General features: G+C 65.1%; 59 protein-coding genes, 1 tRNA gene and 2 pseudogenes (1 of these 62 only partly in view). 32 read left to right on the top strand and 30 right to left on the bottom strand.

The genetic code is table 11. From position 1 onward, the window contains the following. Both AC0Z2B_RS14515 and AC0Z2B_RS14510 read right to left on the bottom strand, forming a co-directional pair. Positions 1–710: the 5' portion of a sugar ABC transporter substrate-binding protein gene (locus AC0Z2B_RS14515; protein ID WP_416425661.1), read on the bottom strand. Its footprint begins 247 nt before the window's first position; 710 of the gene's 957 nt are visible here — the first part of the coding sequence; the start codon lies at positions 708–710; its stop codon lies beyond the left edge, outside the window. Between the two features lie 241 nt (positions 711–951). Continuing rightward, positions 952–1,176 (bottom strand): YgdI/YgdR family lipoprotein, encoded by a 225-nt coding sequence (locus tag AC0Z2B_RS14510; protein WP_476297480.1) that lies wholly within the window; start codon positions 1,174–1,176, stop codon positions 952–954. Positions 1,177–1,313: 137 nt separating this feature from the next. Here AC0Z2B_RS14510 and AC0Z2B_RS14505 point away from each other — a divergent pair, with 137 nt between their 5' ends. The 3 genes from AC0Z2B_RS14505 to AC0Z2B_RS14495 all read left to right on the top strand — a co-directional run bounded on the left by AC0Z2B_RS14505 (position 1,314) and on the right by AC0Z2B_RS14495 (position 3,129). Then, on the top strand, positions 1,314–1,613 hold the full coding sequence (locus AC0Z2B_RS14505; protein WP_416425663.1) for a DUF1654 domain-containing protein: 300 nt from the start codon (positions 1,314–1,316) through the stop codon (positions 1,611–1,613). 79 nt (positions 1,614–1,692) lie between these two features. Beyond that, entirely contained in the window at positions 1,693–2,757 is a 1,065-nt protein-coding gene (locus AC0Z2B_RS14500) for an endonuclease/exonuclease/phosphatase family protein (RefSeq protein WP_476297478.1), read from the top strand. A gap of 36 nt (positions 2,758–2,793) precedes the next feature. Continuing rightward, positions 2,794–3,129, top strand: a complete 336-nt coding sequence (locus AC0Z2B_RS14495; RefSeq protein ID WP_476297476.1) for a hypothetical protein — start codon at positions 2,794–2,796, stop codon at positions 3,127–3,129. A 75-nt stretch (positions 3,130–3,204) separates the two neighbouring features. Here the strand turns inward: AC0Z2B_RS14495 and AC0Z2B_RS14490 are convergent, their stop codons facing one another. Both AC0Z2B_RS14490 and AC0Z2B_RS14485 read right to left on the bottom strand, forming a co-directional pair. Beyond that, entirely contained in the window at positions 3,205–3,723 is a 519-nt protein-coding gene (locus tag AC0Z2B_RS14490; protein WP_476297474.1) for a GNAT family N-acetyltransferase, read from the bottom strand. A gap of 59 nt (positions 3,724–3,782) precedes the next feature. After that, positions 3,783–4,355 (bottom strand): SPOR domain-containing protein, encoded by a 573-nt coding sequence (locus AC0Z2B_RS14485; protein ID WP_476297472.1) that lies wholly within the window; start codon positions 4,353–4,355, stop codon positions 3,783–3,785. Between the two features lie 270 nt (positions 4,356–4,625). On the opposite strand from AC0Z2B_RS14485, the gene AC0Z2B_RS14480 reads away from it, so the two are divergent. Both AC0Z2B_RS14480 and AC0Z2B_RS14475 read left to right on the top strand, forming a co-directional pair. Beyond that, positions 4,626–4,919 (top strand): DUF6388 family protein, encoded by a 294-nt coding sequence (locus AC0Z2B_RS14480; protein ID WP_476297470.1) that lies wholly within the window; start codon positions 4,626–4,628, stop codon positions 4,917–4,919. Positions 4,920–4,944: 25 nt separating this feature from the next. Continuing rightward, positions 4,945–5,088: a hypothetical protein gene (locus AC0Z2B_RS14475; protein WP_476297468.1), complete on the top strand. Its 144-nt coding sequence runs from the start codon at positions 4,945–4,947 to the stop codon at positions 5,086–5,088. On the opposite strand, the gene AC0Z2B_RS14470 is transcribed toward AC0Z2B_RS14475, so the two are convergent. From AC0Z2B_RS14470 to AC0Z2B_RS14450, 5 genes are all read right to left on the bottom strand, one after another. Next, positions 5,085–5,729, bottom strand: coding sequence for an SPOR domain-containing protein (locus tag AC0Z2B_RS14470; RefSeq protein WP_476297466.1), 645 nt, complete (start codon positions 5,727–5,729; stop codon positions 5,085–5,087). The genes AC0Z2B_RS14475 and AC0Z2B_RS14470 overlap by 4 nt on opposite strands. Before the next feature lie 163 nt (positions 5,730–5,892). Then, entirely contained in the window at positions 5,893–6,216 is a 324-nt protein-coding gene (locus AC0Z2B_RS14465) for a hypothetical protein (protein ID WP_473003678.1), read from the bottom strand. Positions 6,217–6,225: 9 nt separating this feature from the next. After that, entirely contained in the window at positions 6,226–6,414 is a 189-nt protein-coding gene (locus tag AC0Z2B_RS14460; protein WP_416425678.1) for a hypothetical protein, read from the bottom strand. A gap of 159 nt (positions 6,415–6,573) precedes the next feature. Next, positions 6,574–6,921 (bottom strand): hypothetical protein, encoded by a 348-nt coding sequence (locus AC0Z2B_RS14455; RefSeq protein WP_416425680.1) that lies wholly within the window; start codon positions 6,919–6,921, stop codon positions 6,574–6,576. A gap of 159 nt (positions 6,922–7,080) precedes the next feature. After that, a tRNA-Val gene (locus AC0Z2B_RS14450) sits at positions 7,081–7,157 on the bottom strand. A gap of 175 nt (positions 7,158–7,332) precedes the next feature. Here AC0Z2B_RS14450 and AC0Z2B_RS14445 point away from each other — a divergent pair. Then, complete coding sequence (locus AC0Z2B_RS14445; protein WP_416425682.1) at positions 7,333–8,616, top strand: NAD(P)/FAD-dependent oxidoreductase; 1,284 nt, start codon at positions 7,333–7,335, stop codon at positions 8,614–8,616. 41 nt (positions 8,617–8,657) lie between these two features. On the opposite strand, the gene AC0Z2B_RS14440 is transcribed toward AC0Z2B_RS14445, so the two are convergent. Continuing rightward, on the bottom strand, positions 8,658–9,272 hold the full coding sequence (locus AC0Z2B_RS14440) for a peptidase C39 family protein (RefSeq protein ID WP_476297645.1): 615 nt from the start codon (positions 9,270–9,272) through the stop codon (positions 8,658–8,660). Positions 9,273–9,551: 279 nt separating this feature from the next. Between AC0Z2B_RS14440 and AC0Z2B_RS14435 the strand changes: the two genes are divergently transcribed. Beyond that, positions 9,552–9,719: a hypothetical protein gene (locus AC0Z2B_RS14435; RefSeq protein ID WP_473003680.1), complete on the top strand. Its 168-nt coding sequence runs from the start codon at positions 9,552–9,554 to the stop codon at positions 9,717–9,719. Between the two features lie 94 nt (positions 9,720–9,813). Here AC0Z2B_RS14435 and AC0Z2B_RS14430 read toward each other — a convergent pair whose 3' ends face one another. Continuing rightward, complete coding sequence (locus tag AC0Z2B_RS14430) at positions 9,814–10,566, bottom strand: TerC family protein (RefSeq protein ID WP_476297463.1); 753 nt, start codon at positions 10,564–10,566, stop codon at positions 9,814–9,816. A 113-nt stretch (positions 10,567–10,679) separates the two neighbouring features. On the opposite strand from AC0Z2B_RS14430, the gene nhaR reads away from it, so the two are divergent. Further along, the gene (nhaR, locus tag AC0Z2B_RS14425) at positions 10,680–11,573 is read left to right on the top strand and encodes a transcriptional activator NhaR (RefSeq protein WP_476297461.1); all 894 of its coding nucleotides are present in this window, start codon (positions 10,680–10,682) and stop codon (positions 11,571–11,573) included. A 2-nt stretch (positions 11,574–11,575) separates the two neighbouring features. Here the strand turns inward: nhaR and AC0Z2B_RS14420 are convergent, their stop codons facing one another. Then, a complete protein-coding gene (locus AC0Z2B_RS14420; protein ID WP_476297459.1) occupies positions 11,576–12,736 on the bottom strand; it encodes an MFS transporter in 1,161 nt (386 codons plus the stop codon). Between the two features lie 162 nt (positions 12,737–12,898). Next, positions 12,899–13,408 carry a DUF1993 domain-containing protein gene (locus tag AC0Z2B_RS14415; RefSeq protein WP_416425690.1) on the bottom strand — a complete coding sequence of 170 codons (510 nt, stop codon included), beginning with the start codon at positions 13,406–13,408 and terminating at the stop codon, positions 12,899–12,901. 123 nt (positions 13,409–13,531) lie between these two features. Here AC0Z2B_RS14415 and AC0Z2B_RS14410 point away from each other — a divergent pair, with 123 nt between their 5' ends. After that, positions 13,532–14,185, top strand: coding sequence for a YceH family protein (locus AC0Z2B_RS14410; protein ID WP_476297457.1), 654 nt, complete (start codon positions 13,532–13,534; stop codon positions 14,183–14,185). Here the strand turns inward: AC0Z2B_RS14410 and AC0Z2B_RS14405 are convergent, their stop codons facing one another. Then, positions 14,186–15,004: a shikimate 5-dehydrogenase gene (locus tag AC0Z2B_RS14405; protein ID WP_476297455.1), complete on the bottom strand. Its 819-nt coding sequence runs from the start codon at positions 15,002–15,004 to the stop codon at positions 14,186–14,188. A gap of 178 nt (positions 15,005–15,182) precedes the next feature. On the opposite strand from AC0Z2B_RS14405, the gene AC0Z2B_RS14400 reads away from it, so the two are divergent. Together AC0Z2B_RS14400 and AC0Z2B_RS14395 are read left to right on the top strand one after the other, a co-directional pair. Further along, the gene (locus AC0Z2B_RS14400; protein WP_416425694.1) at positions 15,183–15,503 is read left to right on the top strand and encodes a hypothetical protein; all 321 of its coding nucleotides are present in this window, start codon (positions 15,183–15,185) and stop codon (positions 15,501–15,503) included. 138 nt (positions 15,504–15,641) lie between these two features. After that, on the top strand, positions 15,642–15,839 hold the full coding sequence (locus tag AC0Z2B_RS14395; RefSeq protein ID WP_416425696.1) for a hypothetical protein: 198 nt from the start codon (positions 15,642–15,644) through the stop codon (positions 15,837–15,839). A gap of 96 nt (positions 15,840–15,935) precedes the next feature. Here the strand turns inward: AC0Z2B_RS14395 and AC0Z2B_RS14390 are convergent, their stop codons facing one another. Beyond that, positions 15,936–16,496, bottom strand: coding sequence for a hypothetical protein (locus tag AC0Z2B_RS14390; protein WP_476297453.1), 561 nt, complete (start codon positions 16,494–16,496; stop codon positions 15,936–15,938). A gap of 221 nt (positions 16,497–16,717) precedes the next feature. Between AC0Z2B_RS14390 and pbpG the strand changes: the two genes are divergently transcribed. After that, complete coding sequence (pbpG, locus tag AC0Z2B_RS14385; protein WP_416425699.1) at positions 16,718–17,635, top strand: D-alanyl-D-alanine endopeptidase; 918 nt, start codon at positions 16,718–16,720, stop codon at positions 17,633–17,635. Between the two features lie 38 nt (positions 17,636–17,673). Here the strand turns inward: pbpG and AC0Z2B_RS14380 are convergent, their stop codons facing one another. Then, entirely contained in the window at positions 17,674–18,639 is a 966-nt protein-coding gene (locus AC0Z2B_RS14380; RefSeq protein WP_476297451.1) for a sensor domain-containing diguanylate cyclase, read from the bottom strand. 83 nt (positions 18,640–18,722) lie between these two features. Next, positions 18,723–19,202, bottom strand: a complete 480-nt coding sequence (locus tag AC0Z2B_RS14375) for a hypothetical protein (protein ID WP_476297449.1) — start codon at positions 19,200–19,202, stop codon at positions 18,723–18,725. 234 nt (positions 19,203–19,436) lie between these two features. Here AC0Z2B_RS14375 and AC0Z2B_RS14370 point away from each other — a divergent pair, with 234 nt between their 5' ends. Genes AC0Z2B_RS14370 through AC0Z2B_RS14360 form a run of 3 tightly spaced genes read left to right on the top strand, consistent with a single transcriptional unit; the run spans position 19,437 to position 22,157 of the window. Continuing rightward, entirely contained in the window at positions 19,437–20,120 is a 684-nt protein-coding gene (locus AC0Z2B_RS14370; RefSeq protein ID WP_027981497.1) for a response regulator transcription factor, read from the top strand. Then, positions 20,098–21,489 carry a sensor histidine kinase gene (locus tag AC0Z2B_RS14365; protein ID WP_416425703.1) on the top strand — a complete coding sequence of 464 codons (1,392 nt, stop codon included), beginning with the start codon at positions 20,098–20,100 and terminating at the stop codon, positions 21,487–21,489. Before AC0Z2B_RS14370 ends, AC0Z2B_RS14365 begins: the two co-directional genes overlap by 23 nt. Before the next feature lie 5 nt (positions 21,490–21,494). Further along, positions 21,495–22,157: a response regulator transcription factor gene (locus AC0Z2B_RS14360; protein WP_416425705.1), complete on the top strand. Its 663-nt coding sequence runs from the start codon at positions 21,495–21,497 to the stop codon at positions 22,155–22,157. A 328-nt stretch (positions 22,158–22,485) separates the two neighbouring features. Here AC0Z2B_RS14360 and AC0Z2B_RS14355 read toward each other — a convergent pair whose 3' ends face one another. After that, on the bottom strand, positions 22,486–22,899 hold the full coding sequence (locus AC0Z2B_RS14355) for a PA0061/PA0062 family lipoprotein (protein WP_416425707.1): 414 nt from the start codon (positions 22,897–22,899) through the stop codon (positions 22,486–22,488). Between the two features lie 214 nt (positions 22,900–23,113). Between AC0Z2B_RS14355 and AC0Z2B_RS14350 the strand changes: the two genes are divergently transcribed. The 3 genes from AC0Z2B_RS14350 to AC0Z2B_RS14340 are packed head-to-tail and all read left to right on the top strand — an operon-like array spanning position 23,114 to position 28,899. After that, positions 23,114–26,335 carry an efflux RND transporter permease subunit gene (locus AC0Z2B_RS14350; protein ID WP_476297447.1) on the top strand — a complete coding sequence of 1,074 codons (3,222 nt, stop codon included), beginning with the start codon at positions 23,114–23,116 and terminating at the stop codon, positions 26,333–26,335. Then, complete coding sequence (locus AC0Z2B_RS14345; protein WP_476297445.1) at positions 26,325–27,509, top strand: efflux RND transporter periplasmic adaptor subunit; 1,185 nt, start codon at positions 26,325–26,327, stop codon at positions 27,507–27,509. The genes AC0Z2B_RS14350 and AC0Z2B_RS14345 overlap by 11 nt, the downstream gene beginning before the upstream one ends. Then, positions 27,493–28,899, top strand: a complete 1,407-nt coding sequence (locus tag AC0Z2B_RS14340) for an efflux transporter outer membrane subunit (RefSeq protein WP_473003702.1) — start codon at positions 27,493–27,495, stop codon at positions 28,897–28,899. Before AC0Z2B_RS14345 ends, AC0Z2B_RS14340 begins: the two co-directional genes overlap by 17 nt. 220 nt (positions 28,900–29,119) lie before the next feature. Here the strand turns inward: AC0Z2B_RS14340 and AC0Z2B_RS14335 are convergent, their stop codons facing one another. From AC0Z2B_RS14335 to AC0Z2B_RS14310, 6 genes are all read right to left on the bottom strand, one after another. Further along, on the bottom strand, positions 29,120–29,575 hold the full coding sequence (locus tag AC0Z2B_RS14335; protein WP_476297443.1) for an REP-associated tyrosine transposase: 456 nt from the start codon (positions 29,573–29,575) through the stop codon (positions 29,120–29,122). Between the two features lie 232 nt (positions 29,576–29,807). After that, the gene (locus tag AC0Z2B_RS14330; RefSeq protein WP_476297441.1) at positions 29,808–30,809 is read right to left on the bottom strand and encodes an ABC transporter substrate-binding protein; all 1,002 of its coding nucleotides are present in this window, start codon (positions 30,807–30,809) and stop codon (positions 29,808–29,810) included. 36 nt (positions 30,810–30,845) lie between these two features. Further along, a complete protein-coding gene (locus AC0Z2B_RS14325) occupies positions 30,846–31,712 on the bottom strand; it encodes an ABC transporter permease (protein ID WP_475506902.1) in 867 nt (288 codons plus the stop codon). Positions 31,713–31,727: 15 nt separating this feature from the next. Beyond that, on the bottom strand, positions 31,728–32,606 hold the full coding sequence (locus AC0Z2B_RS14320) for an ABC transporter ATP-binding protein (RefSeq protein ID WP_416425720.1): 879 nt from the start codon (positions 32,604–32,606) through the stop codon (positions 31,728–31,730). Positions 32,607–32,619: 13 nt separating this feature from the next. Next, entirely contained in the window at positions 32,620–33,504 is an 885-nt protein-coding gene (locus AC0Z2B_RS14315) for a TauD/TfdA dioxygenase family protein (protein WP_476297439.1), read from the bottom strand. Positions 33,505–33,617: 113 nt separating this feature from the next. Beyond that, the gene (locus AC0Z2B_RS14310) at positions 33,618–34,481 is read right to left on the bottom strand and encodes a LysR substrate-binding domain-containing protein (RefSeq protein ID WP_476297437.1); all 864 of its coding nucleotides are present in this window, start codon (positions 34,479–34,481) and stop codon (positions 33,618–33,620) included. A gap of 113 nt (positions 34,482–34,594) precedes the next feature. Here AC0Z2B_RS14310 and phnD point away from each other — a divergent pair, with 113 nt between their 5' ends. From phnD to AC0Z2B_RS14270, 8 genes are all read left to right on the top strand, one after another. Continuing rightward, complete coding sequence (gene phnD, locus AC0Z2B_RS14305) at positions 34,595–35,458, top strand: phosphonate ABC transporter substrate-binding protein (protein ID WP_476297435.1); 864 nt, start codon at positions 34,595–34,597, stop codon at positions 35,456–35,458. Continuing rightward, positions 35,458–36,258, top strand: a complete 801-nt coding sequence (gene phnC, locus AC0Z2B_RS14300) for a phosphonate ABC transporter ATP-binding protein (RefSeq protein WP_476297643.1) — start codon at positions 35,458–35,460, stop codon at positions 36,256–36,258. The genes phnD and phnC overlap by 1 nt, the downstream gene beginning before the upstream one ends. Beyond that, a complete protein-coding gene (phnE, locus tag AC0Z2B_RS14295; RefSeq protein ID WP_416425724.1) occupies positions 36,221–37,021 on the top strand; it encodes a phosphonate ABC transporter, permease protein PhnE in 801 nt (266 codons plus the stop codon). The genes phnC and phnE (AC0Z2B_RS14295) overlap by 38 nt, the downstream gene beginning before the upstream one ends. Before the next feature lies 1 nt (position 37,022). Continuing rightward, positions 37,023–37,811 (top strand): phosphonate ABC transporter, permease protein PhnE, encoded by a 789-nt coding sequence (gene phnE, locus AC0Z2B_RS14290; protein WP_476297433.1) that lies wholly within the window; start codon positions 37,023–37,025, stop codon positions 37,809–37,811. A gap of 28 nt (positions 37,812–37,839) precedes the next feature. Next, positions 37,840–38,952: a phosphonoacetaldehyde reductase gene (locus AC0Z2B_RS14285; RefSeq protein ID WP_476297431.1), complete on the top strand. Its 1,113-nt coding sequence runs from the start codon at positions 37,840–37,842 to the stop codon at positions 38,950–38,952. A gap of 82 nt (positions 38,953–39,034) precedes the next feature. After that, positions 39,035–39,418, top strand: a complete 384-nt coding sequence (locus AC0Z2B_RS14280) for a hypothetical protein (RefSeq protein WP_416425727.1) — start codon at positions 39,035–39,037, stop codon at positions 39,416–39,418. Positions 39,419–39,609: 191 nt separating this feature from the next. After that, positions 39,610–41,004, top strand: coding sequence for an MFS transporter (locus AC0Z2B_RS14275; RefSeq protein ID WP_476297429.1), 1,395 nt, complete (start codon positions 39,610–39,612; stop codon positions 41,002–41,004). Between the two features lie 118 nt (positions 41,005–41,122). Next, positions 41,123–42,517 carry an amidase gene (locus AC0Z2B_RS14270; protein ID WP_476297427.1) on the top strand — a complete coding sequence of 465 codons (1,395 nt, stop codon included), beginning with the start codon at positions 41,123–41,125 and terminating at the stop codon, positions 42,515–42,517. 117 nt (positions 42,518–42,634) lie between these two features. On the opposite strand, the pseudogene AC0Z2B_RS14265 reads toward AC0Z2B_RS14270, so the two are convergent. The 3 genes and pseudogenes from AC0Z2B_RS14265 to gntR form a co-directional block, all read right to left on the bottom strand. Beyond that, positions 42,635–42,997 (bottom strand): annotated as a pseudogene (locus AC0Z2B_RS14265) (methyl-accepting chemotaxis protein); the annotation flags it as partial. 174 nt (positions 42,998–43,171) lie between these two features. Continuing rightward, a pseudogene (locus AC0Z2B_RS14260) lies at positions 43,172–43,954 on the bottom strand (PAS domain-containing protein); the annotation flags it as partial. Between the two features lie 339 nt (positions 43,955–44,293). Next, positions 44,294–45,310 (bottom strand): HTH-type transcriptional regulator GntR, encoded by a 1,017-nt coding sequence (gene gntR / locus AC0Z2B_RS14255; protein ID WP_416425730.1) that lies wholly within the window; start codon positions 45,308–45,310, stop codon positions 44,294–44,296. 207 nt (positions 45,311–45,517) lie between these two features. Between gntR and AC0Z2B_RS14250 the strand changes: the two genes are divergently transcribed. Together AC0Z2B_RS14250 and AC0Z2B_RS14245 are read left to right on the top strand one after the other, a co-directional pair. Continuing rightward, the gene (locus tag AC0Z2B_RS14250; RefSeq protein WP_473003728.1) at positions 45,518–46,054 is read left to right on the top strand and encodes a gluconokinase, GntK/IdnK-type; all 537 of its coding nucleotides are present in this window, start codon (positions 45,518–45,520) and stop codon (positions 46,052–46,054) included. 73 nt (positions 46,055–46,127) lie between these two features. Next, positions 46,128–47,480, top strand: coding sequence for a GntP family permease (locus AC0Z2B_RS14245; protein WP_476297425.1), 1,353 nt, complete (start codon positions 46,128–46,130; stop codon positions 47,478–47,480). A 33-nt stretch (positions 47,481–47,513) separates the two neighbouring features. Here AC0Z2B_RS14245 and ilvA read toward each other — a convergent pair whose 3' ends face one another. Then, positions 47,514–48,524 (bottom strand): threonine ammonia-lyase, biosynthetic, encoded by a 1,011-nt coding sequence (gene ilvA / locus AC0Z2B_RS14240; RefSeq protein WP_476297423.1) that lies wholly within the window; start codon positions 48,522–48,524, stop codon positions 47,514–47,516. Between the two features lie 262 nt (positions 48,525–48,786). On the opposite strand from ilvA, the gene AC0Z2B_RS14235 reads away from it, so the two are divergent. Together AC0Z2B_RS14235 and AC0Z2B_RS14230 are read left to right on the top strand one after the other, a co-directional pair. Then, positions 48,787–49,098 carry a hypothetical protein gene (locus tag AC0Z2B_RS14235; protein ID WP_416425734.1) on the top strand — a complete coding sequence of 104 codons (312 nt, stop codon included), beginning with the start codon at positions 48,787–48,789 and terminating at the stop codon, positions 49,096–49,098. A gap of 60 nt (positions 49,099–49,158) precedes the next feature. Beyond that, positions 49,159–49,788, top strand: a complete 630-nt coding sequence (locus tag AC0Z2B_RS14230) for a glutathione S-transferase N-terminal domain-containing protein (RefSeq protein WP_473003732.1) — start codon at positions 49,159–49,161, stop codon at positions 49,786–49,788. Positions 49,789–49,829: 41 nt separating this feature from the next. Here AC0Z2B_RS14230 and AC0Z2B_RS14225 read toward each other — a convergent pair whose 3' ends face one another. Further along, positions 49,830–50,690, bottom strand: coding sequence for a LysR family transcriptional regulator (locus AC0Z2B_RS14225; RefSeq protein ID WP_476297421.1), 861 nt, complete (start codon positions 50,688–50,690; stop codon positions 49,830–49,832). Between the two features lie 102 nt (positions 50,691–50,792). Here AC0Z2B_RS14225 and AC0Z2B_RS14220 point away from each other — a divergent pair, with 102 nt between their 5' ends. Next, complete coding sequence (locus AC0Z2B_RS14220) at positions 50,793–51,500, top strand: CTP synthase C-terminal region-related (seleno)protein (protein WP_416425737.1); 708 nt, start codon at positions 50,793–50,795, stop codon at positions 51,498–51,500. Positions 51,501–51,502: 2 nt separating this feature from the next. Further along, on the top strand, positions 51,503–51,832 hold the full coding sequence (locus tag AC0Z2B_RS14215) for an antibiotic biosynthesis monooxygenase family protein (protein ID WP_476297419.1): 330 nt from the start codon (positions 51,503–51,505) through the stop codon (positions 51,830–51,832). Positions 51,833–51,839: 7 nt separating this feature from the next. Here the strand turns inward: AC0Z2B_RS14215 and AC0Z2B_RS14210 are convergent, their stop codons facing one another. Then, entirely contained in the window at positions 51,840–53,258 is a 1,419-nt protein-coding gene (locus AC0Z2B_RS14210) for a short-chain fatty acid transporter (RefSeq protein WP_476297417.1), read from the bottom strand. Between the last annotated feature and the right edge of the window lie 109 nt (positions 53,259–53,367).

Raw genomic sequence — 53,367 nt, 5'->3', positions numbered from 1 at the left:
AGGGCCATGCTGTCGTTGCCGGCCAGCAGGGCCTTGAGGTCCGGGTATTCGCTGAGCATGGCCGAGGCCACGGCGTTGGCCTTGTCGATTTCCCAGTTGCCCGACTGCACCGAGACGATCTTCATCTGCGCGGCGTCCATGGCGTCCTTGAAGCCGGCGGTGCGCTGCTGGGCGTTGGTGGTGGTCGGCACGCCTTCGATGATGCCCACCTGGTCGCCGGCCTTCAGCTGCTTGGCCAGGTACTCACCCACCAGGCGCGCGCCCTTGCGGTTGTCGGGGCCCACGAACGGCACGCTGATGTCCTTGCTCTTGAGCACCGCAGGGTCCAGCTGGTTGTCGATGTTGATCACCGTGATGCCGGCGTCCATGGCCTTCTTGATCACCGGCACCAGGGCCTTCGAGTCAGCCGGGGCGATGACCAGCGCGTCGACCTTGGAAACGATCATCTGCTCGACGATACGGATCTGGTTGGCGGTGTCGGATTCGTCCTTGATGCCGTTGGAGATCAGGTCGAAGTCGGCGGCATGGGCCTTCTGGTAGTCCTTGGCGCCGTCTTCCATGGTCAGGAAGAATTCGTTGGCGAGGGACTTCATCACCAGCGCCACTTTCGGCTTGGTGGTGTCGGCAATGGCCTGGGACAGGGGCGCGGCAGCGCAGACGGCGGCCAGGAGGGAGACAGCGAGGAAACGTCCAGCGAATGGCAATTTCATGGGTCACTCCGATCTTATGATTATTGTTTGCAGCGGATATGCGCAGAGATCGTGCTGAAAGGATAAAGCCAGGATCCCTCAACGCAAACGTTTGCGTGAGTGAACTATGCGAACGCCGCGCCACTTTGTCAACGGGTCGCGCGGCTAATTTTGCGGCGCCTGCGAGGTGGGTCACAGGCGTGGGGAAAGTCCTACGGGCGGCCAAACCACCCGGAGTCACAGCATAGCGCAGCTAGGGCCATCAGTCTTCGGGCTTGACCGTGGCCACCTCATCGGCGCGTACGCGCACGTGCTTGCCGGAGACGTCGGTGAACTCGTAGAAACCGTCGGCACCCTTGGTGTCGGGCTTGGCGCGGGTGATGTACTGGGTGCCGTTCTGCAAGGTGACTACCGTCTGCGTGGAGCAACCGGCGAGGCTGGCAGTGGCCGCCAGCACGCTGGCGAAGATCAGGTTCCGGGTATTCATCTGACGTCTCCTGGGGCAATGAAGGGGCGCTTCCTACTGCATGAGAGCCGCGAATAAACAGAAAAATTTCCTGACTGCGCAGCAAATCATGAAATTCGCGGTCAGAAGCGCGCTTCTTCAGTAGACCCGTTGCGAAATTGCCCACAGTGAAATACTGTATGCACGTACAGCAAAATAAGGAATGCTTCGTGGCCAACTCATCTTCAGCCCCTTCCCCGCTCGACAGCTACCAACAGCTGGGTCTGCGCATCTCGAAAATCATCAACGCGCCTACCGCGCAAAAGGCCAAGTCGGCGCTGATTTTCAAGCTGGACCACGAATCGCCCGAGGACTGGGCGCAGCTGCTGGAGGAGATCGGCGAGAACGACAACGTCACCCTCGCCTGGCGTGACGACGGCGGCGTACAGATTTTCTGGGTCGTGCCCAAGGAAGACTGAGCCCGCTTCGCCTCGCTTCTTACAGTGGCGGGCCGCACCCATGGCCTGCCCCTCCCCTCGTTTTTGATTGGAATCATGCATGCTCAGGAAATTAACCACGGCGCTGCTGGCGTTGATGCTTGTCTGCGGGCAGGCCTTTGCCGATGTGCGCATCGGCACCTGGAACCTGGAGCACCTCAGCGTGCGCCCCGGCAAGGACTTCACCAGCATTGCCAAAGTGGCACAGAACGTCGACTTTCTAGCGGTACAGGAATTGATGAACGAGGACGGCTTGACCGCCCTGCAGAAAGCCCTGGAGCAAGCCACCGGGAAGAAATGGTCGGCCATGGCCTCCCACCTTACCGGGCGCAGCTCCTACAAGGAGATGTACGGCTTCGTCTGGCGTGACGACGCTGTCTCCTACGAAGACGGCGCCGTGACCTACCTCGACAAGGGCGACCACTTCGAGCGCGAGCCCTACTCGGCGCGCTTCCGCAACCTGAAGGACAACACCACCTTCGTCGCCGCCACCGTGCACATTCACTACGGCAAGACCGTGGCCGACCGCACCAAGGAAATCGCCGTGCTGGGCGACTACTGGGACTGGCTGAAGAGCGTGTATGACGGCAACACCAACATCATGCTGATGGGCGACTTCAACACCCCGCCCACCTCCACCGCCTGGGCCGGCCTGCGCACCAGCGCCCGCCCGTTGATGCTGCAGGGCGCCAGCACGCTGGCGACCACCGACGGCCAGTTCTCCAACCTGTATGACAACATTTTCGTGGCCAACGAAAGCACCATCAACGTCAAGAGCGTAAAGGTGTTCGACTACCCGGCCTACCTGAAGATGACCAACGCCAAGGGCCGCTCCAGCGTGTCCGACCACGCGCCAATCTTCATGGACGTGGTGATGGGCGGCAAGGCTGCGGGCAAGGCCGCGCCGTTCGCCGCTGCCAAGCCTGCGGCGCCGGCCGCGACCCAGCAGGTGGCCAGTGCCGCCAGCACTGCCGCCGGCGCGGTACGTGGCAACCGCACGTCCATGACCTACCACCGCCCGGACTGCCCGTCCTACGGCTCGATTGCCGCCAAGAACCGGGTGGAATTCGACAGCGAGGCCGCAGCCCTGGCCGCCCATTACCACATCGCCGGCAACTGCCGCTGATGCAGGCGCCGCTTTGACATTCAGACGAGGTTATTGATGAGACGTGTGATTCTGGCCATGTTGGCCGTTATGCTGACGACTGCCGCAGGCAGCGCGATGGCCCGCGACCTGAGCCGCCATGACCGCAGTATGTGCCAGTGGGGTGCAGAGGCTGCCCGCCAGGCGCAGCAATGGAAGCTGTCGGGGGTAACCCTGTACAGCGCGCGGCGCAAGGTGCAGCAGCATCGCTACAGCCAGCCCTGGATGCGCAAGATGGCCCTGGGCATCACCGAGCAGACCTACCACAGCCGCTCGCGCCTGCGGCCTACCGCGGTGAAGCAGACCTACTACCAGGGCTGCGTGCGCCACGAAATGGCCCGCCCGCAACGCTGACCCACCCCTGTAGCAGCGGCCGGAGGCCGCGTCCGGACCTCTCGCGGTGCCCGAGACGCGGCCTTGCGGCCGCTGCTACAAGGGAGCGCGCAGGCGCGCCATGGTGTAGACATTGGCCAGGCGGCCATCGCGCACTGCATAGTCACGCAACTCGCCTTCCACCTCGAAACCGAACTTGCGGTACAGCGCCAGCGCCGGGGCATTGTCGATGTACACCGTCAACTCCACCCGGCGCAACGCCATCCAGTTGTCCGCCACTTCCAGCGCGGCGGCGAGCAACCGGCTGCCTACGCCCTTGCCCTGCCAGCGCGGCGCCACACCGATCGCCAATGAGCCGCCATGGGCCAGGCGCACCCGTTCGTTCTGCCACAGGCCGCAATGCCCCACCACCTGCCCCTGGTCGACCGCCACCAGCGCCACGCGGCGCTCATTGTCGGCTCCGGCCGCCAGGCGCTTGCTCCACATTTCAGCAGTAGACCAAGGCAATTGCAGCACCTGCCGGGCCACGGCCGGGTCGCCGTACAAGTGGGCCAGGCCCTGGGCGTGCTGTTGGGTGGCCGCTTCCAGGCTTATATCGTCAGGTGATCCGCTCACGGGCTGCACTCCTTGTCAGTGAAGCCCGAGTGTAAGTGACCGTCGGCCACCGCGGCCAGTCAGTTCGCCTGGTGCTCCACCACCACCGACTTGATCCCTTGGGACGCCAGCAGCTGCGCACGCTTCTGCTCGGCCTCTTCCTTGGTCTGGAACGGGCCCAGGTACACCAGTTGCTTGCCGTCACGCTGGGTGACGCTGGCGATGAAGCCGTTCTCGATCAGCCGCGCGGTCATGTCGCTGAGGGCGCCCATGTTGGCGCCATCGACGACCTGCACATCCCAGCCGTGGGCGGCCTGGGTGGCAGCAGCGTCAGGCTCGTCATTGGCCGTCACTTCCTGGGCTTCACCGCACACTTCGCGCACCTTGGGGTTGTTGCCGTCTTCGTCGATGATGGCGGTAAAGCCATCTTCAGTCTTGATGGCGGCATAGTTGCGATAGCCTTCGAACTGGCCGGCGGCGTTCTTCTGCCGCACCTGGCCGCAGACATCGCCCTTGGCGGTGGTGCGCACGTTGGTGAAACGCGCCGTCTTGGGATTGTCCAGGTGCAGCAGCACGGCCTTGGCCGACTCTTCCACCGCGCTGCCACAACCGGCCAGCATCAGCACCGCACCTACCACGATCAATTTGCGCACACGCCCACCTCCCGAATATGATCGGCCGATTTTACCACCGATCGTCGCGCAGAGGCCCGCCCAGGCGCGCGGAACCGTGCCATGACGTTACGCTGTAATATGAACGTGATTCTTTCGAAGCGCCGCGCGCAGGACAAGCGATGAAGTTAGTGATGCTGCTACTGCTGCTGGTGTTCGCCCTGATATTGCTGGCGGCCGCGCTGAACGCCGCCGCCCCCTGAACCCCCTTTGCTGCCCAAGACAAGCCTTTACCGCCTTACAGAGACCACCATGATTGCCAAAGACCGCACCCAGCTTGCCCTGGACAAATTCGCCGCTGCCAACCCGCACCTGCTGGAAGAAACCAAGGCCCTGAGCCCCGAAGAGCAACAGCAGCAGCTGCAATGGGCGTTCGACGACCAGGCTGAGGAACAGGGCATCGAGCCTTGGGAGCTGACCCTGGAGCTGATCGCAGACAGCCCGGAGGAGCTGAAGGCCATGCGCCTGGAAGTGCACCGGGAAGTGGCCGAGGCCTTGGGCATGAGCTGGGAAGAGTACTGCTCGTTCAACGAAATCGAGCCCTGAACCCCGAAGCAACTGGAGGCGCCCAATGGACAACGAGCCTGGATTCGACCACGGCGACGAAGCGCCGCTGAACGACCTGGACGAGGGCGAGGAAGAGGTGGACACCACCGAGGTGCTGCCGGACGAGTCCGACAGCTATGTCGATGAGGGCATCAACAGCGTCGACTAGCCGTGTACCACGGCGGGCGCGGGCAGGTCGCCTACCCCGCGGTAGCGCACCAGCACGCCGCGCAGCTTGTGGTCACGGCGCAATTGGTCGAGTTTGCGGGTGGCATCGGACTTGCTGTCGAACGGCCCCACGTACACGCGACTGACGTTGTCCTCCCGCGCCACGTACGGTGCATAGCCGTAACCCGCCAGCTTCCTGCTCATGGCCGCGGCGGATTCGGCGCTGGTGGAAGCCACCTTCACCGACCACTTCACCCCGGCGATTTCATTCGGCCCCTTGGCAGCCACCACGGGCGCAGCAGGCGCCTGGGCAGGTGCGGGTGCCGGCGCTGGCAGCGCAGCCAACGGGTAACCGCACGCCTGGGCGGCGTCGGCGTTGGTGGCCTGTGGGTCCAGCACTACCTCAAAGCCACCCGCGCCCTTGCGCGCCAGGTAATGCCCGTAGCCCGAGTAGGCGCCGTAGCTATTCTTGCCATTGACCTCGCCGCAGACGCTGCCATCTGCCAGCTCGCGGTCTTCACGAAACTGCGCCGACCCCGGGTCCATCAATTTATAGGCCACGGCCTTGTGGGCGTCCTGTACGGCGCTGTCGCCACAACCGGCCAGCGCCAGGGCGACCATCACAACAGAAAGCGTGCGCATGATGAGACCTCCACGAGGGGACTACACCCATGATTCTAGCAGCGCCGCAGCACAGGGCAGCGCATTCCATGCCAGACCTTACCTGACTATAGGCCGGGGCGGCGACAGCCGACAAGCGGTCGAGGGGGTGAAGGGAGCGATTTCATGAAAGCGGCGCAGGCGATCATTCCACCGACGCGGCAGGCGATACCAATGGTGATACCACGCTTGTGCAAGCCGACACCACCGAAGCCCATCCCATCGCAAGCGCACCAAGCAAAATGCCAGCCTTCTGCTCCTTCAGCACACCGAGTTCCTCAGGCGGCACACCATAGGCGGTAACCCCCAGCAATACCGCCGCAAAGAAACCTGAGCAGGACATAGCAATCATGACCGCATGGGTCAGGCCGGGCACTTTGCGCCGAACCCCGCACAAGGCCAGGTAGATAAAAATACCGAGCAGGCTGAACGCAATGGACCAGCCAATCTGATCGAACTCGGTAGCCATCGCCGCCACTCAGCCCGCTCGGACCGCGAACAAGCCAAACAGCAGCCCCACCAGCGCCCCTACCAGCATGCTGGCAGTGCCCGGGACCAGCGCATTGGCAATGGTTGCGCTCCCGGCCACGGCGGCGACGAGCGTTACACTGCTCAAACGCGCTGGCGCCACGGCAATCGAAAATAGAGAAGGCTTCTTGCCTGGCATGATTGCACTCCTTGGAAAACCCTTGGGCGAGCCGGCACCCGTTGATGCCGGCACAGCGAGTATGAGTACCCGCTGCGGGCACAACAACCCAAGGAATCCAAATCAGAAGCGTCCTACATCACCCATGGAAGGCGTGCGTACGGACGTGCATAGCAGGCGTTACAGGCAGGTACTCAACGCCGCCAACCGCTGCTGCGACAAGGGCACGCCGCGCTCGGCGAAGTAGGTCACCGAGCTGCCGGCGCCCGCCTGGCGCACGTCGGCGAAGTTCTTCGAATCCACCATCACGGTCAGGCTGCCATCCTTGGCAGGCTCGGTGTGGGAGTCGGCGGCGGCGCCGGACAACACTTCGTCCTGCCAGGAATATTCGATGCACTGGGCCACGTCCTTTGCCGGCTTCTGCGACGTGAACGCGCGGTAGGCGCCTTCGCTGCGCACCTGGTCCATGTTCGCCGACATGCAGCCGCCCAATGAAACCAGCAGCATCGCGCTCAACAGCTTACGCATAGTGTTCCCTCATGATTGGTCTGGGGCGGGACTCTACCATCACGACGGCGCGGATGCTCAGGCGACCCATTGGCAGCCGCGACATTTTCTGCGCACAAACAAAAAAGGCGACCCTCTCGGATCGCCTTTTTCACACCGCCCAGCAGAGCGGATTTTGTTTGGTAGGCGCGATTGGACTCGAACCAACGACCCCCACCATGTCAAGGTGGTGCTCTAACCAACTGAGCTACGTGCCTGCTGTGAGGCGGTATTCTACGGATTTGCCGGGGGCTGTCAACGCCTTTTTGAGCTAACTTACTGAATAACCGAAATTTTTGCTCAAAACACGCTTGCAAGTTAGCGCTGGAATCCGGATTTCATCTCAGGTACGATTCGCCAACACGTCAAAAATATAAAACAGAGGTTGCAGCAATGGCGAACACCCCCTATCCACAGTCCTACTACGCCGCATCAGCCAATGCCGCGCCTTCACGCCCGTCCTTGCAGGATGAAGTGCAAACTGACGTGTGCATCATCGGCGCTGGCTACACCGGCCTGTCCAGCGCACTGTTTCTTTTAGAGAACGGCTTCAAGGTCACCGTGCTGGAGGCCGCCCGCGTCGGTTTTGGCGCGTCGGGCCGCAACGGCGGGCAGATCGTCAACAGCTACAGCCGCGACATCGACGTCATCGAGCGCACCGTAGGCCCCAAGCAGGCGCAACTGCTGGGCCAGATGGCCTTCGAGGGCGGGCGCATCATCCGCGAGCGCGTGGCCAAGTACAACATCCAGTGCGACCTGAAGGACGGTGGCGTGTTCGCCGCCCTCACCAGCAAGCAGATGGGCCACCTGGAATCGCAGAAGCGCCTGTGGGAACGCTTCGGCCACACCCAGCTGGAACTGATGGACCAGCGCCGCATCCGTGAAGTGGTGGCGTGCGACCAATACATCGGCGGCATGCTGGACATGAGCGGTGGCCACATCCACCCGCTGAACTTGGCCCTGGGCGAGGCTGCGGCCGTGGAGTCCCTGGGCGGCACCATCTATGAACAATCGCCGGCAGTGAAGATCGAGCGCGGTGCCAACCCGGTGGTGCACACCCCCAACGGCCGCGTGCGCGCCAAGTTCGTCATCGTCGCCGGCAACGCCTACCTGGGCAACCTGGTGCCGGAGCTGGCGTCCAAGTCGATGCCGTGCGGCACCCAGGTGATCACCACCGAACCGCTGAGCGACGAGCTGGCCAAGACCCTGCTGCCCCAGGACTACTGCGTCGAGGACTGCAACTACCTGCTGGACTACTACCGCCTGACCGCCGACAAGCGCCTGATCTTCGGCGGCGGCGTGGTGTACGGCGCCCGTGACCCGGCGAACATCGAGGCCATCATCCGGCCGAAGATGCTCAAGGCCTTCCCGCAGCTCAAGGACGTGAAGATCGACTACGCCTGGACCGGCAACTTCCTGCTGACCCTGTCGCGCCTGCCGCAAGTGGGCCGCCTGGGCGACAACATCTATTACTCCCAGGGCTGCAGCGGCCACGGCGTGACCTACACGCACCTGGCCGGCAAGGTGCTGGCCGAGGCGCTGCGTGGCCAGGCCGAGCGCTTCGACGCGTTCGCCGACCTGCCGCACTACCCCTTCCCCGGCGGCCAACTGCTGCGCACCCCGCTGACCGCGCTGGGCGCCTGGTACTACAGCCTGCGTGACCGCCTGGGCGTGTAAGCCCGGCAATGAAAAAACGGCACCTTCGGGTGCCGTTTGCGTTACTGCGCGCCGAGGGTGCGCGTGGCCTGGGCCGCGGCCTGTTCCTGGCCGGCCTGGCCCAGGTCCCGGGCGGCCTTGAGCCAGCGCTGGCGATCGACGTTGGCGGGCAATTGCCCTGGCTTCTGCACCAGCACGGCCCAGTGCCCGGCGTCTTTCCAGGCCGAATCGAAACTGGCGAAATCCATCAACTTGCGCCGATCGTTCCCCGAACGCAGCAGCACATGCTGCTTGTAGCGGTCATAGCCCACCAGCAACGCGTAGCGCGGACTGGTCCAGACCTTGCCCTCCATGTAGCGCACCAGCACCGGGTAGCCGGCCGCCACCTGGGCAAACAACGCCGGCAGGTCGTCGGCCAGCGGGTAGACCACCATGCCGTATTCCTGGGCGGTGGCCTGCAGAGAACCCTGCAGTTTGTCCTCGCCGCCCGGCAGGTGCAGGGACTTGTCCAGCAGCCCTGGGGTAATGATCACGCCCTGCTGCGACAGCGCGCTGGCCAGGGCCATGGAGGCGCCCTGCTCGGCATCGCCGCGGAAAAACGGCACGCTGCTCAGCTCGACCCGGTCCGGCAGGCCCTTGATGGGCGGTGCCGGTTTGTGGCTGGCGCAACCGGCCATGGCCAGGGCCAGCAGCACCGGGGCGAAGCGTTTGACCAAGGGGGTATGGAATCGGGCAAGTCCCTGCAAAATTTAGCCTCACTGTCGGTGGAAGGCCGCCCATCGGGGGCCGGGGCCCTGATCATAGGCCGCAGCCCGGCCGGGGTATAGCGTTTGCGTGCGGTTTCACCCTGGCCATAGAGCCAATCAACCCAAGGCTGCGACCTTTGGTCAATAGTCTGAAACACGCCACCGACTAGACTGTCACCTGTAGTACCCCGAACACACAAGGAGGCACCCATGAGCCTGACCATGGCCATTGTCATGATGATCGGCGCCTGGATCCTGGTGGCCGCCGCCATGCTATGGGGTGTGATGCGCATTGCGCGCCGCCACCAGCACCCTGCTCCAACCAAGCCTGCCCGCGACACCACACCCCACGCAACCGCTGACGCCGCACACCTGTAGCCGCTGCCGAAGGCTGCGCTGGCCCCGATCCACCCTGCAGATCTCGCGTGTATTCGAGGGCCAGCGCAGCCTGGCGGCAGCGGCTACGGACCCTTTACGACACCACCGTGGCTTCACGCTTCTGCCGGGCGCGGCGGCCCAGCATGTTCAAGCCTTCGATCAGCGCCGAGAACGTCATGGCGGTGTACACGTAGCCCTTGGGCACATGGGCGCCGAAGCCTTCGGCGATCAGCGTCATGCCGATCATGATCAGGAAGCCCAGGGCCAGCATCACCACCGTCGGGTTGTCGTTGATGAACCGTGCCAGGGGCTCGGCGGCCAGCAGCATCACCAGCACGGCGCTGATCACGGCGATGATCATGATCGGCAAGTGCTCGGTCATGCCCACGGCGGTAATGATGCTGTCGATGGAGAACACCAGGTCCAGCATCAGGATCTGGCAGATCGCCCCCACGAAACCCATGGCCACCTTGCCACCCACGCTGGCCTCCTGCTGGGCGCGGGGGTCGACGCTGTGGTGAATCTCGCGCGTCGCCTTCCACAGCAGGAACAGGCCACCGGCGATCAGGATCATGTCCTTCCACGAGAACGCCTGGCCGAACAGGTCGATCACCGGCTCTGTCAACTGCACGATATAGGCCACGGTGCTCAATAGGCCCAGGCGCAGCACCAGGGCCATGCCGATACCTATGCGCCGCGCCCGCGCCTGGAACTGTTTGGGCAGCTTGTTGGTAAGAATCGAGATGAAGATCAGGTTGTCGATGCCCAGCACGATTTCCATCACCACCAGGGTGGCCAGGGCAATCCAGGCGGTGGGGCTGGAAGCGAGTTGCAGAAGGTAGTCCATGGGGGCGCTGCTCATGCGGTTGAGTGGATAGCGTGCAGTCTAGAAACTTTGACACCTCAGAAAAATTCGTATTTTTGCCCGCTATACTTCGGTTTTTACGAATCGGCACTATCATGCTCAATTACCGCCAACTGCACTATTTCTGGACCGTGGCCAAGACCGGCAGCATCACCCGCGCCGCCGAGCAGTTGAACCTGACGCCGCAGACCATCAGCGGCCAGATCACCCTGCTGGAGCAGACCTTCGGCATCGAACTGTTCCAGCGCGTGGGCCGCCAGCTGGAACTGACCGACGCCGGGCGCCAGGCCCTGCCCTACGCCGAACAGATGTTCCAGTTGGGTAACGAATTGCAGACGCTGCTGCGCGGCCAGGCCGGCCAGCAGGTGTTGCCCCTGCGCGTGGGCGTCGCCGACGTGGTACCCAAGTCGATTGTGTATCGGTTGATTGCACCGAGCATGCACCTGCCCGAGGCCGTGCACATCACCTGCCGCGAGGACAAGCTGGAGCGCCTGCTGGCCGACCTGGCCGTGCAACGCCTGGACCTGGTGATCTCCGACAGCCCCATGCCCGCGCACCTGGACATCAAGGGCTACAGCCAGAAACTGGGGGAGTCGGGCATCAGTTTCTTCGCCACCCCGGCCCTGGCGGCACAGTATGGCCCTGGCTTCCCGGCCAGCCTGGAAGGCGCACCGTTGTTGATTCCCGGCCAGGAGACCATGGTGCGCAGCCGCCTGCTGCGCTGGTTCGGCGAGCAGCTGATCCAGCCGCGCATTGTCGGCGAATTCGACGACAGTGCCCTGATGCAGGCCTTCGGCCAATCCGGCAGCGGCCTGTTCATCGGCCCCAGCGTGATCGCCGAGGAAATCCAGGCGCAGCACCGGGTGACCCTGGTGGGCCAGACCGAGGCGGTGCGCGAGTCGTTCTATGCGATTTCGGTGGAGCGCAAGGTCAGCCATCCCGGCATCGTCGCCATCACCGAGGGCGCGCGCCGGGAGCTGTTCGGCTGAGGTCAGGCGGCAGGGGCCGGTGCAGCCAGGCGCGAGCTCATCATCAGCCACGCCAGGGCAATGGACAGCAGCATGAAGCCGGCGGCGGCGAAACCGACGCTGCCCAGGCCCAGGGTGTCGATCACCCGGCCACCGACAATGGCGCCCAGGCCAATGCCCAGGTTGGCACCGGCAATGTTCAGCGATGCCGCGAACGCCGGCGCCTGGGGCGCGGCCTTGATCAGGCGCACCTGGCTGACCAGGAACAGCGCCGCCTGGGTCACGCCCCAGATGGCCAGGGCCACGGCCAGGCCGAAGGTGGAATGAATGGTCGGCACCACGGCCACCAGGCCACCGACCATGAAGGCCGAGAACAGCATCGAGGCAATCAGCGGATGGCGGTCCACCAGGCGGCCGCCCAGGGAGTTGCCGATCAGGCCCACGGCGCCGAACGCCATCAGGCACCAGCCCACCACCGCGCCGTTGAAACCGGCCAGGCGCTCGAGGATATCGGCCAGGTAGGTGTAGGCGGTGAACATACCGCAGAACACCACGATGGACAGCAGCACATGGCCTTGCATCAGCGGGTTGCGCAGGATGGCGAACTGCGAGCGCAGCGAGCGCTCCTCGCCCCGTGGCGCGCTGGCGGGCAGGAACACCGTGAGCAGCAGCGCCTTGGCCAGGGCCACGCCGGCGATGATCCAGAACGCCGCGCGCCAGCCCAGGGCATCACCGATCAGGGTGCCCACGGGAATACCGAAGACAGTGGCGCAGACGATGCCGAAACCGATCTTGGCGATGGCGCGGCCGGCATGGTCGGGGCCGACGATGTCCACGGCGGTTTCGCTGGCCAGGGCCCAGAACACCGGCAGCCCGAGGGCCGGAATCAGCCGGGCGATGCCCATCACGATGATATTCGGCGCCAGGGCGGCAATCACGTTGGCCACGGCGAACAGCAGCAGGATGGTGACGAACAGGCGCTTGCGCTCGAAGCGTGCGCAGTACGCGGTCAGGAACGGCCCGAGGGCGGCGACGGTAAAGGCGAACAGGGTGACCAGCAACCCGGCCTGGGACACGCTGACGTGAAGGTCGCGGGCGATCGCCGGCAACAGGCCGACGATGACGAACTCTGTGGTCAGCACGGTGAAACCGGCAGCCGACAACAGCAAAATGGGGAACAGCATTGCAACCTCGGAGAAGCAAAATATAGAACAACAGACGCAGCCCACCGTAGCCGCTGCCGAAGGCTGCGCTGGCCCTGAAACACGCTGCATATTTTCGGCGTACTCAGGGGCCAGCGCAGCCTGGCGGCAGCGGCTACGGCAGGAGGGTGAAGCCTTGGGCGATCAGTAGGCGCCCATGAAATCGCGCTTGCCCACTTCCACGCCGTTGTGGCGCAGGATGTCGTAGGCGGTGGTGACGTGGAAGAAGAACTGCGGCAGGCCGTAGTGCAGCAGGTAGGTCTGGCCGTTCAGTTTCTTCTCTTTCGGGGTGCCCGGGCGCAGCACGATCTCGCGGCCTTCCTGGCCGTCGATCTGCGCGGCGGCCAGGCCGTCGATGAAGCCCAGCACCTTGGCCAGCAGCGCCTGCAGGTCAGCGAAGCTCTGCTCGGTGTCGGGGAACGACGGCACTTCGACACCGGCCAGGCGCGCCGACACACCCTTGGCGAAGTCGACGGCGATCTGCACCTGGCGCACCAGCGGGAACATGTCCGGGTACAGGCGCGACTGCAGCAGCACCGACGGCTCGATGTTGCGGGCCGCGGCGTGGTCCTCGGCCTTCTTGAGCACATCGCCCAGGGCCAGCAGCAGTTGCTTGAAGACGGGAACGGAGGCAGCGTACAGAGAAATGCTCATGGGAGCTCCTGATAACGTTTGAAAAGGCAGTGAGCCGGCAATGATAGACCTGTGCCGGCGCGGCGTCCGGTGTTTTATTGCATACTGGCGTTTCCGCCGACCTTCATGCCCACGGAGCGCCCCATGTCAGCCGAAAACGCGTCCCCCACCGAACACCTGACCCTGAGCGCCGGCGAAATCCGCATCCTGGGCGCGCTGATCGAGAAACAGGCCACCAACCCCGAGACCTACCCGCTGACGCTGAACGCGCTGGTGTTGGCCTGCAACCAGAAAACCAGCCGCGAGCCGGTGATGAACCTCACCCAGGGCGAGGTCGGCAACAGCCTGCGCCAGCTGGAGGGCCAGGGCCTGACCCGGCTGGTGATGGGCAGCCGCGCCGACCGCTGGGAGCAGCGCCTGGACAAGGCTCTGGAGCTGGTGCCGGCGCAGGTGATCCTGATGGGCCTGATGTTCCTGCGCGGCCCGCAGACGGTCAACGAACTGCTGACCCGCAGCGGCCGCATGCACGACTTCGAGGACAACGAGCAGGTGCTGCACCAGCTCGAACGCCTGGTGGCGCGCGGCTACGCCCTGCACCTGCCGCGCCAGGCCGGCCAGCGCGAAGACCGCTACACCCACGCCCTGGGCGGCCCGGTGGACATGGACGCGCTGCTGGCCGCGCGGCACAGCGCCGGCAGCGAGCGCACCAGTCAAGACAGCGGCGTCACGCTGGAACGCGTGGAAGCCCTGGAGGCGCGCATCGCCGCCCTGGAAGAGCGGCTCGCACGCCTGGAGTGATCAGCCGCGGGCGTATTCGGTGGCCAGGCGCACCTGCTCCTCGGTAGGCCGCACGCCGGTGTACAGCACGAACTGCTCCAGGGCCTGCAGGGCAATCACTTCAAGGCCGGTGATGACCTGCTTGCCCAGCGCCTGGCCCAGCTGCACGAACGGCGTCAACGCTGGCAGCGCCACCACGTCGAAGACGATGCTGGCCGCCTCCACCGCCTCTGCGGGGAACGCCAGGTCGTTGGCCTCCGGGCCACCGCTCATGCCAATCGGCGTCACGTTCACCAGCAACTGCGGGCGCAGGTCGCCCAGCTCCGGGCGCCACTCGTAGCCCAACTGGCGCGCCAGTGCCGGGCCGCTTTCGGGGTTGCGCGCCACCAGGGTGCCCTGGGTGAAGCCGGCATCACGGAACGCCGAGGCCACCGCCTTGCCCATGCCACCGCTGCCGCGCAGGGCGAAAGAGGTGTCGGGCGACAGGCCATGACGGTCAATCAATTGACGAATGGCGATGTAATCAGTGTTGTACGCTTTCAAATGACCGTTATCATTGACCACGGTATTGATCGACTGAATGGCTGCCGCCGACGCATCCAGCTCATCGACCAGCGCGATGACGGCCTCCTTGAACGGCATCGACACCCCGCAGCCCCGGATCCCCAGGGCGCGGATACCGCCAACCGCTGCCGGCAGATCGTTGGTGCTGCAAGCCTTGTAGTAATAATCGAGACCCAGCTGTTCATACAGGTGGTTGTGGAAACGCACGCCGAACGTACCCGGGCGCCCGGCCAGGGACATGCAAAGTACGGTGTCGCGTGTGGGAATCATGGGCATTGCAAGGCTCCATCACTGGCATGTAACTGAAATGTAAGGACACTGTGGTTCCAGACCTTACACAAAATTTACCAAACACCGTCGCAGATTCTTACAAATTCGCTGTCATAGTAGTGCGACAGTCCTTGGACCAACCATCCGGTCCCGGGTACTGGAATCGTAATATGAGGAACAAGTCATGATTCGTCAGCTTCCCAAGATTGCCTTGCTGGTCGGCGCCCTGGCCGTAACGGGCCAAGCGTCGGCCTACGGCCACGGTGGTCCAGGTGTGTTGGGTGCCGTTCTAGGTGGTGCTGTAGTCGGCGCCGTGGTGACCTCCGCCCTGGCGCCGCGCGAAGTCGTGGTGCAACAGCCGGTCTACGCCGCGCCACCACCACCGGTCTACGTCGCTCCACCACCGCCACCGGTGTACTACGCGCCGCAGCCGGTCGTGTACGCGCAGCCTGTCTACGCGCCGCCACCGCCGCCACGCTACTACTACGGTCGTCCGGGCTGGTAACACGCATCGCCACCGCATTCGCCCCTGGGGCGCTTGCGGTGAGCTGATGTGTCGAGTCAATGATCACTATTGAAAGCGGTGATTTCTCAGCGCTCCTGCATCGCCCTAAGCTGGGCACATGTTTCGCAGGAGTCAGCCATGAACACCGTCAGCATCATGTCAGTCATCGGCAGCGCCGTTCCCGCCAACCTTCGCGACCTGGGGTTGCTGGCCTGCTGGTATGTGGTCAAGGACGGCGAACCGCTCAGCGGCCCCTTGTTGTCGCTGGACCAGGCCAAGGCGTTGTCCTTGAGCCTCAAGGATCAGCAACCGGCCACCCCGGCGGTGACCCACTGACCCTGCACCCCGAATTTATCCCGTGCGTTGCTCTCGCACCCCCTTGCCCCGCCTGCGTCGCGGGGCTTTTTAATTCCCCGCGTCCCGAACACCGTCTCAGGCGCGCTCGGCCATCAGGGCGTTCGCCTGGCTGCGCTGGGTCAGCTTCTGCAGGCGCTTTTCCAGCCCTTGCAGCACCGCGCGATCAGAGCGGCCACTCTCAAGTTCGTCGATCAGTGCATTCACCACCTGGCGCAGCTCATGGGCGATGACAATGCGGTCGTCGTTGTTGTCATGCTTGTGCGACTCGAACAGCCGGTGCAGGTAATCCTGCAGCACCGCCTGCACCCGGTGCCGGTCGGTGGCGCGCCAGTGCGCCATGCTCACGCCCACCTGGTTGAGCTGTTCCTGGAACTCCAGCACCAGGTACTGCAGGCGCCGGGCATAACCCACCTGCCCTTCGCGCCACTGCTTGTGCTGCGCGGCCGCTTCCTGCTTGCGCTGCAACGCCGGCACGGCAATGGCCAGCATCAGCGCGATGACCACCGCCACCGCCTGCACCCAGGCCAGGGCGTCCAGCGGCTTTTGAATGAACGCACACAACAGCAGGACCACCGCGATGACGCTGCTCCACAGCAGCAGTGCCCTGTAATCCTTGCTGAAGAAACCCTTAAGCATTGCGCGACTCCCGAGTCGTTTTTTAGCGTTTTTGGAAGGAGATATCCGCCGGACCGCCCTTGGACGGCGAGCGAAGATGAAATATCACTTTTATTTTTTTATTACAGGGGTTTAAGCCCGCCAGGCAATCGACAGTTGCTGAGCCATACTCATAAACTACTGCGTTTTTTCAAGAACAACCCGTCACAAACGGCTTATCTACTTTTTAGCGAGCGCTACACGTGAAAACCTCCCTTTCTATCCTCAGCCTGTTGCTTGTTCTGACAGGTACTGCTGCCGTCACGTCGAACGCTGTTGCTGCCGAAAAACCTGTTTCCCAACGAGATCCCGCACAGTTGCACCTGGCCTCGGGCAGCGCACTGCTGATCGACCTGGACACCAACAAGGTGATCTACGAGAACCGCGCCGACAACGTCGTGCCGATTGCCTCGGTGTCCAAGCTCATGACCGCCATGGTGGTGCTGGACGCCAAGCAGGACATGAACGAGATGATCGACGTGGACATCAGCCACAACCCGGAGATGCGCGGCGTGTTCTCGCGCGTCAAGCTGGGTAGCGAGCTGACCCGTCATGACATGATGCTGATCGCCCTCATGTCCTCGGAAAACCGTGCCGCCACCACCCTGGCCGAGCACTACCCGGGCGGCTATGGCGCCTTCATCAACGCCATGAACGCCAAGGCGCGCAGCCTGGGCATGAGCCACACCCACTACGCCGAGCCCACCGGCCTGTCCATCAACAACACGTCCACCGCGCGCGACCTGAGCAAGCTGCTGATCGCCGCCCAGCACTACCCTACCCTGCGCGAACTGAGCACCACCCGCGAGAAGACCGTGTTCTTCAAGAAACCCAGCTACAGCCTGGGCTTCCACAACACCGACCACCTGGTGAACAAGAACAACTGGGACATCCGCCTGACCAAGACCGGCTTCACCAACCAGGCCGGGCACTGCCTGGTGCTGCTGACCACCATGGGCAACCGCCCGGTGGCCATGGTCATCCTCGATGCCTTCGGTAAATTCACCACCTTCGCCGACGCCACCCGCCTGCGCAACTGGGTCGAGACCGGCCGTGGCACCGCTGCCCCGGCCGTGGCCCTGCGCTACAAGACCGACAAGCACGGCCGCCAGGTCGACTGACCTGCCCCGCTACGCCGCGTTGACCCTGCCGTGTAGGGTCAATGCCGGCGGCTGGCCTGCTTGTGGGCATACATGGCCGCATCCGCCTCGGCCAGCAAGCGCTTGATCGAATCGTGCTTGGCCGGGTCGTACTCGATCCGCCCGATGCTGTAGCGAATGTCGTAGCCACGCTGGGCCTCGGCGTTCTTGCGGGCCAGCGCCTCCTTCAGCCGCTCGGCAATCAGGTCGCCATCCTGGGCATTGGAGCCCATCAGCAGGGCCACGAACTCATCCCCGCCCAGGCGCCCCACCAGGTCCATCTCGCGCAACACCTCGCGCAGGGTCTCGGCGAACGCCACCAGCGCCCGGTCGCCCTCGGCGTGGCCCCAGGTGTCGTTGATCCTCTTGAAATCGTTCAAATCGAAAAACAGCAGCGACGCCGGCGTGTTCATGCGCTTGCAGATGCTCAGCGCGTGCTCGGCCAGGGCCTCGAAGCCACGGCGGTTGGACACCTGGGTCAGGTCATCGATGGTCGCCAGCTGCAGCGCCTCGATTTCCTGCTCGGCCATGCTCGCCAAATCGCGCAGCAGCTCGCGCTCCTCGGCATCGAGGATGCGCGGGCGCGAGTCGATCAGGCACAGCGTGCCGATCTTGGCGCCATTGCCCACCCGCAGCGGGCAACCGGCATAGAAACGGATATGCGGGTCGCCGACCACCAACGGGTTGTCATGGAACCGTTCGTCGTTGGTGGCGTCAGGAATCATCAATACCTGGTCGCCGAGGATGGCGTGCCCGCAGAACGAAATATCCCGCGGCGTTTCGCTGGCGCTCAGGCCCTGGCAGGACTTGAACCACTGGCGGTTGACGTCCACCAGGCTGACCAGCGCGATCGGCACGTCGAACAGCCTGCGGGCCAGGCGCGTCAAGCGGTCGAACCGCTCTTCAGGGGCGGTATCGAGGATATTCATCGCGCGCAAGGTGCTCACGCGCTCGGCTTCATTCACCGGTTTGGCTGGGGCCAGCATCGAAACACTCCAGAGTCCAGGCTTTGCAGATTCTGCTAAGCCTAGCCCATAAGTACGGCTGTACGCGTCCTGGCCCCAAAACATCATGCGGTGGTGTTGATGGTCGAACCGGTGGTGCTGCTGCCTTCGTCAACCAGGGCCTGGGACAGCTCCGAGGTCAGCGACGAAATTTCTGCAGTGGTCGACGAGACCTGGGCCTGGGCAGTGGCCACGGCCGCGGCCTTGGCGCTCTGGTCCTGGATCTGCTGGGCTTTCTGCACCGCCTGCTCCTGGGCTTGCAGCTCTTTCTGCAGCTCGGCGATCTGCTTTTGCAGCTCGGTCACGGTCTCGGAGCTGGAACTGGAGCTGGAGCTGCTGTCGCTGCTGCTGCCGCCGCCACCGCCCGCACCGCCAGCGCCGCCCGCTGCCGTGGTGGAAGTGGTGGTGGAAGTGCCGGAGGTGGTGGTGCCGTCGGCGCTGGTGGTGGTGCTATCGTCGGTGCTGGCCGTGGTGGCGGCGGTCGACTTGGCGGTAGTGGTGGTCGCGATGTGCAATCCCGACGTGATATTGCCTAGGGTGGTCATGGGAAAATTCCTTTAAGGGAAGATGGTTCATGTGTCATCGACTGGCCCATTCGCAGCTTTAGAAATATCGTGTAACACATGGGATACCCGCGCGATACAAACCACCGCATCCCTGAAACCATTGATTTAGAGCCTTCCAGCTCTTACACATCTAGATGAAATAAACTTCAGCAAGGCGACAGGTAAAAATCGGCACAATGGCCACTCAATAGCCGAAATCCCAGGTACAACACCATGACACGCGTTTTGACCATCGAAGACGATGCCGTGACAGCCAAGGAAATCGTGGCCGAACTGAGCAGCCACGGCCTTGAAGTTGATTGGGTCGATAACGGCCGCGAGGGCCTGGTCAAGGCCGTCAGCGGCAACTATGACGTTATCACCCTGGACCGCATGCTCCCCGAGCTGGATGGCCTGGCCATTGTCACCACCTTGCGCACCATTGGCGTGTCCACGCCGATCCTGATGATCAGCGCCCTGTCCGACGTGGACGAGCGCGTGCGTGGCCTGCGTGCCGGTGGCGACGACTACCTGACCAAGCCCTTCGCCTCGGACGAAATGGCCGCCCGCGTCGAAGTGCTGCTGCGCCGCAAGAGCACCGTCGCCGACGTCGACACCACGCTGAAGGTCGCCGACCTTGAGCTGGACCTGATCACCCGTGAAGCGCGCCGTGGCGAACAGGCCCTGAACCTGCTGCCCACCGAGTACAAGCTGCTGGAATTCCTGATGCGCAACGCCGGGCAGATCCTGACCCGCATGATGATCTTCGAGGAAGTCTGGGGCTACCACTTCGACCCGGGCACCAACCTGATCGACGTGCACATCGGCCGCCTGCGCAAGAAGATCGATCCGCCTGGCGCCATTGCGCTGATCAAGACCGTTCGGGGCTCCGGCTATGTCATTGCCGAACCCCTCTAAGGGCTGGCGCTCGTCCAGCAGCCGCCTGCTGGCGCTGTACAGCTTTCTCTTCGTGGCCTGGAGCTGCATCCTCATGGGTGTGCTCTATTACGAAGTGTCGGACTACCTCAACAGCCTGGCGCGCCATTCGTTGATGCAGCGCCAGCACCTGTTCTCGCGTTTCAGCGGCCAGGCCCTGGACGACGCGCTGTCGGCCAGCGAGACCTTCGACAACCGCGCCTACGACGCCTACGGGCTGTTCGACGCACAATTGCGCCCGGTTGGCGGCGACCTGCGGGAAATTCCCAAGGGCGTGGCCCTGGACGGCAACATCTACGAGCTGGATGACTGCATCGACTCCGACGACCCCAAGCTGCCCCAGCAGGGCTGCGACGCCGTGGCCATGGCCACCCAGGACGGTCGCTGGCTGGTGTTGGTGCGTGACAACGGCTCGTTGTTCGCGGTGACGCGGATCATCCTCCACGCCCTGTTGTGGGGCATCTCGCTGACCATCATCCCCGGTGCTGCGGGCTGGCACCTGCTGCGCAGGCGGCCGATACGCCGCATCCGCGCGATCCAGGACAGCGCCGACGCCATTGTCGCCGGCGACCTGACCCAGCGCCTGCCGCTGTCCAACCGCCGCGACGAGCTGGACATGCTGGCGGCCATCGTCAACGCCATGCTCGACCGCATCGAGCGGCTGATGATGGAGGTCAAGGGCGTGTGCGACAACATCGCCCACGACCTGCGCACGCCCCTGACCCGGCTACGCGCCCAGTTGTACCGTATCCAGCAGCAGGCCGGGGTGGATTCCGACCACGCCCTGCAACTGGACGGCGTGATCGCCGAGACCGACACCCTGATGGCGCGTTTCCGCGGCCTGCTGCGCATTTCCGAACTGGAGGACCATCAGCGTCGCTCCGGCTTCGTGGAGTTCGACCCGCTGCCGCTGCTGCATGAATTGCACGACTTCTACCTGCCGCTGGCAGAGGAAGGCGAGCTGCGCCTGGAGCTGGATTCGCCCCAGGTACTGCCCAGCCTCAATGGCGACCGCGCGCTGCTGTTCGAAGCCATCGGCAACCTGCTGAGCAACTCGATCAAGTTCACCCCGCCTGGTGGCGTGGTGGTGCTGCGCGCGCGCAACGAACTCGATAGCACCTGCATTGAAGTGCAGGACTCGGGCCCCGGCATTCCCAAGGAAGAACGCGAGGCGGTGTTCCAACGGTTCTACCGCTGCGACGACGACAACACCCAACCCGGCTTCGGCTTGGGGCTGTCGATCGTGGCGGCCATCGTCAACCTGCACGGGTTCACCCTGGAAGTGGGCAACAGCCAACAGGGCGGTGCCAGCCTGGCACTGCACTGCCGTCAAAGCAAAGCGCGAGTGTGATCCACATGAATCTGCTCTATATCGCCGATACCCGAGACGAACAGCTGCTGCGCGGCTTTGCTGACAGCGGCCAGCGCGTCGTCGAGGCCAAGCCCCACGAAGCCGACTGGGCCCTGGCCGACAGCAACTACGGCTTTATCCTGCTGGATCTGCAGCAGGCCCAGCCCGAGCTGCTGGCGCGCTGCCTGACGCGCAAGCGCAAGTCACGCGTGCTGGTGTTGCTGGCCGAGGACGATGGCCCGGCACGGGTGGCGGCCCTGCGCGCCGGCGCCGAGTTGTGCCTGACCAAGCCGGTGCTGTTCATCGAGCTGCAGGCGCGCATGCACGCCCTGCTGCGCGACCACCTCAGCCCCGCGGTAGACGCCGAGGCCGGCCTGTGGCTGTCGACCACGCGCCTGCTGCTGGGCCGCGGCGCCCACCAGCAGCCGTTGACCGTGAGCGAACAGCGGCTGCTGGCCATCCTCGCAAAGCGTCCCGGCGCGGTGAGCCGCGAGCTGATCGAGGAACAGCTGTGGGGCGCAGCCCATGACTCGCGCAGCGCGCTGATCGAGCGACACATCTGCAACCTGCGCCGCAAGCTGGCCCGCCTGGACGCACCCAACGCCCTGCAGACCTTGCGCGGGTTCGGGTACAGCTTGCGCGAAACGGTGCATGTGCGTACTGATTGAGATCAACGGATTGGCAATACCCAAAAGCCCCGCGCCATTGGCCCGGGGCTTTTTTGCACGCCCATGACGCGGCCTATGGCCACTGCTACGCCTCCGCGTCCTGTCGCGTCGGCGGTGGGCCTGGGACACCGTGGCGTCTCATGACGCGGCCTGCGGGCCCGGCGACGCCGCCAGGATCACGGGGCGCGGGCCCCCGGGGGGTCCACCGGAGGCGGCCTGCGGCCGCTGCTACGCCCCCTGTAGCAGCGGCCGCAGGCCGCGTCTGGGCTGGGCGCAAAAAAAAGGCCCTTCACGCTAAGCGCCAGGGCCTTTGGTTACCGCGCAAGCCTCAGCCCGACATGCAATCGAAGTTGTCAGTCGAAGCAACAGTCTTGCCCTGGTCATTCTTCAAGTCGGCGCGCAGGTTGGTGTCACCCAGGCTGCTCTCCACCAGGGTGTAGTGCTTGCCCTGCTTGAAGCCCTTGTAATCAATAGTGGCGCGGCAGGTCTGGTCGTCCTGTTGCGCAGTGCTTTCTTCGTACAGCAGCACTTCAAGTTTGTGCTCGCCCGGTTTTACCTGGAAGTAACGGCCATCTTTCAGGTTCTTGCCGTCAACCTGTTCGGCCAGCATCGAGTTCTGGGTTTCTTCTTTCAAACCCACCCAGGCGTCGTTCGGGTTAGGCGCAGGCATGGGCCCGGCGCAGGCCGAGAGCAGACCGACCAGCCCAAGCATGGGCACCAGCATTAGCGTTTTCGCATTCATGGGGTATTCCTCAAATGTGTTGGAAGTGGCCTGCCCTGGCAGGTCGTTTTCGATCGATGCCAAGTGTGATGACCGCCCTCTTTCAACACCAATGAATCACCGTGAAACGAATTTCAGTTGCGCCTTAAAACATCTTTCACCTTCATGAAAGGCTTGTGTTAGGTGGTTCCAGCAAGACTTGCCAGCATACGCAAACCCTTTGGAGGTTCCTGGCATGCTAGGGCTGGTAAAGACCGCATTGCTCAAGCCGTACACGTTTATCGTGTTGGCGATATTCATCTGCATCATCGGGCCCCTGTCCGCGATGCGGACCCCTACCGACGTATTCCCCGACATCGGCATCCCCGTGATCGCCGTGGTCTGGTCCTACACCGGCCTGTCGCCGGACGCCATGGCCGGCCGGGTGATCTACACCTACGAACGCTCGCTCAGTACCACGGTGAACGACATCGAGCACATCGAGTCGCAATCGCTGCCGGGCATGGGCATCGTCAAGATCTTCTTCCAGCCGGGCGTGGACATCCGTACCGCCAACGCCCAGGTGACCGCGGTGTCGCAAACCGTGCTCAAGCAGATGCCCCCGGGCATCACGCCGCCGCTGATCCTCAACTACAGCGCCTCCACGGTGCCGATCCTGCAGATGGCGTTCTCCAGCCCTACCCTGTCCGAAGCGCGTATTCGTGACCTGGTGCAGAACTCCATCCGCCTGCCGCTTTCCGCCGTGCCGGGCCTGGCCATGCCGACCCCCATGGGCGGCAAGCAGCGCCAGATCACCCTCGACCTGGACCCCCAAGCGCTGGCCGCCAAGGGCCTGTCGGCGCAGGACGTGAGCAACGCCCTGGCCGCGCAGAACCAGATCGTGCCGGTGGGTACCGCCAAACTGGGCAGCGATGAATACACCGTGCTGCTGAACAACAGCCCGGATGCCATCGAGCAGCTCAACGACCTGCCGATCAAGACCGTCGACGGCGCCGTGATCACCGTTGGCCAGGTGGCCCACGTGCGTGACGGCTCGCCGCCGCAGACCAACATCGTGCGGGTGGACGGCCGTCGCGCGGTGCTGATGCCGGCCCTGAAAAACGGCAACATCTCGACCCTGTCGATTGTGCAAAGCATTCGCGACATGTTCCCGTTGATCAACGAGACCCTGCCGCCGTCGCTGAAGACCTCGATGCTGGGCGACGCCTCGGTGTTCGTGAAGGAATCGGTGGGCAGCGTGGCCCGCGAAGGCATCATCGCCGCCCTGCTGACCAGCGCCATGATCCTGCTGTTCCTGGGCAGCTGGCGCTCGACCATCATCATCGCCGCCTCGATTCCCCTGGCGGTGCTGTCGGCGATTGCCTTGCTGGCGGTCAGCGGCCAGACCCTCAACGTGATGACGCTCGGGGGGCTGGCGCTGGCCGTCGGTATCCTGGTGGACGATGCCACGGTGACCATCGAGAACATCAACTGGCACCTTGAGCAAGGCAAGCAGGTGAAGGACGCCATCCTCGACGGCGCCAAGCAGATCGTCGGCCCGGCCTTCGTCTCCCTGCTGTGTATCTGCATCGTGTTCGTGCCGATGTTCATGCTGCAAGGCATTGCCGGCTACCTGTTCCGCCCCATGGCGCTGGCGGTGATCTTCGCCATGGCGTCGTCGTTCATCCTGTCGCGTACCCTGGTGCCGACCCTGGCGATGTTCCTGCTCAAGCCCCACGTGGTCGAGGCCGGCGAAGGCCGCCACCCGGACAACGCCCTGCTCAACCACCACGAAGGCGACCAGCACAAACCCAAGCACGGCGCGTTCGTGCAAAGCCTGCTGAACTTCCAGCAGGGCTTCGAGAAGCGCTTCAGCAACGTGCGTGACAGCTACCACGGCGTCCTCACCCTGGCCCTGGAAAACCGCAAGCGCTTCCTGATCGGCTTCATGGTCTGCGTGCTGGCGTCCTTCGCGCTGCTGCCAACCCTGGGTGAAGACTTCTTCCCGGCCACCGACGCTGGCGCCCTGTCGCTGCACGTCAGCCTGCCGGTGGGCACCCGTATCGAAGAAAGCGCCGCCGCCTTCGACCGTATCGAGGCGCGCATTCGTGAAGTGATTCCGGCCAATGAACTGGACACCGTGATCGACAACATCGGCATCCCGCTCAGCGGTATCGACATGGCCTACAGTGCCAGCGGCACCACCGGTCCGCAGGACGGCGACATCTCCGTGACCCTGAAGGAAGGCCACAAGCCAACCGCCGACTACGTGAAGAAACTGCGTGAAGTGCTGCCGGAAAGTTTCCCGGGCAGCACCTTCTCGTTCCTGCCGGCTGACATCAGCAGCGAGATCCTCAACTTCGGTGCCCCAGCGCCGCTGGACGTGAAAATTTCCGGCCCGGACAACGACGCCAACCACGCCTACGCCCTGGAACTGCAGCGCGCGCTGAAGCACATCCGTGGCATCGCCGACCTGCGCATCCAGCAGTCCAACGGCTACCCGACCCTGCAAGTGGACGTGAACCGTGAACGCGCCAACGGCCTGGGCATCACCGAACGCGACGTGACCAACTCCATGGTCGCCTCGCTGGCCGGCAGCTCGCAGGTATCGCCGCTGTACTGGCTGAACCCGAAAAACGGCATCAGCTACTCCATCGTGGCAGCAACGCCGCAGTACCGCCTGGACAGCATGCCGGAGCTTGAAGCCCTGCCGGTGACCGGCGCCAACGGCCAATCGCAGATCCTCGGCGGCCTGGCCACCATCCACCGCGTCGACACTCCGGCGGTGGTCACCCACTACAACATCCAGCCGACCCTGGACATCTACGCCAACGTTCAAGGCCGTGACCTGGGCGGTGTCGCCAGCGACATCCAGAAGGCCATCGACCTGGCCGCGCCACACCGGCCGAAGGGCGCCACCATCACCCTGCACGGCCAGATCGACGCCCTACATGAAGCCTTCAGCGGCCTGTCCCTGGGCCTGCTCGGCGCGGTGGTGCTGATCTACCTGCTGATCGTGGTCAACTTCCAGTCCTGGCTCGACCCGTTCGTGATCATCACCGCCCTGCCGGCCGCCCTGGCAGGCATCGTCTGGATGCTGTTCCTGTCCGGCACCTCGCTATCGGTACCGGCGTTGACAGGGGCCATCTTGTGCATGGGTGTGGCCACCGCCAACTCCATCCTGGTGGTGAGTTTCTGTCGAGAACGCCTGGAGGTGCACGGCGACGCCCTGCTGGCCGCCATGGAGGCCGGTTTCACCCGCTTCCGTCCGGTGTGCATGACCGCCCTGGCGATGATCATCGGCATGCTGCCGCTGGCCATCTCCCAGGAACAAAACGCCCCACTGGGTCGCGCCGTCATCGGCGGCCTGATCCTGGCCACCACGGCCACCCTGCTCTTCGTTCCGGTGGTGTTCAGCCTCGTGCATGGACGCCGCACCGCCAAGCTTTCCGTTGGAGAAACGTCCCATGTCGTCTGATTCCCTACCGACCATCGCAAAGAAGCCTTCGCGCAAGCGCCTGATGGTGCTCGGCGTCGGCGGCCTGACCTTGGCCGCCGTGCTGGTGGCCGGCGGCCTGGCCGCCCGGACCCGTCACGATGACAACGTGGCGAGCTGGACCGAAGCCCAGTCGATGCCGATCGTCAGCGTGTTCCAGCCGATCCATAACAACACCGGTGACACCCTGGTGCTGCCGGCGCACCTGCAGGCCTGGAGCCAGGCGATGATCCACGCCCGGGTCAGCGGCTACCTGAAGGACTGGAAAGCCGACATCGGTACCCCGGTGAAAGCCGGCCAGGTGCTGGCCGAAATCGACAGCCCGGACCTGGACCAACAACTGGCCCAGGCCCACGCGCACCTGCTGCAGCAACAGGCCGACGAGAAACTGGCGCAGACCAGCGCCGCGCGCTGGCAGCACCTGCTGAGCACCCACTCGGTCTCGCAACAGGAAGTGGACGAGAAAGTCGCCAACGCCGACGCCGCCAAGGCCAACGTCGAGGCGGCCCGCGCCGACTACGCGCGCCTCACCGACCTGTCCAACTACAAGACCCTGCGTGCGCCGTTCGACGGCACCGTGACCGCGCGTAACACCGACGTCGGCCAACTGATCAAGGCCGACGCCGACACCGGCCCGGACCTGTTCGAAGTGGCTGACACCCATCGCCTGCGCCTCTACGTGCCAGTGCCGCAGAACTACGCCGCGGCCGTGCGCACCGGCATGCACGTAAGCCTGACCGTGCCGGAGCACCCGGGCGAGCAGTTCGATGCACAACTGGTGGGCAACTCCAACGCCGTGGACGCCAAGTCCGGCACCATGCTGGCCCAGTTCGTCGCCGACAACCCCAAGGGCGAACTGCTGGCCGGTGACTACACCGAGGTCACCCTCAAGGTGCCTGCGGGCAGCCAGGGCGTGAGCATTCCCGGCAGCGCGCTGATCTTCCGCGCCGCCGGCACCCAGGTGGCCGTGGTTGATGCGCAGAAGCATGTGCACCTGCGCAACGTGCACATCGGCATGGACCTGGGCGCCACCCTGTTCATCGACCAGGGCCTGGCCCCCACCGACCAGGTCATCGACAACCCGCCGGACTCCCTGCGCGAGAACGACCCGGTGAAACTGGCCGACGCAGGAGACACCCATGCCCCTAAAGCTTAACCGCCTGGTAGCGGCGATGGCCCTGGTGCTCCAGGGCTGCTCGCTGGCGCCGACCTACAAGGTGCCGGACGCACCGATCCCGCTGCATTACAGCGGCCCGTGGCAGGCTGCCAAGCCAGCCGACCACGTGCCGCAGCAATGGTGGACGCTGTACAACGACCCGCAGCTCAACGACCTGCAGGGCAAGCTGATCACCGCCAACCCTGACCTGGCCGCGGCCCTGGCGCACTTCGATGCGGCCCAGGCCTACGCCAGCCAGTTGCACGGCGGCCTGTTCCCGGAAATCGGCGCCACGGGTTCGTCCGTGCGCCAGCGCCAGTCCGAGAACAAACCGCTGCGCGGCAGCGACCAGCCCAACGTGTACAACACCAACACCGCGGCCTTCACCCTGAACTGGGACCTGGACTTCTGGGGCAAGGTGCGCAACCGCGTGGCCGCCGGCGACGCCCAGGCCCAGGCCTCGGCCGACGACCTGGAAGTGGCGCGCCAGAGCCTGCAGCGCCAGCTCAGCAACCTGTACCTGACCCTGGCCGGGCTGGACGCCCAGCAGGCCATCCTCAAGGCCTCGCTGGACGACTACACCCAGGCCCTGAACCTGACCCGCGACCGCTACGAAGGCCAGATCGCCAGCGAACTGGACATGACCCGCGCGCAAAGCGAACTGGCCCAGGCCCAGGCGCAACTGGACGACGTGGTCAACCAGCGCAACCTCACCGAGCACGCCATCGGCGAGCTGGTGGGCCAGCCGGCCACCACCTTCCAGCTGGCGGCCATCAGCAAATTCCCGGCCCTGCCCGACGTACCCGCCGAGCTGCCCAGCACCCTGCTGCAGCGTCGCCCTGACATCGCCGCCGCCGAACGCCGGGTGTTTGCCGCCAACGCCAACATCGGCGTGGCCAAGGCCGCGTTCTACCCCGACTTCAGCCTGAGCGGCTACTTCGGTGGCCAGGACATGGGCGTGGGCAACGTACTCAGCGCCACCAACCGCTTCTGGGCCATCGGCCCGGTGGTCAACCTGCCGATCTTCACCGGCGGCCGCCTGACCGGCGCCGAAAACCAGGCCAAGGCCGAGTTCGCCGAAGCCAGCGCACACTACCGCGGCAGCGTGTTGAAGGCGTTGCGCGAGGTGGAAGACAACCTCTCGCAGCTGCGTGATTTGAAGCAGGAAGCGGCCGACCAGCAGGCGGCAGTGGATGCGGCGACCCAGTCGCAGACCTTGGCCATGAACAGCTATGAAGCCGGTGCGGTGAACTACCTGGACGTGGTCACGGCGCAGACCGCGGCGCTGGATGCGCAGCGCAAGTTGCAGGATGTGCAGACGCGCAGGTTGCAGGCTAGCGTGGGGTTGATGGTTGCGTTGGGGGGTGGCTGGCAGCCCGCCAAGTCCTGATTCATGTGCTGAAACATACAACCGCGTAGCCGCTGCCGCCAGGCTGCGCTGGCCCTATGCCTCACTGGAGATCTCCAGCGTAAACGAGGGCCAGCGCAGCCTGCGGCAGCGGCTACGGGGTTGGCCGGAGGGCGCGTCAGGGCTGACAGATGCATGACGATAATATTGCAGCTCCCAGCCATGCATCTATCAGCCACAACACTACACCAAGCCAAGCCCTTCAAACCCAACAAGCATCCCACAACGAATAATCTTCAATATTCCTGGCAAGCCCCGCGCGCAGTGGATTGGCAACGATGTACCGGGCCACAGCCTTCATATCCTCCTCCCGTCTCAACGCCCGGTCATGAAACCCTGACTGCCACAGCGCGCCACTTCTGCCAATACGGAGATTGATGGCCTTGGTAGATTTCGATTTCACCTGACGCATGAGTCCATCCAACGACCCCACCCTGAGCTCGACCAGCCAGTGCAGATGATCAGGCATGATCACCCAGGCGAGCGACTGGACAAGGCCTTGGTGGTTCGCCTCACGCATCTGCATAACCAGAAGGCGACCCAGCCAAAGGTCAGAAAAAGTGGGCAACCTGCCCAGCGTGACAGTGGTCAGCAGATAGGGTCGGCCGCATTCGGAAGAACGGTACCGGCGCAGTTTTTGAGATTGATAGATGAGCATCCTTGCCTCCTCCAAATGATTAACTCATTGAAGGCAAAGGAAGGCTGAAGCGAGGAACAGATCTGATACCGGATTTTGCGCAAAGAACCTCAATAGTCGCCCAGGCGCAGGGCTGTGTGGGAGCGGGCTCTGCCCGCGAAGAAGCCACCGCGCACTGTCTGGTGCACTGCGGCGTACGCTTCGCGGGCAGAGCCCGCTCCCACACATCTATCTCAGCATTGACCGCATGCGATTAGCTACCGGCGCCACCCTGCGCCTCTTCAAAGAAGAAATCCTTCCAGCTGGCAGCCTTGTTCTTCAACACCCCCAGCTCATTCAACTTGTCGGCATACACCCCCGTACGCTGCGGCACGATGGTGAAGTCGATCTCCGGGTCATTGACGATTTTCTCCACCAACGCCAACGGCAACTTCGACTGTTCCACGCGGATGTAGGTCTTGGCCGCCTCGGCCTTGTTCGCCTTGATGTACTGCGACGCTTCAGCCAGCGCGTCGTAGAACGCCTTGTAGGTCTTGGGGTTTTCGTCGTGGAATTTCTGCGTGGTGTACAGCACGTTGAAGGTCGCCTGGCCACCCAGCACGTCGTAGGAGCTGAGCACCTTGTGCACGTTCGGGTTTTCCAGTTCCTGGTACTGGAACGGCGGGCTGGAGAAGTGCGCGGTGATTTCCGAGCTGCCGGCGATCAGCGCCGAGGTGGCGTCGGGGTGCGGGATGCTCACCGAGTAATTGTCGAAACGCTTGAAGTCGGCGTCGCCGAAGACCTTGGCGGTTTCGATCTGCAGGGTGCGCGACTGGAAGCCGACGCCGGCGGCCGGCACGGCGATGCGGTCCTTGTCAGTGAAGTCTTTCAGGGTCTTGATGTTGGGGTTGTTGGTCAGCAGGTAATTGGGCATCGAGCCCAGCGAGGCGATGGCCTTGACGTTCTGGCGGCCCTTGGTGCGGTCCCAGATGGTTAGCATCGGCGGCACGCCGGCCGACACCACGTCCAGGGCGCCAGCCAGCAGCGCTTCGTTCATGGCGGTGGCGCCGGAGATGCTGTTCCAGTCCACGGTGATGTCGATGCCTTCGGCCTTGCCGTGCTTTTCGATCAGGTGCTGGTCGCGCACCACGTCGAGAATCAGGTAACCAATGCCGAACTGCTGGGCGATGCTGATCTTGCCTTCGGCGTGGGCGCTGCTGCCGAGCACGGCACCGACGAGGCCCAGGGCGATGGAAAGGCGGGATAACTTGGCCATTTGAATGCTCACGTATTTAGTGGAGAGAGTGGCGTATCAGCGCTGCATACCCCATTTCTTGATGGTCAGGCGCTCGAAGGTGTTGAACAGCAGGTTTTCCACCAGCAGGCCGATGATGATCACCGCTGCCAGGCCGGCGAAGACCTTGTCGGTGTACAACTCGTTGCGGTTCTGGAAGATGTACCAGCCCAGGCCGCCCTTGCCCGACGAGGCGCCGAACACCAGCTCGGCAGCGATCAGGGTGCGCCAGGCGAACGCCCAGCCGATCTTCAGGCCCGCCAGGATCGACGGCAGCGCCGCCGGGATCAGGATGTACCAGACGAAACGCAGGCCACGCAGGCCGTAGTTGCGGCCAGCCATGCGCTGGGTTTCCGACACGGCCAGGAAGCCCGAATAGGTGTTGAGCGCCAGCGCCCACAGCACCGAGTGCACCAGCACGAAGATCAGGCTGTTGTCGCCCAGGCCGAACCACAGCAGCGACAGCGGCAGCAACGCGATGGCCGGCAGCGGGTTGAACATGGCGGTCAGGGTGCTGAGCAGATCACGACCCAACTGGGTCGACACCGCCAGGGTGGTCAGGCCGAACGCCAGGACGATGCCGATCAGGTAGCCCTTGATCAGCACGGTCAGGGAGATCCACACCTTGCCCAGCAGCTCGCCGGTGGCGATGCCGTCGACGAAGGCATGGGCGGTCTGCAGGAAGCTGGGCAGCAGTAGGTCGTTGTTCTGGATGCGCGCGGCAATTTCCCAGATCAGCGCCAGGGCGATCATGATCACGGTCTTGCGCACCCAGCCCTGTTGCCAGATGCGCTGGGCCAGGGAAATGTCGCGGGTCAGCGCGGCCTGGGTGAAGGGTTCCAGCTCGATTTCGTATTCGGCGCGCACAGGCGGTTGCAGGCTCATGGCAAGGCTCCGGTGTCAGTAGGCGATGCGGATATCGTGGAAACCCAGGTCCTGCTCGACCGGCCCTTGGGCCTCGTCGAACAGCAGCCGGTGAATCCGCTGGGCACTGGCCTGGAAGGCCACGCCACCGAGGCTCTGCAGATCGTATTCGTGGCTGTTGATTTCGGCGCGCACCCGGCCCGGGTGCGGCGACAGCAACAGGATGCGGTTGCCCACCACCAGCGCCTCCTCGATGGAGTGGGTGACGAACAGCAGGGTGAAGCGCACCTCGTCCCACAGTTCCAGCAGCTCTTCCTGCATCTTGCGCCGGGTCAGGGCGTCGAGGGCCGCAAAGGGCTCGTCCATCAGCAGGATCTTGGGCTGCATGGCCAGGGCGCGGGCGATGGCCACGCGGGCCTTCATGCCGCCGGACAGGGTGTGCGGGTAAGCGTTGGCGAAGGCGCTGAGACCGACCTTTTCCAGGTAGTGGCGCGCACGCTCCTCGGCTTCCTTGCGCTTGAGGGTGCGCGAGGCCAGCAGCGGGAACATGACGTTCTCCAGCACGGTTTTCCAGGCCGGCAACTGGTCGAACTCCTGGAACACCACGATGCGGTCCGGGCCCGGCTCGGTGACGGTGGCGCCGCCCAGGCGGATCTCGCCCTCGCTGGGCTTGATGAAGCCGGCCACGGCCTTGAGCAGGGTCGACTTGCCGCAGCCCGAAGGGCCGAGCAGCACGAAGCGGTCGCTGCGGTCGACTTCGAAACTGACCTGGTGAGTGGCCCGCACCACGCGTTCGGGGGTGCGGTATTCGAGACTGACGTTGCTCACTTGCAGCAGGACTTCAGGGGTCGCCTGATGGCCTGCCTGCGCAGGTAACACATCGCTGGCCGTGTGGCCTTGCAGTACAGCGTTCATGGTGACTCCCGGATCAGAACGGCGCATCGCCCTGGATAGTGGTGCGGTGCAGCTTGCGGCGCAGGTGCTCGGGGGTGCCGGCAGCCAGGTGGATCAGCGAACGGTTGTCCCAGAACACCATGTCGTGGGGCTGCCACTGGTGGCGGTAGACGTTTTCCGGGCGCACGCTGTGGGCGTACAGCTGGTTGAGGAGGTCGCGGCTTTCGTCTTCCGGCAGGCCTACGATGTGGGTGGTGAAACCTTCACTGACGAACAGCGCCTTGCGGCCGTTCTCCGGGTGGGTACGCACCACCGGGTGGCTGACGGTCACCACCTGTGCCAGCTGCTCGGCGGTCAGGGTCGGGCGCCAGTTGGCGGCGTTCTTGCCCTCGCTGTAGCGGGCGGTGTACGAGTGCACCGCCTGCTTGCCTTCCACCGCGTCCTGCAGGTGTTGCGGCAGGCTGTCCCAGGCGCGGTGCATGTCGGCGAACAGGGTGTCGCCGCCCTCGCTGGGCAGTTCCTGGGCGTACAGCATCGAGCCCAGGCTTGGCAGTTCCTTGTAGGACAGGTCCGAGTGCCAGTACTTGCCAGCATCGCCCAGGCCGACCGGCTGGCCGTGCTCGACGATGTTGGAGACGATGAGGATTTCCGGGTGGTTGGCCAGCAGGAACTGCTTGAGCACGTGGATCTGCAGCACGCCGAAGCGGCGGCTGAAGTCGATCTGCTGCTGCGGGGTGATGTGCTGGTCGCGGAACACCACCAGGTGGTAGTCCAGGTGCGCGCGGTGCACGCGGGCGAAGTCTTCGTCATTGAGCGGCCGGCTCAGGTCCAGGCCAACGATCTCGGCGCCCACCAGGCCTTGCAGGGGGCGGACTTCGAAGGTCTGGGACGGCAGGGGGGCGAAAGATAAGGCGGACATGCTGGGCTCCGGCTCTGGCTATTGAGTACGAGTAGGTGATGACCAAACTCTATAGGCATAAGAACCGAAATTTAAATATCGTTAATGCATAACGATATAGCTCGTAACCGCTGCTACAGGGTTTGCGCAATCTCCAGGAACGCACTGATGATGGTGTTGGCGCCCCGCTCCTTGCGCCACACCAGCGTGGCGTTGGTCAGCAGCCCCTGCTGCTCGGCAAAGGGCACGATGACGATGCGCTCATGGGGCACCACCTCGTCCTGGGACACGTAACCGATGCCCATGCCCTTGGCGATGGCAATGCGGATGGCCTCGCGGCTGCCGATTTCCAGCACGCTGGCCGGCTGCACGCCCGCGGCCTGGCACGCCGCCTCGAAGATCTGCCGGCTTGAGGAACCCGCCTCGCGGTGGATCACCGGCTCACCCTCAAGCTCGGTCAACGCCACGCTGGCGCGCGTGGCCAGCACATGGTCCGCCGGCACCGCCAGCATCAGCGGGCACTGCCGGTCGCGCAGGCGCGCCAGGCCGTTGCCCGGTTGCTGGCTGGCAAGCACGCCCAGGTCGGCATCGAAGTTTTCCACGGCGTCGTGCACGTACTGCGAATGGCCGAACTCGACGCTGACCTGCACCCGCGGGTAGCGCCGGTGGAATTCGTGGAGAATTTCCACCAGGTGATAGGGCCCCACGGCGGCAATGCGCAGATGCCCCGAACCCAGCGCGCGCACGTCGCTGAGCAACTGCAGCGCGTCCACCTCGGCATCCATCATGCGCCGGGCGCTGGCCATCACCTGCACGCCCAGCGGCGTGAGGCGCACCTGACGGCCGGTACGGTCGAACAGCGGTTCGCCGCAGCGTTCCTCCAGCTCGCGAATCTGCTTGGAAATCGACGGCTGGGTGATCTTCAGCAGCCGCGCGCCCTCGGTAAAACTGCCGGTTCGCGCCGCCGCCAGGAAGGCGCGCAGTTGGGCGTAGATCATCGGTGCATTCCCTGAGGCTATGGTTAAGGTCGTATATAGCTATCAAATTCATGCATCAATTGTCATATCGCCTCTGCAACATTCGCTCATCAGTCACCGAAAGAGACGCACCGATGAAGCCGTTGCTGAAGAAAATCGCCGCCGTGGCCTGCCTCACCTGCGCCGCCAGCGTGGCCCAGGCCCGTGACCTGGTGATGGGCCTGATTCCGGCCGAGAACAACGAGGAGATGATCCAGCACTTCGAACCCATGCGCGCCTACCTGGAGAAGAAGCTGGGCGTGCACGTGAAGATGTACACCGCCACCGACTACGCCGGCGTCATCGAAGCCATGCGCAAGAAGCGCCTGGACATCGCCTGGCTGGGCCCGCTGTCGTACATCCTCGCCGAGCAGGAAGCCGGCGCCGAGGCCTTCGCGGTAGGCGTGAGCCCCGATGGCCGTTCGATCTACAAGAGCATCTTCGTGGTGCCGGGCGATTCACCGGTGCAGAAGCTCGAAGACCTCAAAGGCAAGAACGTCGCCTTCGTCGAGCCTGCGTCCACCAGCGGCAACCTGGTGCCCAGCTACATCCTCAAGCAGCGCACCGGCCAGACCCCCGCGCAGTTCTTCGGCAAGTTCACCTACGCCGGCTCCCACGACGCCGCCCAGCTGGCGGTGAAGAACCACGCGGTGGACGCCGCCGCGGCGAATGACATTTCCTACAAGATCTTGCTGGAAAAAGGCCTGATCACCCCGCAAAGCAACCGCATCATCGAAACCTCGATGGACATCCCCGACTCGCCGCTGACCTACCGCAAGGACCTGGACCCGGAGCTGAAGGCCAAGATCCGCGACGCCTTCTACAACGCCCACAAGGACATGCAGGTGACCGGCTACGGCAAGTACATCCGCTACACCGAGGCCAAGCCGGCCGACTACCAACCGATCCGCGACATGATCACCTCGCTGGGGCTGGGCCGCGACGCCCTGCTCAAGTGATGCAGCCACAGGAGCGCGCCATGCCGGCCTTCCGCTTGACCCACGTGTGCAAACACTACGACAACGGCCACCAGGCCCTGAAAGACATCAGCCTGGACATCGAGGCTGGCAGTTTCGTGGTGATTCTCGGCCCGTCCGGCGCCGGCAAGTCGACGTTGCTGCGCTCGCTCAACGGCCTGGAAAGCATCCAGGGCGGCGAGATTCTGTTCGATGGCGTGCAGGTGGTGCCGCGCAACCTGCGCCACGTGCGCAGCGGCGTGGCCATGGTGTTCCAGCAGTTCAACCTGGTGGGCCGGCTGTCGGTGATGACCAACGTGCTGACCGGCCGCCTGGCCCGGCGCTCGTGGCTGGGCAGCCTGCTGCACCTGTTCCGCCGCGACGACGTGGAACTGGCCACGCGCCTGCTGGCCCGGGTCGGCCTGACCGAACGTGCCTGGCAACGCGCCGACAAACTGTCCGGCGGCCAGCAGCAGCGGGTGGGCATCGCCCGCGCCCTGGCGCAGCAGCCCAAGGTCATCCTCGCCGACGAGCCGGTGGCCAGCCTCGACCCGCTGGCCACCGAGGAAGTCATGGCCATGCTCGCCGCCATCAACCGCGAGGACGGCATCACCGTGATCCTCAACCTGCACCAGGTGGACCTGGCCAAGCGCTTCGCCGACCGGGTGATCGGCGTCAACGCAGGCAGCATCGTCTTCGACGGCCCGCCCGCGCAACTGGACCGCAACGCCCTGGCGCACATCTATCAACGTGAAGGAGACGCCCATGCGCAGCCCGTCCCGGCTCTGCTGGCCTACGCCTGACGGCCGCGCGCCCTGGCGCCTGATCGGCCTGGTGGCAATGCTGCTGGTGTTGCTGCTGGCCAGCGCGCCGCTGGTGGAGATGGACCCGCTCAAGCTGCTGCACTCGCTGGGCAACCTCGCCGAGTTCGCCGGCAAGCTGGTGACCGTGCCGGAGTGGAGCTACCTGCCGCAGCTGGGTATCAAGCTGCTGGAAACCTTCGAGATTGCCTTCCTGGCGACCTTGCTCGCCGCCTTCGTCAGCCTGCCGCTGGCGATCATCGCCGCGCGCAACACCACGCCTCGGCCGTGGCTGGGCCGCGCCGCGCGCCTGCTGCTGTCGTTCACCCGCGCCCTGCCCGACCTGATCTGGGCGCTGGTGTTCGTCGCCGCCCTGGGCCTGGGCCCGCTGCCGGGGGTGATGGCGCTGGCGGTGGTGACCGTGGGCTTCATGGCCAAGTTCTTCGCCGAAGCCATCGAGGTGGTCGACGACAAGGCCGTGGAAGGCCTGGTCGCCCATAACGCCAGCTGGCTGCAGGTGCGCAGCTTCGCCCACCTGCCCCAGGCGCTGCCGGACCTGTTGGGCGCGCTGATGTACATCCTCGACCACAACTTCCGCGCCGCCACCATCCTCGGCATCGTCGGCGCCGGCGGCATCGGCTACGACCTGGTGATGTCCATGCGCTTGTATGACTTCCCGCGCCTGCTGCTGATCATGCTGGCCGTGCTGCTGGTGGTATCGACCCTGGACCGTATCAGCGCTGCCCTGCGCAAGAGGATCATCTGACATGCACGCGACCCTATTGCCTGCCCTGCCCAAGCGCCCGTTCAACCCGGCGCCGCTGCTGATTGCCGCGGTGTTCGCGGTGGCCGGCCTGTGCGTGATGCACCTGGACCTGTCGGTGGACGGCCTGGGCTACGCGCTGCAGGACATCGCCGAGTATTTCTCGCGCTACACCCGCCCCGACTTCAGCGACCTGCCGCATTCGCTGTTCCTGCTGCTGCAAACCCTGGCCACCGCCCTGTGGGGCACGGCCATTGCCTGTGTCGGCGCGTTCATCCTGGCGCCGCTGGCCGCCCGCAACCTTGCGCCCAACCGGGTGTGTTTCACCCTGGTGCGGGAAGCGCTCAGCGTGTCGCGGGCCACCCCCGACCTGGTGCTGGCGCTGTTCTTCGTCGCCGCCATCGGCCTGGGCCCGCTGCCCGGCACCTTGGCGCTGGGCGTGCACACCCTGGGCTTCCTGGCCAAATTCATCGCCGAAAGCCTGGAACGCGTGCCCGAAGGCACCTACGAAGGCGTGCGCGCCACCGGCGCCGGACGCATCCAGACGCTGTTCTTCGCCGGCTGGCCGTCCATTGGCCGCGAGACCGTGGGCTACGTGCTGTACATCTTCGACCGCAACGTGCGCATGAGCTCGGTGCTGGGCCTGGTGGGCGCCGGCGGCATCGGCCAGGCGCTGTACGACGCCCTGCGGCTGTTCCAGTACGGCCGCTCGGCAATGCTGATCCTGATCCTGCTGGTGGCCATCGTCGCCATCGACGCCCTGTCCGGCTGGGCGCGCCAACGCCTGGCCTGAACCTTCACTTCTTTCAAGGAGCCCTTCGATGTGGTCCTACCGTAACCCCGTGCACCTGCAATTTGGCGTCGACGCCTTCGAGCGCACCGCCGAGTTCATCAACGGCCGCCCCTATGTGCTGCTGACCTACGACCACCCACTGTTCGCCGGCCTGGCCCAGCGCCTGGCACAGCAGGCCGGCGCCCCGCTGCTGGTGATCGACAACGTGCGCGAGAACCCCGACATCGATTTTCTGCGCGATGCCGCCGCGCGCCTGTACCCGGCCAGCTGCGCCGCCGAACAACCGCCGGTGCTGGTAGCCCTGGGCGGTGGCTCGGTGATCGACAGCGCCAAGTGCCTGGCCGCGTTCGAAGGCGACTTCGCCCGCACCCTCGACTACCTGGAAGGCCGCGCGCAATCCTTCAGCGCCCTGCCCATCATCGCCATCCCCACCACGGCCGGCACCGGCAGCGAAGTGACCTGCTGGGCCACCGTGTGGGACCCGGCCAACCAGCGCAAGCTGTCGCTGGCCCACGAGCGCCTGTACCCGGAAGTGGCCCTGTGCGACCCGCAACTGGGCCGCAGCCTGCCGCGCGGGCTGACCGTCGCCACGGGCCTGGACGCCTTGTCCCACGCCCTGGAAAGCATCTGGAATACCCAGCGCAACCCGCTGTCGCTGCACTACGCCGAAACGGCGGCGAAAACCATCATCGAGGTGCTGCCGCGCCTGGCCGACGACCTCGACAACCTGCACCTGCGCAGCCGCATGCTGCAGGCCGCGACCTGGGCGGGCCTGGCGTTTTCCAACACGCGCACGGCGCTGGCGCACAACATTTCCTACGCCATCACCCTGGAACAGGGTACGGCCCATGGCATCGCCTGCTCGTTCAGCCTGCCACGGGTGCTGCGCTGGGCGGTGGGCCACGGCGCTGACATCGACGAGAGCCTGGCACGGGTGTTCGGCGTCGACGCCAGCCAGGTGGCCGAAGCTGGCGCTACGCAGCTGGAAGCGTTGCTCGACCGCCTGGGCGTGAGCCGCGAGCTGGCCGACTACGGCCTGGACGACAGCGGCTGGGCCGCCTTGGTGCAACGCTCGGCCCAGGGCGCCCGCGGGCGCAACTTCGCCGGCCAGCCCCTGCTGGGTGATTCGCATCACATTTGATACATATCCAGGCTGGCACTGAGACTATCGTTTGGGATATTTTGGATCCACACACCCACGTGCTCAAGGATAAGCCCCGACAATGCTGGTCTCCCGTGAAATCACCGTCCCCGTGCGCCCCAAGTTGACGTGGGAAGAAACCTGGCAGGGCCCCGATCAAGGACTGATCCGCTGCTGGGAAATCGGCCGTGAGCGGGCGCAGAAGATGCCCGAGCTGGCCGAGCAATGCCGCGCCGGCGAACTGCCGGTGCTGGGCTGGAAAGGCGGCGTGGCCCGCGCGCTGAAGAAGAAGGAGAAATACGGCGCGCTGAAATACCTGGCCCAGTGGCAGGGCCTGCGTGGCGAGGACCTGCAGGTGCAGGCCGATCGCGAGACCACCCTGACCTGCAGCCGTACGGGCATGATGGTGACCTTCACGCCGGACCGCGGCAAATACCTCAACCAAATGGCCGACAACGACGATTAACCCGTAGCAGCTGCCGAAGGCGGCGTCCCCCGCCCACGCACAAAATCTTGAAATTATGCGCGGGTTGGGGACGCAGCCTGCGGCAGCTGCTACGGGCTCGCAATAAATTCGGCTTTTTGCGAAGTAATTAGCAATCCACTGCCGCGCAACAATCAGTATCATCCTCGCTCCACCCGTCTGGATTCACGCCCATGTCCACCCACGCCTTCCCCGACCGCGCCGCGCTGATTTCGGCACGCATCGACCGCCTGCCCGCCGTGGCGACGTTGTGGAAGCTGGTGGCGCTGCTATCGATTGGCGGCTTCTTCGAGCTGTATGACCTGTTCCAGACCGCCTACATCAGCCCCGGCCTGATCCGCGACGGCATCTTCGCCGCCGGCAACCAGGGCGTGTTCGGCCTGTCTGACCAGGCGGCGTTCGCCTCGGCGACCTTCCTCGGCCTGTTTTTCGGCGCCAGCCTGCTCAGCCCCATCGCCGACCGCTTCGGCCGCCGGGCCATCTTCACCTTCGCGCTGGTCTGGTACACCCTCGCCACCGTGGTCATGGGCATGCAGAGCAGCGCGCTGGGCTTGATCGTCTGCCGCTTCTTCGTCGGTATCGGCCTGGGCATCGAGCTGGTGACCATCGACGCCTACCTGTCCGAACTGGTGCCCAAGCGCATGCGCAGCTCGGCGTTTGCCTTCGCCTTTTTCGTGCAGTTCCTGTCGGTGCCGGCCGTGGCGCTGATGTCCTGGTGGCTGGTGCCCCAGGCGCCGCTGGGGGTTTCGGGCTGGCGCTGGGTGGTGCTGGCCAGCGCGCTGTTTGCGCTGATCATCTGGTGGCTGCGCTCGCGGCTGCCCGAGTCGCCACGCTGGCTGGCCCAGCACGGGCGCTTCGACGAGGCCGAGGCGATCCTGGCGCCCATCGAGGCGCGCTGCCAGCGCGACCACGGCCAGCCGTTGCCCACGCCGCAGCTGGAAGCGGTGCCGGTGGAAGCTCAGGGCCATTTCCGCGACATCTGGCAGCCACCCTACCGCCGCCGGGCGCTGATGCTGATCGTCTTCAACATCTTCCAGGCCATCGGTTTCTTCGGCTTCGGCAACTGGCTGCCGGCGCTGCTGTCGGGCCAGGGCGTCAGCGTCACCCACAGCCTGGGCTACGCCTTCGTCATTACCCTGGCCTATCCGCTGGGGCCGCTGCTGTTCGTGCGCATCGCCAACCGTTTCGAGAATAAATGGCAGATCGTCGGTTCGGCGCTGGGCACCATGCTGTTCGGCACCTTGTTCGCGTTCCAGACCAGCGCCGTGGGGCTGATCGTCTGCGGGGTGATGATCACCTTCTGCAACGCCTGGCTGACCTTCAGCTACCACTCGTACCAGAGCGAGATGTTCCCCACCCACATTCGCGCACGTGCCGTGGGCTTCTGCTACTCGTTCAGCCGCCTGTCCACGGTGTTCAGCAGCCTGATGATCGGCTTCTTCCTGGAGCATTTCGGCACGCCGGGGGTGCTGGCGTTCATTGTCAGCAGCATGCTGATCGTGACGCTGACTATCGGCGGCTTCGGGCCCAGGACCCGTAACCTGGCGCTGGAGAACATCGCTCACTAACGCCACCGCCCCGTAGCAGCTGCCGCAGGCGGCGTCCCCAGCCACCGCGGTGCTCCCGGACGCCGCCTGGCGGCAGCTGCTACGCTTGCCGCACAACCACGTTCAGGGAGTGAGGGTGATGACCGATCTGCATGATCTGCCGGCAGCGCAGCTGCTGACCATGTTCGCCAGCAAGACGCTGTCGCCGCTTGAGTATTACCAGCATCTGGTGGATCACATCGGTCGCTGGGAACCACACATCAATGCGCTGTGGAATTTCGACCCGCAGGGTGTGATGGAACAGGCCCGCGGCGCCACCGAGCGCTGGGCCCGAGGGCTGCCGCGCGGGCCGCTGGACGGTGTGCCGGTGACGCTCAAGGAATTGATCGCCACCCAAGGCCAGCCCATCCCCCTGGGCAGCGCCGCCACCGTGCTGCAACCCGCCGCCCAGGATGCGCCCCCCGCAGCGCGGCTGCGCGAGGCCGGGGCGATTGTGCTGGGCAAGACCACGGTGCCGGATTTCGGCATGCTGTCGTCCGGGCTGTCGAGCTTCCATGGCGTCACCCGCAACCCCTGGAACCTGGCCAACAATACCGGCGGTTCCAGCTCCGGCGCCGCCGCTGCGGCCGCCGCTGGCTATGGCCCGTTGCACGTAGGCACCGACATCGGCGGCTCGATCCGCCTGCCGGCCGGCTGGTGCGGGCTGGTGGGGTTCAAGCCGACCCTGGGGCGCATCCCCATCGACCCTTACTACACCGGCCGCTGCGCCGGGCCCATGACCCGCAGCCTGGACGACTGCGCCCTGCTGATGCGCTACCTGTCGCTGCCCGACAGCCGCGACGCCACCAGCCTGGCGCCCCAGGCGCTGGACTGGAAACTGGCGCCGCCGTCGATGCGCGGCCTGCGCGTGGGGGTGCTGCTTGACCCTGGCGTGGGCTTCACGCCGTCGGCGCGCACCTGCGCGCTGGTGGAGGCCGCCGCCAAGCACTTCCAGGCCCACGGCGCACGCCTGCAAACCATCGCACCGCTGATGGACCGCACGTTGCTGGAGGGCATGGACCGCTTCTGGCGCGCACGGCAATGGGCCGAGCTGAGCGCGATGGGCAGCGCGCAGTTCGAAAAGGTACTGCCTTATATACGCGAATGGGCCGCCCCCGCCGCCGACTTCACCGCCGTGCAGGCGGTGCAGGGCTTCAACCAGACCTTCGAGATGCGCCGCCGCGCCGCTGCGGTGTTCGACGAGGTGGACCTGCTGCTGTGCCCCACCAACCAGGTCGAGGCCTTCCCCGCAGACTGGCCTTCACCGGGCAACGACCCGCAGCAGCCGTTCGAGCACATCGTGTTTACCCTGCCGTGGAACATGGGCGAGCAACCGGCGCTGTCGATCAACTGCGGCTTTACCGAGCACGGCATGCCCGTGGGCCTGCAGCTGGTAGGGCCACGCTTCGCCGATGAATGGCTGCTGCAGATGGGCAAGTGGTACGAAGGCGTGCGCGGCGAGATGCCGGCCTGGCCGACGGCTCCCCACGCCTGAACACCCTGCATCCGTAGCCGCTGCCGCCAGGCTGCGCTGGCCCCTGAGTACACTGGAGATCGCCAGCGTCATTGAGGGCCAGCGCAGCCTGCGGCAGCGGCTACGGAATGTGTGGTGTCAGTGGAGCTGCAGGGTGGAGTTGATCTGGCTGATCGCGTCCACCACGTGGCGCGAGCCTTCCTGGATTTCCAGGATCACCTCGCCCGCCTCGTTGGCCAGCTCCACGCCCAGGCCGGTGCGGCTCAGGCTCGACTGCATGCTGGCCACCGCGCTCAGGGACAGGTCATGGTTCTGCCGCACCACGTCGACGATCTCCACCGTGGCCTGGCTGGTGCGCGCCGCCAGGCTGCGCACTTCATCGGCCACCACCGCAAAGCCGCGGCCATGCTCACCGGCGCGCGCCGCCTCGATGGCGGCGTTGAGCGCCAGCAGGTTGGTCTGGTCGGCAATACCACGGATGGTCTGCACGATCTTGCCGATGTTCTCCGACTGGCGGTTCACTGCATCGATGCTGCGCGCCGCCTCGTTGAGGTCGTTGGAGATTTCCTTGATCACGTCCACCGTCTGGCGTACCACGCTCGAGCCCTTCTGCGCGCAGGCGTCGTTCTGCACCGACGTGGCGTGGGCGGCTTCGGCGGCGGATTGCTGGGTGTTGATCTGCGCGGTGATGTCGCTGGCGAACTTCACCACTTTATACAGGCGGCCGTGGGGGTCGAAGATCGGGTTGTACGAGGCTTCGAGGAAGACCACGCGGCCGTGCTTGTCGACCCGTTCGAAGCGGTGCGAATGGTACTCGCCGCGGTTGAGCGAGGCCCAGAACGCCTTGTAGTTCGGCGATTCGGCTTCGGTGCGGGTGCAGAACATGCTGTGGTGCTGGCCGATCACCTCGCTCAGCGAGTAGTGCAAGGCCTGGAGGAAATTGTCGTTGGCGGTGAGCACGCGGCCGTCGGGGCTGAATTCGATCACCGCCATGGAACGGCCAATCGCCTTGAGCTTGCTTTCGCTTTCATGCTCCAGGTGCGCGCGGTCGGAAATGTCGGCCGCCACCTTGATCACGCTGCGCACCTCGCGGTTGGGGCCCAGAACCGGCATGTAGCTGGCCTCCAGCCACACCTCGCGGCCGCTTTTGTCCAGCCGTTCGAAGGTGCCGCTCAGGGGCTCGCCGCGCTGCAGGGTCTGCCACATGCGCTGGTATTCCTCGCTCTTGTGGAAGCCGTCGGCGCAGAACAGCCGGTGGTGCTTGCCGCGAATCTCTTCGACGCTGTAGCCCATGGTCTTGCAGAAGTTGCTGTTGGCATCGAGGATCAGGCCCTCGGGGGTGAACTCGATCATGGCCATGGACCGGCTGATGGCGGCCAGGCGCGCGTTGGCATGCTCCAGTTCGGCGGTCAGGCGCGCGATTTCCGCCACATCGGCCTTGCGGTGGGAGTCAAACATGGTTCGAAGACCTCAAGCGTCCGGTTACTTTTGAAAACCCAATGGTTAAAAGCAGAAGCAACGCACTTCGGGGCACGACGAATGGAATGGGGGCGTGAAGCAAGGCTGGCGCGACATTCCCTGTGCTTTCTTCCCTGACAAGGCAACTCCGTTCACCTGCTGAGCATAGCCAGCAAGTGTGGGGTTGCAAGCAAAGCGCCATTACCCGGTGCACACCGCACCGTAGCCGCTGCCGACAGGCTGCGCCGGCCGTGGTGGCCCCTGAACATCTTCGGTGAGGCACAGGGCCAGCGCAGCCTGCGGCAGCGGCTACGCGATCGCGTGGAGTTCGGCGAGCGGTCAGCTTTCGCGCACCACCAGTTCAAACCCCAGATCCTGGGTAGGCAAGGTCATCGGCTTGCCATCCAGCAGCCCCAGCAGCAGGTGCGCCGCCTGGCGGCCGATGGCGGCGCGCGGGGTGCGGATGGAGGTAAGGCGCGGCACCAGGTGCGCCGAGGCTGGCAGGTCGTTGAAGCCGACCATGGCCACCTGTTCGGGAATCTTCAGGCCCTGGCGCGAGGCTTCGAGGATGGCGCCCTGGGCCAGGTCGTCGTTGCAGAAGAAGATGCCGTCGACGTCCGGGTGGCGGCGCAGCAGGTCATTGAACAGCTCGCCGCCCAGGCCGATGGACGACGGCGCCGGCGCCATCAGTTGCAGCGCAGGGTCGAAACAGCCGGCGGCCTGCAGGGTCTGGCGGAAGCCGTCGCCGCGCTGCAGCACCCGCGGGTCGAGCTGCGCGGCCACGTAGGCCAGGCGCTTGCGCCCACGGCTGAGCAGGTGGCGCGCCGCCACGGCGCCCGCCTGCTCCTGGGAAAAGCCCACCGAGGTGATGCCGGGCGTGGCGTCCAGCTCCATCATGTGCACGCAGGGCACGCCGCTGGTGGCGAGCATGCGCCGCGCGGCCTCGGTGCGCTCGAAACCGGTCAGCAACAGGCCCCGTGGCTGGTAGGCCAGGTAGTTGCGGATCAGGTTTTCTTCTTCATGGATGTCGTAGTGGGAGTTGCCGATCAGCACTTCCAGGCCCCGGGGGCGCATCACGTCGTGGATGGCTTCCAGGGTGTCGATGAACAGCTGGTTGGACAGCGACGGAATCAGCACCACGATGGACTGGCTCTGCGCCGACGCCAGCGCGCGGGCGGCAGGGTTGGCCACGTAGCCCAGTTGCAGGGCGGCTTCGTGGACCTTGATGGCCAGTTCCGGGGCGACGGTGGGCACCCCCCGCAACGCGCGGGAAGCGGTGATCGGGGAAACGCCGGACAGCCGTGCGACTTCGGAAAGCGTCGGGCGACCGGTAGTACGAGAGCCGGTGCGGGTCATGGGTCTTATTGTTTTCGACTTGCCATTAATAGGGGTGGCGGCTAAGGTAGCGCTGTCTTTAGCACAGGGCAATGATGAAATTATTTCATCGTGTGCAACTCCCCGAGCAAGGGCTGCTCAAAACATATCAATAAGATCAGGGTGCAGTAGCCGCCGGGGTAGCCTTACAAGGATCCCCTGCACGCGCTGTTCCTGCAGGAGATACCGATGGTTTTCCCTCTTTCCGCAATCGTGGTGATGGGTGTTGCGGGCTGCGGCAAGAGCAGCGTCGGCGATGCTATCTGTCACCGTAGCGGAGGTCGCCTGATTGAAGGTGACGTGTTCCACCCTGCCGCCAATATCGAAAAAATGTCCGCTGGTATCCCCCTCAACGACGACGACCGCGCCGGCTGGCTGACCCGCCTCGGCGAGGAAATGAGTGCGTGCGTGGCCAGTGGCGAACGCGCCATCCTGACCTGTTCGGCGCTCAAGCTGGCCTACCGTGACAAGTTGCGCGCTGCCGTGCCCAACCTGGGCTTCGTGTTCCTGGAACTGACCCGCGAGGAAGCAGCTGACCGCGTTTCCCACCGCCCGGGCCATTTCATGCCTGCCAGCCTGATCGACAGCCAGTTCGCCACCCTGGAATCGCCCAAGGGCGAAGTGCTGACCCTGCCCCTGGACGCGACGCTGCCCATCGCCACCCTGGCAGACAAGGTCGACGCCTGGCTGCACAACCAAGACGCATCGCTGTCGCAATCGGCCTGATTCATGAGCCCGCACAAGACAGCGCTATCCCAACTAGAATTGCACCGACCACAACAAGAAGAGGCATACCCCGATGCTGGGTCTACCGACTAACACCTACTTGCTGCTCGACGCCCTGATCACGATCATCGGCCTGGTGCTGCTGATCACCAAGTTCAAGGTTCACCCGTTCGTGGCGCTGACCATCGCCGCCGGTTTCCTTGGCCTGACCTCCGGCATGCCGGTGGCCAAGGTGATGAAATCCTTCCAGGACGGCTTCGGCGGCGTGCTCGGCTTTGTCGGCATCGTGCTGGCGTTGGGCACCATGCTCGGCAAGCTGATGGCCGACTCGGGCGGCGCCGACCAGATCGCGCAAACGTTGATCCGTGCCTTCGGCAAGCGCAACGTGCACTGGGCCATGATGTGCTCGGCGTTCCTGGTGGGCATCCCGCTGTTCTTCGAGATCGGCTTCGTGCTGCTGATTCCGCTGGTGTTCATCGTCGCCCGCCGTTCCGGCGTGTCGCTGGTGAAAATCGGCATTCCGCTGCTGGCCGGCCTGTCCGTGGTCCACGGCCTGGTGCCGCCGCACCCGGGCCCGCTGCTGGCCATCGGGGTGTTCAAGGCTGACATCGGCAAGACCATCTTCTACGGCCTGATCGTCGGCCTGCCGACCGCCATCATCGCCGGCCCGCTGTTCGGCAGCTTCATCTCCAAGTACGTGCCGGGCAACCCGTCGACCGAGCTGATGGACCAGATCGCCAAGGAATCCCAGCACGAGAACCTGCCCAGCTTCAGCGTGACCCTGATCACCGTGCTGCTGCCGGTGTTCCTGATGCTGCTGAAGACCTTCGCCGACGTATTCGTGCCGGCTGACCACATCTTCCGCCAGTGGATGGACCTGATCGGCCACCCGATCACCGCCCTGCTGGCCGCCCTGCTGCTGGCCTTCTACACCTTCGGTTTTGCCCGTGGCTTCGACCGCGCCAAGATCATGAAGCTGCTGGACCAGAGCCTGGCACCGACCGCCGCGATCATTTTGATCGTGGGCGCCGGTGGTGGCTTCAAGCAGATGCTGGTAGACACCGGCGTGGGCAACGTGATTGGTGAAATGGCCGTGCAGGCCCACGTCTCGCCGATCCTGCTGGCCTGGCTGGTGGCGGCGGTGATTCGTATCGCCACCGGTTCCGCCACCGTGGCCACCATCACCGGCGCCGGCATCGTCGCCCCGGTGGTGGACATGATCCCGGGCGTGCCGCGCGAGCTGCTGGTACTGGCCGCCGGTGCCGGTTCGGTGATCCTGTCGCACGTCAACGACGCCGGTTTCTGGCTGGTGAAGCAGTACTTCAACATGACCGTGGCTGAAACCTTCAAGACCTGGAGCATGATGGAAACCATCCTCTCGGTGGTTGCCCTGATCTTTATCATGTTGCTGTCGCTGGTGGTGTAAACCCGACCCTGTAGCCGCTGCCTGGGGCAGCGGCTACAGGGCTTCAGCGCAACGCTGCGCCCGCTGGGCAAAGTCCCCCAGCCGATCGAAATTCACGTTCGCCCCCGAATCGATCGCCACCAGCACCTGCCCGCGCACCCCGCGCGTGGCCACGTAACGCTTGATGCCCGCCACCGCCAACGCCCCCGATGGCTCGGTGATGGACCGCGTGTCGTCATAGATATCCTTGATCGCCGCGCCCAGCTCGTCATTGCTCACCGTGATCACCTCGTCCACCCAGCGCCGGCAGATGTCGTAGCAATGGGCCCCCACCTGCGCCACCGCCACGCCGTCGGCAAAGGTATCGACCTGCCCCAGCACCACCCGCTCCCCCGCCGCCAGCGCTGCCTGCAGGCAGTTCGAACCCTCTGACTCGACGCCGATGACGCGGATCTGCGGCCGCAGGTATTTGACGTAGGCGGCGATGCCGGCCAGCAGCCCGCCACCGCCCACCGGCACGAAAATGGCGTCCAGGCCCTCGGGGTGCTGGCGCAGGATCTCCATGGCCACGGTGCCCTGGCCGGCGATCACGTCGGGGTCGTCGAATGGCGCGACGAAGGTCATGCCGCCCTTGGCCAGTTCCAGCGCATGGGCCAGGGCCTGGGGGAACGCAGCGCCGTGCAGCACCGCGTGGCCACCGCGCGACAGCACGCCATCGATCTTCAGCTGCGGCGTGGTCTGCGGCATCACGATGGTCGCGGCGATGCCCAGCTCCCGGGCCGCCAACGCCACGCCCTGGGCATGGTTGCCGGCCGAGGCGGTGACTACGCCTGCCGCACGCTCGGCCGTGCTCAGCTGCGCGAGTTTGTTGCTGGCGCCGCGGATCTTGAAGGAATAGGTGGGCTGCAGGTCTTCACGCTTGAGCAGGACCTGGTTGCCCAGGCGCAGGGACAGCGCCGGCGCCACCTGCAAGCGGGTGACGATGGCCAGGTCGTAGACCTTGGCTTCCAGGGTCTTGCGGGCGTAGTAGGCGAGCTGGGCGGTATCGGTGTCGGTGTCACTCATGGGGCGTCTCCGGTGCAGTACTCGGAGCCCTGGTGACGTTCACTTGAAACCCGCCACGAGGGCGGGTTGGGTGCAGCTGCTAGCCCGCCAGATGAGGAATGGCGGTAATAATAATGCTCATGGCTGGCAGCGACAGGAAGGTGTTCATGCCCAGAACATACGCCGCCTGGCCCGGCGCCGTCAACCGCCCGTCGGCAGTGGGGCACCTTGTTCATCCGGCAATGGCCCAAAGCCTGTACCGCTCATGAAAAGGAGACTGTTCATGACTACTGCACGCTGGGCCGCCCTGGCCCTGACCACCCTGCTCAGCGCCGGCGCCTTCGCCGATGACAGCACCGGCCCCGTGAACCCTGCCAACCCCAACGGCGCCATCGGCACCACGCCAGCGGAAATCGGCGTGCCCAGCGGCACCGGCACGCGCATGCAGAACGGCAACACCGACGGCTCGGCCGGCCCCGACATGCCCGCCGGCAGCCAGCCGATCAAGCCTATCGGCGGCAACCCCGAGGGCAGTTCCATGGGCAACAGCAACACCAAGCCCGACAGCCCTTCGGGCACTACCAGCAAGCCGTGACTTGCGGCGGGCCGGCGGGTTAGATTTCGCATTCCCCTTCGGCCCGCACAGGACTTTCGCATGGACATGCCCGTTCGCATTCTGGGACGCGACACTTCGATCAACGTACGCAAGGTCCTGTGGACCTGCCACGAGCTGGGCATCGGCTTCATTCGCGAAGACTACGGCAACGGCTTTGCCTCCACCCACACCCCCGACTACCTGCGGCTGAACCCCAACGCCCAAGTGCCGGTGCTGGTGGAAGACGACTTCGTGCTGTGGGAATCCAACAGCATCTGCCGCTACCTGGCCGGCAAGCAGGGCGCACCGCTGCTGCCCGTGGAGCGCCGCGCGCGGGCGCGGGTGGAACAGTGGATGGACTGGCAGGCGACGGAGCTGAACCCGGCCTGGCGCTACCCATTTACCGCCCTGGTTCGCCAGGACCCGGCCTACCAGGACCCACAGAAATTGGCTGACGGCACGGCCGAGTGGAACCGGGTGATGGCCATTCTCGACGCACAGTTGGCGCGCACCGGCGCGTTTGTCACGGGCGAGCATTTCAGCCTGGCGGACGTAGTGCTGGGCCTGTCGGTGAACCGCTGGAAAATGACGCCCATCGAGCACGCCGCCTTGCCAGCAGTAGAAGCCTACTACCTGCGCCTGCAGGAACGCGAAGGCTTCCGCCTGTACGGCGCCAACGGCATGCCGTAATCACGCCCCCCCGTAGCAGCGGCCGCAGGCCGCGTCCGGGGTCACCCCAAAACTATCGCCGAACGCAATTCGCCAAACAACGTCACCACCGACCGCAACGCCCGGCAATCAGGCCGCGTCAGCATCCACAGCGCGCTGTCATGCCCCGCCAACGGTGCACCCAGCACCGTCAGGTCACCGATCAGGAACTGCGGCAACACCGCCACCCCCATCCCCGCCCGCACCATCTGCGCCACCGCCAGCATGGAGCTGGCCCGGTACAGCGGCGTCACCCCGGGCAGGTGTTCGCGGCGCCAGGCCACCCCGGGGTGGTCGGGAATGAAGTCATCGGCGGCCACCCAGTTCATCAACGCCAGGTCACGGGTGGCCAGCCCGGCCAGGTAGCCGGCGCTGGCACACACCTGGTACTGCACCGTGCCCAGGCGACTGCCCACCAGGTGTTCGGGCGGCGCCTGGGTCAGGCGCAGGGCGATGTCGGCGTCGCGGCGGCTCAAGTTGGCGAAGTCATTGCTGGTGGTCAGCTCCAGTGCCAGCGCCGGGTAGCGCGGCATGAAGGCCGCCAGGGCCGGCAACAGCAGGTGCTGCAGCACCGCGTCGGTGCAAGTCAGGCGCACCGTGCCGCTGACCACCTCGCCGCCCTGCTCCACGCTGACCTGGGCCACCTGCAGCGCCTGTTCCGCCTGCTCGGCCTGGGCCGCCAGGCTCACCGCCAGCGCCGTGGGCAGGTAGCCGCCGCGGCTTTTCTCGAACAGCGACTGGCCCAGCGCCGACTCCAGCCGGCGGGTCGAGCGGAACACCGTCGACACGTCCACGCCCAGCAGGCGTGAGGCCCGCGCCAGCGAACGGCCACGCACCAGGGCAAGGATCAGGTCAAGGTCGTGATGACTGAGGCGATATTGCATGAATGCACGGATACTTTGCCGAAATGCCAATATTGATTGCGCGGGTGCCAGCTTATAGTGGCCCTACTTGCACCGGCAAGGACCCACTGAAGGAACAGCCTCATGCCCCGCTCGCGCCCGCTGCACATCGCCCTGGTCGGCGACTTCGACGCCTCGATCACCGCCCACCGCGCCATCCAGGCCGCCCTGCCACTGGCAGGCCGCGCCCTGGGCATCAGCGTTGAGGCGCGCTGCCTGGCCACCGACCAGGTCACCGCCGCCAGCCTCGACCAGCCCTTCGACGCCATCTGGTGCATGCCCGGCAGCCCCTACCGCTCGCTGGAAGGCGCACTCACCGCCATCCGCCACGCCCGCGAACAGCGCATCCCCTTCCTGGGTACCTGCGCCGGCTTCCAGCACGCGCTGCTGGAATACGCCCGCAACGTGCTGGGCTGGGCCGACGCCGAGCACGGCGAAAGCTTCCCCGACGCCGCCCGCGCCATCATCAGCCCGCTCAGCTGCTCGCTGGTGGAAAAACGCGGTGGCCTGCACCTGACGCCCGGCAGCCTGATCGCCCAGGCATACGAGCAGTTGGACATCGAAGAAGGCTACCACTGCAACTACGGCCTCAACCCGGCCTTCGCCGACGCGCTGTTCGCAGGCCCCCTGCGCCCTTGCGCCCATGACGCCGCCGGCGATGTGCGCGCCGTGCAGCTGGAAGGCCACCCGTTCTTCGTCGCCACCCTGTTCCAGCCCGAGCGCGCCGCCCTGGAAGGCCGCGTGCCTCCGCTGCTGACTGCCCTGCTGCACGCCGCCAACCGGAGCGCCTGAGCATGTTCGCCAACACCCCGAACCCGCCCTACTACGCGGTGATCTTCACCTCCACCCGCACCGACGTCGACGCCGGCTACGGCGAAGCAGCCCAGCGCATGGTCGACCTCGCCAGCGACCAGCCGGGCTTCCTCGGCGTGGAATCGGCGCGCGGCGAGGACGGCCTGGGCATCACCGTGTCGTATTGGCAGAGTGAAGCCGCCATCCTTGCGTGGAAGCAGCACGCCGAACACACCGACGCCCGCACTACCGGGCGGGCGCAGTGGTACCAGCACTTCATCACGCGGGTGGCCCATGTGCAGCGGGCGTACGCGTTTGATCGCGAAGGCTAGCGTCCGGTCAGGGCATGACGGGGGGCACGTATTGCAACGTCGTCCCCAACGCCCACAACAGCAACAGCACCAGCGGCACATGCACCAGCAACTGTACGAAGCTGAAACCGATCAGGTCGCGCGCCTTCAGGCCCAGCACGCCCAGCAGTGGCAGCATGTAGAAGGGGTTGATGAGGTTGGGCAGCGCCTCGGCGGCGTTGTAGATCTGCACGGCCCAGCCCAGGTGGTACTTGAGGTCGTTGGCCACCTGCATCACGTACGGCGCCTCGATGATCCACTTGCCGCCGCCCGAGGGGATGAAGAAGCCCAGCACTGCCGAGTACACGCCCATCAGCAGCGCGTAGGTGTCGTGGGAGGCGATCTGCACGAAGAAGGTGGAGATGTGCTGCGCCAGGGTCTGGCCTTCGCCGCCCTTCACCGTGGTGAGGATGGCGGCGATGGAGCCGTACAGCGGGAACTGGATCAGCACGCCGGTGGTGGTGGGCACCGCGCGGGCCACGGCGTCGAGGAAGCTGCGCGGGCGCCAGTGCAGCAGCGCGCCGAGCATGATGAACAGGAAGTTGTAGGTATTGAGCCCGGAAATGGCGGTGATCGCCGGCTTGGTGGAGAACTCGTGGTACAGCCAACCGGCCGCCAGCGCTACCAGCAGCAAGGTCAGCACCGGGCTGTGCTCCAGCCACTCGCCGGGGCGGCTGCGCTGGGCCTGGGGCGGCAGGTTGAAGCTGGGGTCGATGCCGCAGGCCTTGGCGTCGCGGGCGCTGTTGGGGCCCGGCGCGGTGGCGTAGGCGATGACCAACGACACCAGCACCAGCACGGCCAGCATCAGCCCGGACTGCCAGAGGAAGATGGTCTGGGTGAAGGGAATGACGCCGGTGATGGCCAAAATCGACGGCGGCAGGCTGGCGGGGTTGGCTTGCAATTGCGCAGCTGACGACGACAGGCCCAGTGCCCAGACGGCGCCCAGGCCCAGGTAGGCGGCGGCACCGGCGGCGCGGTAGTCCATTTTCAGGTCGGTGCGGCGCGCCAGGGCGCGCACCAGCAGGCCACCGAACACCAGCGACAGGCCCCAGTTGAGCAGCGAGGCGACCATGGAAATCAGCGCCACCCAGGCCACCGCCGAGCGGCCATTGCTCGGCAGGCGCGCCAGGCGGTCGATGAGCTTCACCGCGGGCGGCGAGCTGGCCACCACGTAGCCGCCGATGACCACGAAGGCCATCTGCATGGTGAAGGGGATCAGGCTCCAGAAGCCGTCGCCAAAGGCGGTGGCGGTGTCGTTGGGCTTGGCGCCCATGGCCATGGCCGCCAGCGCCACGACGATCACCGCCACGGCAGCGAACACCCAGGAATCGGGGAACCAGCGCTCGGCCCAGTTGGAGCAGCGCAGGGCGAACCGCGCGTAGCGGCTCTCTTCAATGTCTACGGACATGGGGTACTACCTTTTATTGTCTTTATTTTTGGATGCTGCAAAGCACTGTAGCCGCTGCCGCAGGCTGCGCTGGCCCCTGAGTTCGCTGAATGTCTTCAGTGAACTCAGG

This window comes from Pseudomonas sp. GYB4201 (assembly GCF_056312595.1).
This window is presented reverse-complemented; position numbering and strand designations above follow the sequence as displayed.

Coding starts and splice junctions, on each gene's coding strand:
- AC0Z2B_RS14510 (WP_476297480.1), bottom strand. CDS start 1,176: ATGAATACCCGGAACCTGATCTTCGCCAGCGTGCTGGCGGCCACTGCC.
- AC0Z2B_RS14500 (WP_476297478.1), top strand. CDS start 1,693: ATGCTCAGGAAATTAACCACGGCGCTGCTGGCGTTGATGCTTGTCTGC.
- AC0Z2B_RS14495 (WP_476297476.1), top strand. CDS start 2,794: ATGAGACGTGTGATTCTGGCCATGTTGGCCGTTATGCTGACGACTGCC.
- AC0Z2B_RS14480 (WP_476297470.1), top strand. CDS start 4,626: ATGATTGCCAAAGACCGCACCCAGCTTGCCCTGGACAAATTCGCCGCT.
- AC0Z2B_RS14475 (WP_476297468.1), top strand. CDS start 4,945: ATGGACAACGAGCCTGGATTCGACCACGGCGACGAAGCGCCGCTGAAC.
- AC0Z2B_RS14470 (WP_476297466.1), bottom strand. CDS start 5,729: ATGCGCACGCTTTCTGTTGTGATGGTCGCCCTGGCGCTGGCCGGTTGT.
- AC0Z2B_RS14465 (WP_473003678.1), bottom strand. CDS start 6,216: ATGGCTACCGAGTTCGATCAGATTGGCTGGTCCATTGCGTTCAGCCTG.
- AC0Z2B_RS14460 (WP_416425678.1), bottom strand. CDS start 6,414: ATGCCAGGCAAGAAGCCTTCTCTATTTTCGATTGCCGTGGCGCCAGCG.
- AC0Z2B_RS14455 (WP_416425680.1), bottom strand. CDS start 6,921: ATGCGTAAGCTGTTGAGCGCGATGCTGCTGGTTTCATTGGGCGGCTGC.
- AC0Z2B_RS14445 (WP_416425682.1), top strand. CDS start 7,333: ATGGCGAACACCCCCTATCCACAGTCCTACTACGCCGCATCAGCCAAT.
- AC0Z2B_RS14440 (WP_476297645.1), bottom strand. CDS start 9,272: ATGGCCGGTTGCGCCAGCCACAAACCGGCACCGCCCATCAAGGGCCTG.
- AC0Z2B_RS14435 (WP_473003680.1), top strand. CDS start 9,552: ATGAGCCTGACCATGGCCATTGTCATGATGATCGGCGCCTGGATCCTG.
- AC0Z2B_RS14430 (WP_476297463.1), bottom strand. CDS start 10,566: ATGGACTACCTTCTGCAACTCGCTTCCAGCCCCACCGCCTGGATTGCC.
- nhaR (WP_476297461.1), top strand. CDS start 10,680: ATGCTCAATTACCGCCAACTGCACTATTTCTGGACCGTGGCCAAGACC.
- AC0Z2B_RS14420 (WP_476297459.1), bottom strand. CDS start 12,736: ATGCTGTTCCCCATTTTGCTGTTGTCGGCTGCCGGTTTCACCGTGCTG.
- AC0Z2B_RS14415 (WP_416425690.1), bottom strand. CDS start 13,408: ATGAGCATTTCTCTGTACGCTGCCTCCGTTCCCGTCTTCAAGCAACTG.
- AC0Z2B_RS14410 (WP_476297457.1), top strand. CDS start 13,532: ATGTCAGCCGAAAACGCGTCCCCCACCGAACACCTGACCCTGAGCGCC.
- AC0Z2B_RS14405 (WP_476297455.1), bottom strand. CDS start 15,004: ATGCCCATGATTCCCACACGCGACACCGTACTTTGCATGTCCCTGGCC.
- AC0Z2B_RS14400 (WP_416425694.1), top strand. CDS start 15,183: ATGATTCGTCAGCTTCCCAAGATTGCCTTGCTGGTCGGCGCCCTGGCC.
- AC0Z2B_RS14395 (WP_416425696.1), top strand. CDS start 15,642: ATGAACACCGTCAGCATCATGTCAGTCATCGGCAGCGCCGTTCCCGCC.
- AC0Z2B_RS14390 (WP_476297453.1), bottom strand. CDS start 16,496: ATGCTTAAGGGTTTCTTCAGCAAGGATTACAGGGCACTGCTGCTGTGG.
- AC0Z2B_RS14380 (WP_476297451.1), bottom strand. CDS start 18,639: ATGCTGGCCCCAGCCAAACCGGTGAATGAAGCCGAGCGCGTGAGCACC.
- AC0Z2B_RS14375 (WP_476297449.1), bottom strand. CDS start 19,202: ATGACCACCCTAGGCAATATCACGTCGGGATTGCACATCGCGACCACC.
- AC0Z2B_RS14370 (WP_027981497.1), top strand. CDS start 19,437: ATGACACGCGTTTTGACCATCGAAGACGATGCCGTGACAGCCAAGGAA.
- AC0Z2B_RS14365 (WP_416425703.1), top strand. CDS start 20,098: ATGTCATTGCCGAACCCCTCTAAGGGCTGGCGCTCGTCCAGCAGCCGC.
- AC0Z2B_RS14360 (WP_416425705.1), top strand. CDS start 21,495: ATGAATCTGCTCTATATCGCCGATACCCGAGACGAACAGCTGCTGCGC.
- AC0Z2B_RS14355 (WP_416425707.1), bottom strand. CDS start 22,899: ATGAATGCGAAAACGCTAATGCTGGTGCCCATGCTTGGGCTGGTCGGT.
- AC0Z2B_RS14350 (WP_476297447.1), top strand. CDS start 23,114: ATGCTAGGGCTGGTAAAGACCGCATTGCTCAAGCCGTACACGTTTATC.
- AC0Z2B_RS14345 (WP_476297445.1), top strand. CDS start 26,325: ATGTCGTCTGATTCCCTACCGACCATCGCAAAGAAGCCTTCGCGCAAG.
- AC0Z2B_RS14340 (WP_473003702.1), top strand. CDS start 27,493: ATGCCCCTAAAGCTTAACCGCCTGGTAGCGGCGATGGCCCTGGTGCTC.
- AC0Z2B_RS14335 (WP_476297443.1), bottom strand. CDS start 29,575: ATGCTCATCTATCAATCTCAAAAACTGCGCCGGTACCGTTCTTCCGAA.
- AC0Z2B_RS14330 (WP_476297441.1), bottom strand. CDS start 30,809: ATGGCCAAGTTATCCCGCCTTTCCATCGCCCTGGGCCTCGTCGGTGCC.
- AC0Z2B_RS14325 (WP_475506902.1), bottom strand. CDS start 31,712: ATGAGCCTGCAACCGCCTGTGCGCGCCGAATACGAAATCGAGCTGGAA.
- AC0Z2B_RS14320 (WP_416425720.1), bottom strand. CDS start 32,606: ATGAACGCTGTACTGCAAGGCCACACGGCCAGCGATGTGTTACCTGCG.
- AC0Z2B_RS14315 (WP_476297439.1), bottom strand. CDS start 33,504: ATGTCCGCCTTATCTTTCGCCCCCCTGCCGTCCCAGACCTTCGAAGTC.
- AC0Z2B_RS14310 (WP_476297437.1), bottom strand. CDS start 34,481: ATGATCTACGCCCAACTGCGCGCCTTCCTGGCGGCGGCGCGAACCGGC.
- phnD (WP_476297435.1), top strand. CDS start 34,595: ATGAAGCCGTTGCTGAAGAAAATCGCCGCCGTGGCCTGCCTCACCTGC.
- phnC (WP_476297643.1), top strand. CDS start 35,458: ATGCAGCCACAGGAGCGCGCCATGCCGGCCTTCCGCTTGACCCACGTG.
- phnE (WP_416425724.1), top strand. CDS start 36,221: ATGCGCAGCCCGTCCCGGCTCTGCTGGCCTACGCCTGACGGCCGCGCG.
- phnE (WP_476297433.1), top strand. CDS start 37,023: ATGCACGCGACCCTATTGCCTGCCCTGCCCAAGCGCCCGTTCAACCCG.
- AC0Z2B_RS14285 (WP_476297431.1), top strand. CDS start 37,840: ATGTGGTCCTACCGTAACCCCGTGCACCTGCAATTTGGCGTCGACGCC.
- AC0Z2B_RS14280 (WP_416425727.1), top strand. CDS start 39,035: ATGCTGGTCTCCCGTGAAATCACCGTCCCCGTGCGCCCCAAGTTGACG.
- AC0Z2B_RS14275 (WP_476297429.1), top strand. CDS start 39,610: ATGTCCACCCACGCCTTCCCCGACCGCGCCGCGCTGATTTCGGCACGC.
- AC0Z2B_RS14270 (WP_476297427.1), top strand. CDS start 41,123: ATGACCGATCTGCATGATCTGCCGGCAGCGCAGCTGCTGACCATGTTC.
- gntR (WP_416425730.1), bottom strand. CDS start 45,310: ATGACCCGCACCGGCTCTCGTACTACCGGTCGCCCGACGCTTTCCGAA.
- AC0Z2B_RS14250 (WP_473003728.1), top strand. CDS start 45,518: ATGGTTTTCCCTCTTTCCGCAATCGTGGTGATGGGTGTTGCGGGCTGC.
- AC0Z2B_RS14245 (WP_476297425.1), top strand. CDS start 46,128: ATGCTGGGTCTACCGACTAACACCTACTTGCTGCTCGACGCCCTGATC.
- ilvA (WP_476297423.1), bottom strand. CDS start 48,524: ATGAGTGACACCGACACCGATACCGCCCAGCTCGCCTACTACGCCCGC.
- AC0Z2B_RS14235 (WP_416425734.1), top strand. CDS start 48,787: ATGACTACTGCACGCTGGGCCGCCCTGGCCCTGACCACCCTGCTCAGC.
- AC0Z2B_RS14230 (WP_473003732.1), top strand. CDS start 49,159: ATGGACATGCCCGTTCGCATTCTGGGACGCGACACTTCGATCAACGTA.
- AC0Z2B_RS14225 (WP_476297421.1), bottom strand. CDS start 50,690: ATGCAATATCGCCTCAGTCATCACGACCTTGACCTGATCCTTGCCCTG.
- AC0Z2B_RS14220 (WP_416425737.1), top strand. CDS start 50,793: ATGCCCCGCTCGCGCCCGCTGCACATCGCCCTGGTCGGCGACTTCGAC.
- AC0Z2B_RS14215 (WP_476297419.1), top strand. CDS start 51,503: ATGTTCGCCAACACCCCGAACCCGCCCTACTACGCGGTGATCTTCACC.
- AC0Z2B_RS14210 (WP_476297417.1), bottom strand. CDS start 53,258: ATGTCCGTAGACATTGAAGAGAGCCGCTACGCGCGGTTCGCCCTGCGC.